Below are 57,671 nucleotides of genomic sequence, written 5' to 3' on the forward strand. Positions count from 1 at the left end.
TATCCTGTCCAATTAGCCCTGGCCCCCTTGATTGCTGCCATCGCGGCCGGCAATCGGGTGATGATCAAGCCTTCAGAACTGACCCCGAAAACCAGCGCCTTTTTAAAGCAGTTTTTAGGCGCGCTGTTTGATGAGGATCTTGTCAGTGTGATCGAAGGCGGGGCAGATATCGCCAGCGCGTTCAGCGCCCTGCCCTTTGACCATATCCTGTTTACCGGCTCCACCGCCGTCGGGCGCAAAGTCGCTGAAAGTGCTGCGAAAAACCTGACCCCTGTGACGTTAGAGCTGGGCGGAAAATCACCCGCCGTCATCGCCCCTGACTATGATGTCCGCGAGGCCGCGAAGACACTAAGCTGGGGCAAATTCTTCAACGCTGGACAGACCTGTATCGCGCCCGATTATGTGCTGGTTCCGCGCGAGAAACTGCACGTCTTCACCGAAGCCGCCTTGGCAGAGATTCGTGATATGTGGGTCAATTCTGCCAATCACGCCGATTACACCGCGATCATTTCTGAGCGTCATTTCGACCGGCTAAACGCTATGGTTGAGGCCGCGAGATCAGCCGGTGACAGCGTTCATCAGGTCGAGGAACTGGCGCAAAATACCAATACCCGTCATTTTGCGCCAACGCTGATCCTCAATCCCGCGCGTGATAGCGCGGTGATGCGTGAGGAGATTTTTGGCCCGATCTGGCCCATCATCGCCTATGACAGTTTGGATGACGCCATTGCGTATATCCGTCAAGGCGATCACCCACTGGCGCTGTATGCCTATGCCAAAAACACCGACACCGCGCGTCAAATCATCCGACGCACCCAATCAGGCGGGGCCAGCATCAATGTGCCTTTCCTGCATATGTCGGTGGCGGATCTGCCCTTCGGCGGGGTCGGAGCGTCCGGCTATGGGGCCTATCATGGCGAGCATGGCTTTTTGACCTTCACCCATCAGCGCGGCGTCTTCGAAGCGCCCAGCTGGCATCCGCTCAAATGGATCCGCCCGCCCTATGGCCGCCTGTTCAAAGCGCTCAACTGGCTGCAATCGCGTTAAATCTGCGCAACGTCTTCGGCGCTGCCCCCTTGCGCATTTCGTCCAGCGATGCACCATAGGGTTAATCGCAATTGGGAGAGCGGCCATGAAACATCTATTTTTAGGCTTGGGCGTGTGCGCCCTGGCCTTGTCAGCCTGCGCTGACCCGGTACCACAAGACTATGCCGATGATGTCCGCGAAGGCGGTCATCAAGAGGCCAATTCCAATTGGCCCCCGCATGAGGAAACCAGCGCCGACATCACCGAAGCTGATTTGCGCTATCGCATCAAAACCTTGGCCGATGACCGCTTTGAGGGCCGTGCCCCGGCATCGCTAGGCGGGGAAGCTGCGGCGCAATGGATTGCCGATGAAATGGCCCGCATGGGCGCTGAGCCTGCGGGCGTAGATGGCAGCTATTTCCAGCCGGTGCCTTTGATCGAGGCCACGCTGGATGTTGGTGCCTCCAGCTATGACATCAGCGTCAATGGCACACCCATGGGTCTGGCCCAGGGCCAGGATGTGGTCTATTGGACAAAAATTCCTGAAAACGAAGTCGCGATTGAAAACACCGATCTGGTTTTCGTCGGCTATGGCGTCGTCGCGCCAGAATATAACTGGAATGATTATGCAGGCCTTGATGTCACCGGTAAAACGGTGGTCATGCTGGTCAATGATCCAGGCTTCGCCCATCCAGAGCGCGATCTGTTTAACGGCAATGCCATGACCTATTATGGTCGTTGGACCTATAAATACGAAGAGGCCGCGCGTCAGGGTGCAGCCGGTGTGATCGTGATCCACCAGACCGAACCGGCCAGCTATCCTTGGGAAGTGGTGCATGGCTCTTGGTCTGGCGCGCAATTCACCCTGCAGCGTGAGGGCGAGCTGACCCTAGCCCCCGTAGAATCCTGGATCCATGTCGATGCCGCCCGCCGCCTGTTCGAAGCCACAGGTCTTGATTTCGAGGCTTTGACGACAGCGGCCTCAGAACCCGGCTTTCGCCCTGTTGAGATGACCGGCGCACAATTAAGCGCGTCCCTAAAAACTGATCTCAACCGCTTGAACTCTAACAATGTTGCCGGGATTATTCCTGGAAGCACTTACCCGGATGAATATGTGCTCTACATGGCGCACTGGGATCATTTGGGTCAGCGTTTGAACTTCGCCGCTGAAGATCAGACCTATAATGGGGCCGTGGATAATGCCACCGGGACCGCAGCCATCCTCGAAATTGGTGAAGCCTTTGCCCGCGGTGAAACCCGCCCAGAGCGCTCTATCATTCTGGTCGCAGTCACGGCTGAGGAATCAGGCCTTTTGGGCTCCGCCTGGTTTGCTGAGACCCCCTTGGTGCCCCCTGCCCAGATCGTGGGCGGCATCAATATTGATGCCATGCTGCCCGTAGGGCCAACAAAAGATGTCATCGTTATTGGCTATGGTGCCTCCGAGCTGGAAGACATTCTACGCGCCGAAGCCGAAGCACGCGGGCGTTATCTGACCCCAGATCCAAACCCGCAGGCGGGATCGTTCTACCGCTCTGACCATGCCAGCTTGGCGCGCATTGGTGTTCCCATGCTCTATGCCGATGGCGGCTTGGACCATGTCGAGCTGGGCCGTGAGCATGGCGAAGCCATCGCCAGTGCCTATCAGGCCGATGCCTATCACAAGCCCGCCGATGAATATCACGAGAACTGGGACGTCTCCGGCTTTGTCGAAGATGCCAGCCTCTTCTACACCGTCGGGGCCGATATGGCGAATTCGCAAGATTGGCCAAACTGGTATGCGGGCAATGAATTCCGCGCGCTGCGCGATGCCATGCGCGCCGATGCAGAATAAGCCTTCCCACACCGCGTAAAAAAAAGGCCTGCCTCTAGGATAGAGGCAGGCCTTTTTCTGGGTCGTCCCAGACCAATTAACTCGTCAAACGGAGGGCATTGATAGACGCGGCAATCGCGGAGAAGGCCGATTTAATATCCAAGTCTTTGACATCGAAATAATGCGCGGGATCCTGTGCACAATCGCGCATCAGATTACGCGCGGTATTGTTGGGCACTTGGAACGCAATGGTAAAGACCTGAATGTCTTCCTCTTTGGCTTGATCACATACATCCAGCATATTCGAACGCGCCGTCGCGGCATGATAGGGGTAATATTGCTGCCACCACCCCCATTGCCACCGGGTACGGGTTTGGTGTGTAGCCTCACCATCGGTCATCACCACCAGGATTTTCAAGGTATCAGGATCATCATAATCGGCGGGGCGTCCGCTAAAATTACCGCCCAACTTACCGCGCCAGCTAGGATCCAGCGCGCGCATGCCCCAGCCTGTGGCCACATCCAGGCCCGTATTTCCGCTCGCACCCAAGGCTGCAATCCGCGACTTCAACGCCGTGGCGTTATTGGTCAGGAACATGGATTCCGCGTTTTGATTGGGACAATAAGCATTGCTGCGCCAGCCAATGATGGGCGTACCTTGCCATTCCAGCATCTCCACCTGGCGCGAAGGCAGCGCAATTACGGTGGGATAGGCAACGCCCATATCGGGGCAGCCGCTATTATTGATCAGCGACAAAGCACCGCCCAAAAAGCCTTGATTGACATCAGCCGGTAAACGCACCCCGCCATTATAAGGGATGATCGAGACGCTAGTACGCTGCGTCGTTTCAGAATTGAGCACCACATCAATAAAGTCCTGGGCCGCTTCACGCAGCGCATTGATCCGCGATCCGCCCATGGAGCCGGAGACATCCAGCACCAAGGCAATTTCGATATTGCGCACCTCTTCTAAGGCCACGGCTTCACGATGCACACGCATGGTCTTCATGCCCATAATGCCCAGCATGATGGTGGGAAGATCAATGGAGGCACTGGCCGTGACACGCCGCGAGTTCACAGCCGTGTTCGAAACAATCGACACCTGCAGGCTGCTCGGGTCAATGTCGGGATATTCTTCCAGCGCGGCGAAGACATAGGCGCGCACGACCTCTTCCGGGTCACGGGTTTGGGTCAGGGATGACGCCGCCAACACACCCGAATCCAGCGCGTTTTGGATCTCCAGCCCGATCATGGTCGAGCGTGTGTAATCCACCGCCCCGCCAACCGCGATCGTTAAAGGCGCAAGGGCAACCGCAAACATCATCGCCACATTGGCGCGTGTGTTTTGGCAGAATTTTTTAAGCGCGGTGAGCATAGCCCCTCCAAAAGTCATACGCTCTGGATTAAGCCACACCTGCCCTTACTAAATCGCGAAAAGATACGGTCAATAAAGCCTTAACTGGCCTTGGCCTGGGCCAGAAACATGCCCTTTAAATTGCGCGCCGCCTGGCGAATACGCTGTTCATTCTCCACCATGGCCAGGCGCACAAAACCATCCCCGCGCTCGCCAAAGCCCAGGCCCGGGGCGACGGCAACGCCCGTGCGCTCCAACAACTGCTTGGAAAACTCAACCGAGCCCAGTTCGCGATAGGCCTCCGGTATGGGGGCCCAGGCGAACATGGTCGCAGGCGGGGTTGGAATATAAAAGCCTGCCCGGCCAAAGCTTTCTACCATCACATCCCGGCGGGCCTTATAAATGGCGCGCACCTCCGCCACATGATCTTGCGGGCCGTCCAAGGCTGCCACCGCCGCGATTTGAATGGGCGTGAAGGCCCCATAATCGAGATAAGACTTCACCCGCTTTAACGCATGGATCAAGCGCTTTGACCCGGCGGCAAAACCAATGCGCCAGCCCGGCATGGAATAGGTTTTCGACATGGAGGTAAACTCCACCGCCACATCGCGCGCGCCCTCCACTTGCAGAATGGACGGCGGCGGACTGTCTTCAAAATAAATCTCGGAATAAGCCAGATCTGAAATGAGGATCAGGTTCTCGCGTTTGGCCAGCGCCACCGCCTCGCGGTAGAAGTCCAAATCCACCACTTGCGCGGTCGGATTGGATGGGAAGTTCAAAATCAGCACCGACGGGGCCGGAATGGAGTGCCGACAGGCATGGGCGGCCTGGCGCAGGAAATCTTCCGGACTGTGAAAGGCCAAGGGACGCACGCTCGCCCCGGCAATGATGAAGCCAAACATATGAATGGGATAAGAGGGGTCAGGACATAAAATCACATCGCCCGGCGCGGTTACGGCCTGGGCCAAATTTGCCAGCCCTTCTTTGGACCCCAAGGTGACGCACACCTCTTGATCCGGGTCGAGATCGACATGAAAGCGACGCTGATAATAGCGCGCCAAGGCCTTGCGCAGCGAGGGGACGCCCTGACTGGCGGAATAGCGGTGGGCGCGCGGATCACCGGCCACCTCTTTCAATTTATCGACGATATGGGCGGCTGGGGGCAGGTCCGGATTGCCCATGCCCAAATCAATGATGTCGCGGCCCTGATGACGATATTCCAGCTTCAGCCGGTTGACCTCGGCAAAAACATAGGGCGGCAACCGTTTTTCGCGATAAAAACTCTGATCCACGCTCATTTTGCGCAATAATCTCTCTATTTAGGTTTGAGACAACACCATATTTGGAAGATTATTCGACTATATCGCGTTTAAAACAAGACAAAAGTGTGCAGTGCACAAAGCTGTGTGTTTTAAGAGGGGTGAAGTTGAGATGCCCCCCCTAATACACCACGCCCGGCGGGGTGAGGCGCATCAGCATGGCGCGCCGGTGGGCATGATCCGGCATCAGGCGTGCCAATAGCGCATAAAACCGGGGGCTATGGTTCATCTCTATCAGATGACAGGCTTCATGCGCGCACACATAGTCAATTAACTCAGCCGGATAGGCCATCAAGCGGGCATTCATTCGGATGGAGCCATCACTGGCGCACGAGCCCCAGCGCCGGTTCTGTTCACGGATATGAAGGGCTGAAACCTCCACGCCCAGACGCTGGGCATAGCTCTCCAGGCGCGGTGCCATATAAGCCAAAGCTTCGCCTTTGCGCCAGCGCATCAAGGCCCGGCGCAAAGTCGCCGCGCGCAAGGGCGTATCGTGTAAGCTCTCATCGTAATAAAGATGCAACTCGTCACCCTGGCGCTCAATCCGGGTGCGCGCCTTGCCATAGGGATGTAAGCGCAAGACCAGAGCCGAGCCTAGATAGCCGATACGCTCGCCATCACGGCCCTCAAACTCATCGGCGCGCGGCTTATCGCGCCATTTTTTTAAATGGCTCAGCACCCAGTCGGCTTTATCCCGCAAGACCCGCTCGCCCTCCCGCTCAGGCGTGCGGGGGGGCAGGATTACCACCAGCCCGTCGGCCCCGATTTTCAAGCCGATCGTGCGCCGCCGGTTGGAGCGTTGCAGCGTATAGCGAACCTGTGTCCCGTGTAGATCTATATCGCGTATCAAAGGCTTGGCCCCATCGCGCTTAATCCATCCCCCGATACCCATACCTTGACTTTACCTTTGGCCTGCACACTGCGGTTGACAAACATTCTCATTCTCAGGCTTAATCGGAATGCGAATGATTAGCGTTTACCGTATCTCTGGACCGAATACCCGATGTATCTGTGTATCTGCAATGCCCTGAAGGATCGAGAGTTCAAAGCCGCCGCGCAAACAGCCGGGGCGCGTGATGTGGTGGGCGCTTTCAAAGCTTGCAATGCCCGACCCAAATGCGGACGCTGTTTAGAAGACGCCGCCGCGATGATTTTAGGCTTGAAAGAGAGCCACCCGGCCATGGTCGAAGCGGCTGAATAAGCCTTTATTTTCTCTAAATCATTCTACTTGCGACAAATAATCAGACACACTCGCGAACATAATCCTTGGCGATTATGACAAGCCGCCTTAGCCTCCCTTTCCAGCCCTAAACCCTTCATCCTTGGGAGGCCCCTATGCAAGGCGACACAACGGTTATTGAGCATCTCAACAAAGCTCTGAAGCTGGAATTGACCACGATCAACCAGTATTTCCTCCATGCGCGCATGTTCAAAGACTGGGGCTTTGCGCGCATTGCCAAGATCGAATACGAAGAATCCATCGACGAGATGAAGCATGCTGATATGCTGATCGAGCGGATCCTCTTCCTGGAAGGCTTGCCCAATGTCCAAGATCTGGGACGGGTTTATATCGGCGAGACCTTGAAAGAATGCCTCGAAGGCGATTTGAAGGCCGAGCGTCACGCCCATCCGGTCTATAAAGAGGCCATCGCCTATTGTGAGAGCGTCGGCGATTATGTCAGCCGTGACCTCCTCACAGAAATCTTGAAATCCGAAGAAGAACATATCGACTTCCTGGAGACCCAGCTGGGCCTAATCGAGAAGATCGGCGAAGAGCGCTATATGCAATCGCAAATGGAAAAAGGCGCAAGCTAAGCCGCGCGTGTTTTTCAAGATCTATCAAGCCCCGGCCCTTTGGGTTCGGGGCTTTTTTATGCACACTTCGATGCCATCGCACTGCACAAAAACGGTGAAAAGCGCTAGGCGGCGGGAATGTTATCATATAACGTGATCGCGTGTTCCTTCAGCCCCAGCATAAGTATCCATGATTTCTCTTTCCGCTTTTGGTCTCGGCTTTGCCGCTGCACTGGTCAGCCTCTTAGGCCTCTTGGCGGTTGCCGTAAAAGCGGGCTGGACACGCGCCCATGCGCCTTTTTTCGCGGTCTTTTCGGGCAGTTTGATCCTGACCCTGGCGGCAACACGCCTGATCCCCGAAGCCCTGGAAGGCGATAATCACGCCCTTTGGTTCATTGTCATCGGCATCACCTTGGGCAGCGGTCTGCAATTCTTGATGCACCGCCAGTTCGGCCAAACGGCAGCGGCGCTGTCCTCGGTCTTGGTGATTGCGCTACACTCTTTCCTGGATGGTGGCATCTTCGTCCTGACCGTGGCCAATGACCCCCATTCGGGTCTGTCCATTGCCAGCGGCTTGATCCTTCACGAATTTCCTGAAGCCGTGATGTGTTTTGTCCTGCTACAGCGTGCAGGGCTTTCCAATCTCAAAGCTGGGGTTTTCGCCTTTATGGCGGCTGGCCTGACCACAACCCTGGGCACGATCATCGCCGATCCGATCGTGCGCGAATTTGACCCCAGCCGCTTCCATGATGCCCTGGCGTTGACCGCGGGCCTACTCATCTATGTCGGGCTCAACCAAATCTTCCACATGCCCAAAAGCGCCAAGGCCGCTCAAGCCCTAGGCCCCATCGCGGCCGGTGTTGCGGTCGCCCTTCTCATGGGATCTGTCCACCACCATGAACACCCGCCTGTCTTAGCGCTTGATTTTTCTCATGCGCCTTCGTGGTATGCCTATTCGGACTGCATACCGCGCTGATCACACGCGTGTGTGAAGCAGGCTAAAGACCATCTTGCCAAGCGCGCACGAAGACGGCAAAAGATAGGATATGAAACATTATATCCTATCTCTCTTCACGGCCTTTGCCCTTATCACCACCCCCAGCCTGGCGCACGAGGACTCCAGCGTCGCTGAGGAACGCTTGGATCTGACCTGGGCCGATTTGATGCCTGAAGGCGCGGCCGAGCGTCTGTCGCAATTGCAACGCATGCAAGCGCTCGCCAATGGGATGGACCATTTCGGCACCGAACGCATGCCTCAGGTGCGCATGTTCGACGTGGTAGAAGAACTCGACGGCAAGCATGTCCGTTTGGGCGGCTATGTTCTGCCGTTTGACTTTGCTCAGGATAATAAAGTTAGTCGCTTTTTGCTGGTACCTTATGTGGGGGCCTGTGTTCATGTACCCCCACCTCCGCCCAATCAGCTGGTTTATGTGCGCACCGAGGAACCTGTTCAGATCGATGGCCTATGGGATCCGGTCTATGTCGAGGGCATTTTACGCACTGAACAGCAAGATAATGATCTGGGCGACACCGCCTACACCCTCGATTTAGTGAGCGTGACCCCTTATCGCCCATAACGGGCGATAAGGCCGACCTTACGCAAAATTTATTTATTAAAATCAATTCATTATTATGAGAACGAATATTCAGGATTAGGGCGGAAAAGTCATAATCTGGTAGAAATCTCGCCCCATCTCATCGCCATAAACTCTAAGTGAGCGTCGTTCATGTCTCGCGCTCATCACCTGGCGATGCCCGATACCCCCGACGGCAGAACCACGTGTTTCTTGAAGGCCCCAGGTTCCCCCTCCCCACCTGGGGCCTTTCTTTATACGGATCACACCCTCAAAGATTAATTCGATTAGCACTAATCTTGCGGTTGTCATGATGGGGTCCGTTAGGATGTATCAGCGCGGCACATCGCTTTGAGGGGGGCGAGGTCCGGCGCGCCCTAACGGATCCCGCCATCCCTACGCAGGGCTTTGAGGGGGGCGAGGACACTCATTCTTAGGCAGGCCGCGCCCTAACGGGTCCCGCCTTCCCTACGCAGGGCTTTGAGGGGGGCGAGGACACTCCTAATATTCGGCGCGCCCTAACGGATCCCGCCGTCCCTACGCAGGGCTTTGAGGGGGGGGGGCGAGGACACTCTTAGGCAGGCCGCGCCCTAACGGATCCCGCCGTCCCTACGCAGGGCTTTAATAGCCTTAGTCTTCAGCAGAAAGACCGAATGCGTCATCGCTTTCACGGCGTTGCCGCACGCCAAACACCAGAAGAAGCGCCGGGATCCAGGGCAGGATCCGCTCAAACGGATCACCCGGTGTATGGGCCATGCGAATAAGCCCCGCCACAAGCCCATCTGCCGACTGCGGCGGCATTGGCATTTGCCCCACCGTGTAGAATAACACCGTCAAATTAAAGCCGAGCAGAATTGAAGCGATAATCGCCCAGCCCTTAGGCTCTACCCCGCACACGCGCGCAATGACCACCGGGCCAAAGGCTGCGCCCAACGCTGCCCAGGCAAATAAGACGCGGGTAAAAATGCTCGCTGGAACGATCAAGGCTAAGATCACGGCAAACACGCATAAAATGGTGATGATCAAGCGCGAGATCAGAACTTCACGGCCCTTAAACAACCTGGTTAAGCCCAGATCATGCGCCCCAGCGGCCCCGGCTGCAATCAAAAGCGAATCGACCGTCGACATCACGGCGGACAAGACGGCGGCAATCACCAAGCCGCTTAAGACCACCGGCAACAGCGCCCCGGCCATGACATAAAACAAGGTCTCCCCATCGCCCAGATTGGAAATCAGCGCCCGCCCGGCCAGGGCCAACGCGGCCATTCCGCTAAAGACCAAAACCGCCCACAGCATGGCAATGAAGAAGCCCTGCCAGCGCGCCTTCTCATCCTTGACGGCCATCAGGCGCGCAATCAGATGCGGCTGGCCCATAGGCCCCAGGCCGATCGCCATAATGCCCAAGGCAAAGCCTAAAAAGCCAAAGAAGGTCCGCTCGCCAAAGGGATGCAGGTAAGCGCTCGGTTCTTGCGCAGCCAAGGTCTGATAAATCTCAACCGGCCCACCCGCCGCAATCACGGCAATCACCGGCAAGATGATCGCGCTCAACGCCATCAAAGCCCCTTGCAAGGTATCGGTGACGGCCACGGCCCAAAACCCGCCGATAAAGCTATAGATCAAGACAACCACCGCCCCGATGATCAAGGCTTCGGTCTGGCCCAAGCCCAATTGGGTGCGAAACGCCAACCCGGCCGCGCCAAATTGCGCCGCAATATAAAAAACGAAGGTGAAAAGGATCAAAATTGCGCTGAGGATCGAAATCGCGCGTGCCCACTCTTTACTCACGCCTGCGCCCAGGAAATCCGACAGCGTGAGATGACCACAGCGCGCCGCCTCTTCACGCAGCCGCTCGCCCAGGCCCAGCCACACCGCGATATAGCCGCCCCAAATCCCCGGCACCATCCACAGGGCCGAAACCCCATAGCTATAGACAAAGCCGGTAAAGCCCAAAAGCACCCAGGCCGAAGAGGTTGAGGCTGCATAGGAGAGCCCGGACACCCATGCGCCCAGCCCACGCCCGCCCAGAAAATAATCACTTTCATTCTGGGTCCGGCGCGAAGCCCAAATCCCAATACCAATCAGCGCCAGCTTATAAATGACCAAGCTTAGAATGATCACAAAACTATGTGACATGCTGCCCCTTTCGCTGCGCGCCCGCCCTTTTGACAAGGATCAAGCGCGTGCGCCCCTTTATGGTTTGGACAAGTCTTAACCTGACTTGACCGCGATGGCGAGTGCCCGTCTAACTCATCGCTTAAGAAAAGAGGGATGTAGACCATGTCGATACTGCTCAGCGTTCTGGTGCTCGCGCTTTCAACCCCGCCCAACGATGCGGCCCAAGATGAGGCCAGCGAAACGCGCGCCATCGCCAGCGTGATCGAAGCCCAGCGTAGCGCCTGGAATGACGGCGATGTGGAGGGCTATATGCAAGGCTATTGGCAGGATGAAGCCTTGCGCTTTGCCTCTGGCGGTACAATCACTTATGGCTGGCAGCAAACTTTGGATCGGTATAAAGCCCGCTACAATACGCGCGAAGCCATGGGCCATCTCGACTTCACCGATGTCGAAATTACGCTGATGGATGACGATGATGGCCTGGTGTTTGGCCGCTGGGCGCTGACCCGTGAAGGCGATCATCCTTCTGGCCTTTTCACCTTACATGTCCATAAATTTGACGAAGGCTGGCGTGTGGTGGCCGATCACACCTCCAGCGCGGATTAAGATCGACTGCTTTATCTTGGCTCTGCCCCCTCGCCCTTCGGGACACGGGGCGCTAATTTGCCGACTAAAATATGACTAGCCCCCATGAGAGGGGCCACAGCCAGACCGATGGGGATAAACATGGCCGCGCACGACGCCTCACCAACGATGACGTTTAACTGGGAAGACCCCCTCCACCTCAATGGGCTTTTGAGCGAAGACGAGCGCATGGTCAGCGAGACCGCGCGCCAATATTGCCAAGATAAGCTGTTGCCGCGCGTGGTGGACGCCTATGCCCGCGAGCATTTTGATCGCGAGATCATGAATGAGATGGGCGAGCTGGGCCTTCTGGGCTCCACCCTACCGGGTGAATATGGCGGGGCAGAGCTTAATCATGTCGCCTATGGCCTGATCGCACGCGAAGTTGAAGCGGTAGACTCCGGCTATCGCTCCGCGATGAGCGTTCAATCCTCCCTCGTCATGTACCCCATCTATGCCTTTGGCAGCGAAGAGCAGCGTAAAAAATACCTCCCCAAGCTCGCCAGCGGTGAATGGGTCGGCTGCTTTGGCCTGACTGAGCCCGATGGCGGCTCAGATCCGGGCGCGATGCGGACCACGGCGAAAAAGGTCGATGGCGGCTATATCCTCAATGGCGCAAAAATGTGGATCACCAATTCACCGATCAGCGATCTGGCTGTTGTCTGGGCGAAGCTAGACGGCAAAATCCGCGGCTTCGTCGTTGAAAAGGGCGTCAAAGGCTTTGATTGCCCGAAAATCGAAGGCAAGCTGTCGCTACGCGCTTCGGTGACGGGCTCCATCTCTTTGAATGATGCGTTTGTGCCTGATGACGCGATCCTTCCCAATGTTGAAGGGCTTCGCGGACCCTTCTCATGCCTTAATAAGGCCCGCTATGGCATCGCCTGGGGTGCGATGGGCGCGGCTGAGGCCTGCTGGAAGGGCTCACGCACCTATGCGCTTGATCGTGTGGTCTTTGGCAAACCTATCGCAGGAACGCAACTGGTTCAGAAAAAGCTCGCCGACATGCAGACCGAGATTACCTTGGGTCTGCTGGGCGCGCTACAATTGGGCCGCCTGCTTGATCAAGGCGCTTGGGTGCCCGAAGCCATTTCCATGATGAAGCGCAATAATTGTGGCAAGGCGCTGGCCATTGCCCGTGAAGCGCGCGACATCCATGGCGGAAACGGGATTGCCGGAGAATATCATGTGATCCGTCATGCGATTAACCTGGAAACGGTCAACACATACGAAGGCACCCATGATGTGCATGCCCTGATCCTGGGCCGCGCGCAAACGGGCCTGCAAGCCTTCGCCTGACGACTTCGCGGACATAAGGACGGCCATCATGACGGATATCGAAGGTTTTGCCCTACGCCATGATGGCCCGATCACCTTTCTAAGCCTGGACCGCGCTGCGCATAAAAACGCCATTCCCGAAGCCATGTGGCTGGCGCTGCCAGGGCTTCTTACCGATCTGGCCGCACGCCCAGCCTGCCGGGTTCTGGTGCTGGAGGCCGAAGGCGATGTTTTTTGCGCCGGGGCCGATATCCGTGAATTTGCCAGCGTTTATGAAACGCCCCAGCGCGCCGCACGCTATTCGGCGGCCATTCGCGATGGCCTGAACGCGCTAGAAGCTTTCCCCCATCCCACCATCGCCGCCATTCAAGGGCCTTGCGTGGGCGGGGGGGTCGCGCTGGCTTTATCCTGTGACATTAAATTTGCCAGTGACACGGTCCATTTCGCAATCACACCGGCCAAGCTGGGTTTAACTTATCCCTTTTCGGATATTGCGCGATTAGCGCGCTGCGTCGGCCCCTCGCGGGCGAAAGATCTGCTTTTTTCCGCGCGTAAAGTGTCCGCCACTGAGGCTCTACACCTCAATCTTATTGACTATTGCGTCTTAAAGTCCGAATTAAAGAACCGGGTGGGTAGCTACGCTATAACATTGAGTCAAAATTCTGCTCAATCGCTCAGCGCCATGAAAACGCTGATCGCATGGGTGGGCCAAGGCCAATGTATAGAAAGCGATGAAACGCGTCAGATTTTTCAAGACGCGTTTTCGAGTGATGATTTCAAAGAGGGCTATCAGGCCTTCTTGGACAAGCGCCCCCCTAAGTTTTGAGTTTTCTCAAATTAGGGATCAGACCCGAGACCTAGGATAAAGCGCTGACAGAGCAGGGCTTTTATGCAAAGTCGCCATAAAAATATAAATGCGAGTAACCTCCCCATGTCTGAGACAAAAACCGCCACCGTTTTAACTCCTCGTTATCTGGCTCTGGCTGAAACCTTGCGCGCGAAAATCGCTGATGGCGATCCGCATGTGGGTGATCTGTTGCCGACTGAGCATATGCTGTGTGAAACCTATAGCGTGTCGCGCCATACGGTCCGCGAAGCCTTGCGCCTGCTGGCTGAAGCCGGTCTCATCGCACGTCGGCGCGGTGCAGGAACGGTTGTTTTGGCCCAAGAGGTCAAAACCACGTATGCTCATCGTTTAGGCGGTCTTGATGACCTGACCCAGTATAAGCGTGGCACCCAGCTGAAACAGGTGCGCGCAGAATTCGTGACCTTAAAGCCTGAAGACGCCAAGCGTTTAGGCCTGGAAGCGCGAGAATATCAACACATTACCGGTCTACGCATGATACCGGGTGAACTGCCCGTTGGTCATACCGACATTTATATGCGTGCGGATCTGGCCCCGCCTGCCGCGCAAATGGTGGAGCGTTTGGGCGCGATTGCCGATTGGATGGCGGAAGAGCGCGGCGTGCCGACCGCGCGTGTCGATCAAGCCATCATCGCCATGGCTCTGCCCGCCCATCTCGCCGAAATGCTGCAAGCTGAAGCGGGTATTCCCGCCCTACAGACCCAGCGCACCTATTTCGACCCAGACGGCAATCTGATGTCGAAATCCTTCAACACCCATCCGGCTGATCGCTTCACCTATGAAATGACGCTGAACCGCGAATGCGGCAATTGCTGATCAGTGGGTTGCGGCCCGCCGGGCGGGCCGCGCCAACAAATCATCCAAAACCTCACCTGCATCTCCATTCAGATCCGGCGCACGATGGGCCGGCATGACCTGGCCATTGACCGCAATCGGGTCTTGTACTAGGCGCAAACCATCCGGCATGGCGGGATGATCCAGGGTTTGGATATAATCCTGGACAAAATCGGTATGGCTAGCGCTTTCAAAGCTCTGTACCGGGGCGATAGGGATCTTACCCGCCAACACATCCAGCCATTGTGTATTAGTTCCGGTCAAAAACACCGCTTCCAATTCCTCTTGCAAGGCATGGGCATTCAAACGGCGCGACACCCGGTTTCTAAACCGCAGATCATGCAGCCAGCTTTCCTTTTCCAACGCCTGACACAGCGCCGCCCAGAATTTCGGGCGTTGGCACATGATCAAGATCCAGCCATCGCGGGTCTGGAACACTTGTGAGGGCGCAGAGGATGGGTGTTGGGCACGCTCACGCGGGGCTTCCAGCCCTTGCGCGCCATTCAGCTGCCAGCTCGCCTGATAGCCATGCTGGATCAGGCCCGCGCCAAACAAGGTGATGTCGACATCACAGCCCTTCCCCTGGCGATGCGCAGCTAATAATCCCGCCAACAAACCATTGGCCAGTAAAGACCCCGCCAGCATGTCGAGACTCGCTGCGCCATGGGGATAGAGGTCAAAATCGTCCTGGGACGGTTGATGATGGAAGAGGCCAAGCTCGGCTTGAATGATCGCGCTATAGGCGGGCCAATGGGCGCGCGGGCCTTCACGGCCATAGGCAGTCAAATGCGCACAGACCAGATCGGGGCGATAGGCTTTCAAGCGCGGATAATCCAGACCCAGCTTATCGACCACATCGCCGCGTAACGCCGTCACCAGACCATCTGCGCTTTCAATCAGCTTATGAAACAACTTACGATCACCGCGATCATGAAGATCCAACGTCATGGAGCGTTTAGAGCGATTATAGGTCTGAAAATAAAGGCAATCATCCACCCCCAAATCATAAGGGCCCATGCGGCGGGCATGATCGCCATGGCTGCGGTCATGTTCAATCTTGATGATATCCGCGCCCAATCCGGCGAGCAATTGCGTGGCAAAGGGACCGGCATCGGCTTGCTCTAAAGCTAAAAGCCGCAATCCATCTAAGGGTTTATACATGCGCCATCACCCCGCCGCGTCAGATTGTCCCAACCATAGGACAAAACGCCACACTTTCGCAACTGAATGCGTTCAGATTCTTCCTTAAAGCCTAATATCCCATCTCTCACCTGTGGAAAACTTATCCTGAGCGGAAGGCTCGAAGATCGCCTTTCCTCGTGATAGTGTAACATCAAAATGATCGGGGGGCCTTCATGCTGGTCACGCATACTCACACTCAAACGCCCAATTTGGACATCGCGCTCAAGGGCTTTCAGGGTCAGGATTTAAGCGCGAAAGATCGCGATTGGGTGTGTGAAGCGGTGGAGGCGATCAATGCCGACTTTCTGCGCTCTGCCGATACGCATTTACACCGGCTGGTTCTCCCCGGCCTTCCCGGCATCACCTTTTATCTTAAAGATGAATCGACCCACCCCACGGGCAGTTTAAAGCATCGCCTGGCGCGCTCGCTCTTCCTCTATGGGCTCTGCAATGGTCATATCCGGCGCGGCACGCCGGTGATCGAAGCCTCCTCTGGCTCCACCGCGATTTCAGAGGCCTATTTCGCCCAGCTCTTGGGCCTGCCCTTTATTTCGGTGATCCCTGAAGGCACCCAGCCTTGCAAGCTCGATCAAGTGCGCTTTTATGGTGGGGATTGTCACAGCGTGCCCTCTGGCGCGCTGTATGATGAGGCCCAGGCGCTCGCTGATAAGATGGGCGGGCATTATATGGACCAGTTTACCTATGCCGAGCGGGCCACCGATTGGCGCGGTAATAATAATATCGCCGAAAGCCTGTTCGCGCAGATGACCCATGAGCCCCACCCGGCCCCCAATTGGGTCGTGACCGGGGCGGGTACGGGCGGCACATCGGCGACTTTGGGGCGTTATATCCGCTATAATCCCCACCTCTATGGCCAGACCCGGCTGTGCGTGGCCGATCCGGATAATTCCGCCTTCTACCCCTTCTTCAAAACCGGCGATAGAGCCATCCGTATTGACAAAAAATCTCGTATTGAAGGCATTGGCCGCCCGCGCGTTGAGCCGAGCTTCATCCCCACTGTTGTCGATGCCATGATCCATGTGCCGGATGCGGCTTCTGTGGCCACGGTGCGCTGGCTGGAACGGATTCTGGGCCGCAAATGTGGCGGGTCCACGGGCACCAATGTCTATGCCGCCCTTCAATTGGCACTCGACATGAAAGCCAAAGGCCAGTCAGGCTCTATCGCCACCTTAATCTGTGATAGTGGGGAGCGCTATCGCACCACCTATTTCGATGACGGCTGGGCCAAGGATGAAGGCCTGGATCTGAGGCCTCACCTAGAAACGCTCTACACCCTGACCCCGCATCTCAGCGAAACTCCATAACAGGGTGTGACAGCACGCCGCTGGGCCAGCCTGTCGCATGGGCAAGATGAAGCAGAGGTCTAAGCTAGAGGGATAACTTTCCACGAGGGGATGTCATGAACCATAAACACCGTAAAACCCTGCACGCCCTATTTGCCCATCCAGAACCTGCTAACCTCGCGCCCCATGATGTGGACGCCGTTCTGGTTGAGCTGGGCGCGGACCTGGAAGAGCGTAAAGGCGCAAAATTCGCCGTCACCTTAAATGGCCATACCACCAACTTTCATCATGCCCAGCACGACCTGAACAAAGATGAAGTGCGCGCGATCCGTAAATTCCTAGAAGAGGTCGGTGTCGATCCGGCGCGCGATTATCCGCTTTAAACCTACATTGGCCGTGGCTGCGTCCTGACAATCCTGTTAAGACGCGGGCCATGGTGGATGTCTTCCTTTTAACCGCGACGCTTTTCATCCCTTTGACCGCGCTCGCCTATATTGATGCGCGCACGGGATATTTACCCAACACCCTCGTTCTGCCCCTCATCCCGGTGGGGATCAGTGCACAATTTCTCTTGGGTCAATCCCCGCTTTCCAGCCTGATCGGGGCGGGGTTGGGCTATGGCCTCTTTGTCGGCATTGAAAAGGGGTATAAAGCCCTGCGCGGGGTTGAGGGGCTGGGGCGCGGCGATGCCAAGTTGTTTGCCGTCGGCGGGGCCTGGTGCGGGGCGATGGCCCTTCCCATGATCGGAGTGTTAGCCGGTATCAGCGGGCTTGGCTATGCGCTGATCCTGCACCTTTTAGGCCGAGGCCTGACGCGCACATCCAGCCTCGTCCTAGGCCCGCATCTGGCGCTGGCGATCGGATGCACCTGGATTTTGAAGGCTTGGGCTGGACCGTATCTGGGCCTTAGCCTCACTTAATTGAGCGCGTCATCCACACCGGGGATATAGCCATCATTCTCGGTCCGGCAGGAAAACAGTCCGATCACCGGCATGACCACTTGGCGGCCATCATTATCACGCACCCGCATCACAGCCCGTTCGATACGCGGCCCCGCGCTCGTGCGCTCGCCAATTTGCCCGTCTAGTGTATAGACCCGACGGTTGTCTTGATCGAGATAGACCCGGCGAAAAGGCTCTCCCTCCAGATAATCACTCGATTGCGGGGTGACGCCCAATGTGTGGATCTCACCGTCATAAAGGATGGAGACGCTTTGATACCGCTCATGCTCGAACACGATAAAGCGATGGGGTAGGCTCTGGGTCCAGAAGAATAATCCACATTGCCCATCACGCAGGGTTTGCGGCGGCAGATCCAGGATCTCGCTCTCCTCCGACGCATTCGCCGAGCTCGACGCCATAGCCTGAGCACGCGGAGCCGAGGTGGTCGCCCCGCAGGCACTCAGCATCACAGCCGCCGTGAAAGCCGAACCTAATAAGGCCCATTTGCGTTCAATTGCCATTTTTCCCCTGCCTCACTAAAGCCCAAGCCTAATAATACCGGCACCACATCTTGATCATGGGCAGTGGCTTCAGCGTGAACGCGATAGCCCCCCGGCGCAAGCGTCAACTGAGCCTCCAGATCGAAAATCGCGCTTTGTGTCAGCGTATCGACCCCCAAATCCTGGCCATGACAGACCAGCTGGCCCTGCATCAGCGGTAAATCGACGTTAAAGCGATGGCCATAATAGCTTAGAAGCGAGGTCGATACGGTTCCGCGCGCGCTTTGACAGCCCGCACCGGTAAACACCACTTCATCCAAACTCAAGCGCAGGCTTTCCCCCGCCGGAACGCCCAATTGCGCAAGACCGGGCAGGCGATAGAGCTCACTCGCCCCGCGCCAGTTCAACACCGCCACATGTCCAAAGCCCAGCTCAATCTGGCCCTGGCCCAGGGTCGCGCTATCTTCGAGATTGACGTTGAAGCGTGCTTTCAAGCCCAAAAGGCTCATAGGCTCGACGCGGACCGTGGCTTTATCGACATAAAACTGGCCCATGCGAAAGCCGTAAATCTGACCGTTCCAGATACTGCCATGGACGGCTTCGGCCTGAATGCCTTGCGGGCGCAAACTCACCTCAAAGACCCAGCGTAAGGGCAGGGTCATGATCAAAGCCACCAGCGCAAGAATGAGGGCCAGCCCGGCTAATCCGATCCAACGCATCATGATCATGCCCCCGTACGCGCTAAGAGAATTTGCGCACTGACGAGGTTGGACCCTTCGCGGTCCATGATCACGTTTTGCGCCACGATGCCATCATTTTGCGCCATCTCAACCAGCCAGGCCATCAAAGACGCGCTGGAGACATTGGTGACCCAGACATTCAACCGTCCCTGATCATCGGGCAGAACCCGGCTGATCGCGAGATTATTGGCCGTGGCCCGTGTACCGACGACTGTGCGTAAGGGCTGTTGAGCCGAGGCATTGGCCGCCCCCTCGCTCTGGGTGCGGGCGGTATACGTATTGATGCTGGCAACCACCTCGCGGTGCAACTCAAACGCCGCGCGATAATTCTCGAACTCGCGCGCTTTGAAGGCGCTGACAGGGCGGAAAATCAAGAGCCAGATCAAGGCCAGAACGAGGATCAGCCCCATCGCGACCAGCAAGACCTGTTCACGCGCCGAGCGTTCTTCCCAAAGCCGGGTGAAGGTATCGAAGTTGAAAGTCATCTCTACCGCCGCCTCACCGTGAAATCACCACTAATCCCGGCTGAGCTTTGGCGTGCACCGCCATCCACCAGGACGAGGTCTTGACCCTCTGCCGCTGCGCGCAAACGCTCAAAATCCGAGAAATCTGAATAGAGCGCCGAGACCCGCAAATCCCCGCTTTGCCCATCAAAGCGCAGGCTTTGGATGGTAATGGTATCAATATCACTCAACAGGGTTTGCAAGCGCGCGGCGAGATCAAGAAATTGCGCCCCACTTTGGGCACTTCCCGTGCCGACACGCTGGCGCAATTGCGCACGTAAATTACGGATATTATTGACATCAGGAAAAGCCGTGCGGAAGGCTTGCTCGCTGGCTGTGCGATAGGCCTGCGTGCGCGATTGATAGTAAAAGCCCTCAAAGACGCTAAAGCCCAGATAGCTGATCCCCGCCAACACACTCAAGCTGGCGGCCAAGATCCAGGGCTTGGCAAGCCCTGCCCAGTCGATGCGCGCCGATAACGCCGCCCCAAACACTTTGGGCATCAAGCCCAAAACGCTGGAGGGAAGGCGCGCGGCAGAAGCCGCAAGGTCTGGATTAGCCATGCGTTTGAGCGCCACAGGCTCTGGCCCTGGCACGATCAAGGCCGGATTGATGTCGTGAGAGATCAAAAGCCGCTTAGGTGCCAGCGCAGCACCCAAGCTGGGTAATGCCATATCGCCGAGGCTCAGTTCAAATCCCCCACAAAGCGGCGCATTGAGAGCGGGCGCTTCACCCGCAGTCTCATCCGCATCTGACGCCCCTTCACCGGCCTTGGCTGCAGCGATCCGCGCCACATAGGCAAACAGATCAGCCGCCGGGGCCTGATAGAGCGCAAAGTTTTCATGCGCCACCACGGTCAGATCCCCGCCATGACCCTCTAAGGCCATGGCATCAGGCAGCACATAAACCGGCTTGATATTCAGGCTTTGAATGAAATCCTGCCAGCGCGCCACTAAAGCCTGCGCCGCGGCGAAGACCCAGCGCGTGCCCTGGGCATCTATCTTATCACCGACGCTGATATGGGTCTCTTCCAAGGGTGTGGCGAGATAATCCTCGATCACAAAGGGGATGGCCATGCGCGCTTCACGATCAGATTTCGCAGGCACACGCACCTGGCGCACAAACACATCACTGCTTGGCAAGAGAATAATGGCCCGTTCGATGCCAGCGCCTACAGGCAAGCTCAAGTCTTGCCCCTCAGCCCAAATGCCTTGATGGCGCACCTGCCCCATAGCATCACCCAGACACCAGCGCGCATGCAGCGCGCCGTCTTGGCCCAGCGAGGCAATATGTATGACCAGACTTGTCTTCATTCCATCGCCCCAAATCGTTGACGCACCCGGTGCACCTGGTCACGGCCTGTGACCTCAACCGCTTCGCGCAAGCGAAACTGCATACCATGCAGCTCCACCGCGATATCCAGCTCAAACAGACGCGAATGAAGCGTGACGCCGCTGCGTGCGGCGTCCGCAATATTCAAGGCCGTTATCGCCGGGTCCGTCCAAAAGTCTTCCACGTTCTCATAGCCTGAAGAGGGCCGTCGGAAAAGCACCGCTTCGGCATCTGAATAGGATAAATCACCCGCAAACCAAGCATATAGCAGTGCGGCTTGATCCAGGCGCAGCGTATTGACATTAAGGCTATGGCCCAGACGCTCATCGCGCACGCACAACCAGGGGGCCAGCACCTGATAGGCCTGGGCGTTCATGGCCGGTAAAGCCAGCACTTCATCGGTGACGACCATGGCCTGATTGGCCGCGCGATAGGGCGGCGTTAACACGCTATAGGTCTCATCTTCCGCGCCATTGAAACGCGGATAGCCATCGCTATCGACCCAATCGGCCATCTGATTGACCAGGCTTTCGCTCATCACCGGGTCCATATTCAGCCCAAGAAGCAAAGTGCGTGCACGCACCACATCCTTTTGATCATTGGCGCTTTGAGCTTCCTCTTGCGGCCCGATCAAGCTATTGGGATTAAAACAATTATTGAGATCACGCACCGAGATGACGATCTGCCCGCCCTCAATGGGGAAGACCCGGCCTGACAGCCAGGGCGCGTTACTGGCGATCGGATCTTCGTCATTCCCGACAAACTCCGCCAGCAACTCCTCCGCATAATCGCGCGCGCCCATGGCATACCAATAGGCTTGGTCGCGCGCCTGGGAATTGGCGGTGCGAAACAGGGCAAAGCTGGAAATGTCAATCAAGCTCAAGGCAATCGTCGCCATCAGGGCGACCAGCAATATCGCGGTGATCAGCGCTGTGCCGCGTTCTTTATCCGATGCGAAGGGTTTCATGCGCGTGCTGCAACCCCCAACCTGACAATATGCTCCATCGCACCCAAGCCGGGTAAGGTGTAACGCAAGCGCACCGCAAGCGGCGGGCTTGAGCTCACCTGCCCTGTCCCGCCGAGCGCCAATATCTCAGCCTGATCCTGCCAGCGATTGGCATAAAGAAACTCCAGCTCTAAATCCTCAAGTCCCTCCAGCACGACCATGCGCACCGGCTCCGCCTCTGGCGTCACATCAGGATAGAGCCAAGCTTGGCGATAAAGCGTGTCACCGTCCAAGAGATAGCTGACGCGTTGCAGGGAGGAGCGCGGTTGGATTGCACCGGGATTGGACCACCCCCCGCGGGTAAAGGTCAAAATCTCAACCGCTTCATTGACGCGCGCGCGCCGGGCGGGGTCCACGCCGCGAATATCGCCGACAAAAACCGCGCTGGCAAAGCGGCCATCGCTGGCCCGATAGGGACGAAGAACCACTTGGCCCATATCCTCACGCAATAAAAGGCGCAAGGCCTGCACCTGAGCCATCTCACCTTGAACGCCTTCTTGAACCTCTTTTGCCCGCAGGGCCTGGGTCAAGAGGGCGACGCTCATCGCACTCACAAGGCCGAAGACGAAGACCGCGGCCAGAACCTCAATCAGGGAAAACCCGGCCTCGCGAGGGTTCGAAGGCATGCGCATAATCAGCTCCCCACATCAAAGGTGCGAAGGGTGTAGATCGGCGCATCATCATTGCGCCCGCGCACGCTCAAGACCACCAGGCGCATGCCATCCTGGCCCGTGGGTAACAGATCCAAGCTCCAGCTATAGGTCTCGCCGCCCAGATCATAAGTCCCACCATCGGCCACCAAAGCGCCCCGTCCTGGATGATCAAGATAGGCTTGGTTAAGCAGGTTTTCCGCCGCCAGTGCCGCCAAGGCCTGGCGTTGCACCATGCCGGTGGCGCGGCTCGATTGCGTCACAGCGTTCAGCAAAGCCACGCCCGCGAGCGACAAAATGGCGAGCGCGACCATCACCTCGATCAGCGAGAACCCGGCTTCATGAGGGGTGCGGCGTGCGGTCATCGACGACGCTCCTGCACGCTCGCGGGGGTCATAGCCACCTGTAACCGTCCCTCTTCATTGCGGATCACCCAGACCGGATCGCCCTCACCTTCCAGACGATAGGCGAAGGGCATATTGACGCCGGTGGGATCGAAGAACACTTCGGGCTGAGCCTCGGGTGCCCTGCGCCCTGCGCCCAGGCGGGGACGCGCCAAATGCTCATTATAAAGCGTGACGCCGGGTGTTAAGCGATGACGCTCCAATGCGGGCCGGGTTGTGGCGACCTGCCATTCACCGACCCCATAGGTAAAAAACTGATAGCCCGCGCTATCAAATTCTGGCGCGAAGCCCACCAGCTGCCCCTCGATCAGGCTATCTTGGGTGGCCGCAGTCATGCGCAGCACCAAGCGGTCGGCTTCTTTTTTCTGGGCGCTGGGCTGATTACCCAAAGACAGGGCCACAGCCCCCGCCAATAAAGACACAATCGTCAAGGCCACCAGCACTTCCAACAGGGAAAACCCCGCTTCATCGGATGAAGCGGGGGCGGCTGAACCATGGCCGTGTGCCTGAAGCATTAGTCTTCGTTCCAATTGCCGATATCGGCATTACGCCCATCCCCGCCTGCACGCCCATCCGCGCCCAGCGAATAGATGTCAAAGCGCGGATTATGCTCACCGGGGCTGAGATATTGATAAGGATTGCCCCATGGATCTTCGGGAAGGCGATTGATGAACCCACCCTCCGGATAGCGCCCCTCCAGATTACGATCGGCGGGGGCGCTGACCAAAGCCTCAAGCCCTTCATCGGTCGTGGGATAGCGAAGGGTCGACAGGCGGAACATCTCCAGCGCGCTTTCCAGTTGAGCGATATCGGCGCGCGCCTTCTCGCTCATCGCGCGCTCCTGATTGGGCAGCACATTGATCATCACGATGGTCGCCAACAAGCCGATGATTACGATCACAACCATCATTTCAATGAGGGAGAAGCCGCGCTCATCCTCGCGCCCCTCTTCCACGATCACCGCGTTCACACCCTCGTCTTGGGCCTGTGTGTCGTCTTTGTGAATCTCACTCATCACTTTACTCCTCACACCCCGCTTGGGGCCTAGCCCAAAACCAAAGAATTGAGCTTCAAAATCGGCAAGAGAATAGACAGAACGATCATGGCGACAACCCCGCCCATAATCACAATAATCCCAGGTTCCAACAGGCTGAGACCGACGCTGACCGCGCTATCGACCTCATTGTCGATATGATCGGCGGACTTCTCGAACATCTCATCCAAACGTCCTGAGCGTTCACCCGCTGCAATCATATAGAGCATCAAGGGCGGAAACCATTTCGCGCCTTTCAAGGCATCGCTGAGCGCACGCCCGGTTTCAACCTCGTTGATGATTTTCGCGATCCGGTCTTGAAAAACACCATTGGCACTGGCCCGGCGCGCGGCGCGTAAAGCATCGGGCAAAACCGCGCCCGCATTGATCAAAATCGCCATCGTACGGGCAAAGCGCGCGGATTCAATCTTGCGGCTAAACCCGCCAAACCCAGGAATATGTTGGACAAAACCATCCATACGCTTCTTGATCGCAGGCCGGCGCAAGGCCAATATAAAGATCAAGATGAGGACCAAAAGCCCTCCACCCACTAGGCTCCAATGGGCCTGCATGAAGCCCGATAGCGCAATCATAAACTGGGTAATGCCCGGTAAATCCACGCCCAAGGTCGTAAATTGCTCGGCAATGCGCGGCACCACAAAGACCAACAGGGCCGACACCACTAATAGCGCCACCACGCCCAGCACACAGGGATAGATCAGGGCCACCTGGATACGTTGACGCAGGGCCGCAGCCTTCTCCAGATAATCTGATAACCGATCAAGCACCGCGCCCAAGCCGCCCGTGCCCTCACCGGCGGAAATCATAGCGCGATAGACGCCGGGAAAACTGGCCTCATACCCCCCCATCGCTTCGGACAGGCGTTCACCCTCACTGACCCGGCCACGCACATTCATCAGGACTTTGCGCGCATTGGGCCGATCCATCTGGCCCGATACCATGCCCAAGGCTTCCTCAACCGGCATCCCGGCATTGATGAGGGTGGAAAGCTGGCGCGTCACGCCCATCAGCTCTTTTTCGCTCAGCTTGGCTTGAGACAGCAGGCCCGCCAGGTTGACACTCTTTGCGCCCTCGCCCGAACGGCGCTCATCCACCCGGTTGAGCTTTAAGGGCGTCAGCTTGCGCCGGCGCAATTCGCGGCGCGCGCCAACATCGGAATCGGCCGACAAGAGCCCCTTGGTCTTCGCCCCGGCCGCATCTAAGGCTTCATACTCAAAGGCTGGCATTAGCGCTCGCTATCCTCTCGGCAGACGCGAAGAACTTCGGCAAGGCTGGTGACCCCCTCTTGAGCCAATGCGATGCCGGCCTGATAGAGCGTGGGGCGCTGGGCAAAAGCATGGGCCGCCATATCGCCTTCACGGGCCTGGTCATGGATCAGCCCGCGCAGCTTATCGTCCACAATCACCAGCTCATAAACGCCGCGTCGCCCGCTATAGCCCGTCCCCTTACAGCTGGGGCAGCCCATCGGACGATAGAGCGTTACCGCCTCATCCGCGCTGAGCCCCAAGATCTGGCGCTCCGCCTCATCCGGAGTATAGGCGTCTTTACAGTGATGACAGAGCTTGCGCACCAGGCGCTGGGCGACAATCGCCGACACGGTGGAGGCCAAAAGATAAGCCTCTACCCCCATATCACGCAGACGCGCAATGGCAGCAATCGCGGAGTTGGTGTGCACGGTGGACAGCACAAGGTGGCCGGTCAAGCTGGCCTGAACGGCAATCTCCGCCGTTTCCACATCGCGGATCTCACCGACCATCACCACATCGGGGTCTTGGCGCAAGATCGCGCGCAGCCCGGCCGCAAACGTCATCCCGACCTTGGTATTGACCTGGGTCTGACCAATGCCCGGCACCGCATATTCCACCGGATCTTCGACGGTCAGGATATTGCGGCTCTTATCATTCAACAGATTGAGACCGGCATAGAGCGTCGTGGTCTTACCCGCACCGGTGGGCCCCGTAACCAGGACAATGCCATTGGGCTGGGACAAGGCTTTTTGCAGATCCACCAAAGTGGTCTGCGCCATACCCAACTCCTGCAAAGTGAAGCGCGCACTGTCCTTATCGAGCAGGCGCAGCACCACACGCTCCCCATAGCGCGAAGGCAAGGTCGAGACACGCACATCAATGCCTTTACCGCCCAGGGTCAAGGTGATGCGGCCATCCTGGGGCACGCGTTTTTCCGCAATATCCAAACGCGCCATGACTTTGATGCGCGAAACCAGGGGCGAGGCCACCTTCGCCGACAGGCTTAAAGTCTCACGCAAGACCCCATCCACGCGCAGGCGTACCGACACACGGTCTTCATAGGGCTCAACGTGAATGTCTGAGGCCCCGGTACGCACCGCCTCTGCAATCAAGCCATTGATCAAGCGAATGATCGGCGCATCCGAAGAACTATCAAGCAGGTCTTCGGTTTTTGGGATCTCATCAATCAAGCGCGAGAGATCATCATCCTGAGCCGCACCGGCATCCTCAGCGTCTTCATTTAAACCATCAAAGGCATAAATCTCGGACAACGCACGATCAAAGCGCGCGCCATCATAAACGGTCACCGGATAGGCCTGGCCGACGGCACGGCGCGCCTCGACCAGAGCCATGGGATTGGCCCCATCGCGCAACACAAAGACCGGTTCATCCCCCGTGATCAGGGCCACGCCTTGCTCGCGCGCGAAGGCATAGGTGATGGCAGGCAGATCTTTAGGCGACTTGGTGCGCGATGCGCTGGCAGATTGGGCCATTCAATTCTCGACAGACTTAAGGTTGGCGCTCTTCGGCGCGCGGCTCGATGGGGGCGGTGGAATTGAGCATCATATTGACAACCGATTCCAAGCTAGAGCTTTCACCCGCCGTCGCATTCCGCTGCTCGCCGACCATATAATCATAATGACGCCGGGTCAGATTGCGCACATCTTCTTCACTGCGCACAATCGTTGGACGCAGGAAGACCATCAGATTTTTGCGTGTGGTCGAGCGGCTTTCATTGCGGAACAAACGCCCCACCGCAGGAATATCGCCCAATACCGGCACTTTACTATCCGCCAACTGGTCATTTTGTTCCATCAGACCACCCAGCACAATAATCTCGCCATTTTCCGCCAATGCGGTGGTTTCAATCTCACGCTTAGACGTGATCAGATCGGTTGAGGTTGAACTCACCGGGCCAACCAAGGCCGACACTTCCTGACGGATATGCAGACGGATCGTGTCACCATCATTGATTTGCGGCTTGACATAGAGCTGAACACCCACGTCTTGGCGCTCAACCGTACGGAAGGGGTTATTATTGTTTGAGCTTAACGTCTCACCGGTCGTGATGGGGATCTCCTGACCCACAATCAGATTGGCTTCTTCATTATCCAGGGTCATCAGATGAGGCTTAGAGAGCACGTTGGAATCGGTATCTTGCTCCAGCGCATTGACCAAAACGCCCCACACCGTGCCGTTGGATTCCCCGCCCACACCGAACAAGCCGCCGCGCGAGCCCAATAGGGACGCGATCGCAGATGCGCTCAAATCTTTAGAAGCGGCTTTGTCGTCTTCATCCTTGGAATTACGTAAAGCTATAGCGCCGGTCAGCGCCAGCAGATCCGGGCGCACACTGCCCGTGGACGGCCCAAAACGCGTTGAGGCAAAAGGAACAGTGCCGCCACTGCCCGCAACTGCAAACTGAACCCCCAGATCACGCGCAGTGGTATCTGACACCTCAACAATGATGGCTTCGACCAAAACTTGAGGACGACGAATATCCAGCTGACGGATCACCAATTCCAATTCACGAAGAATATCCGCAGGCGCATTGATGATGATGGAGTTCGTGGCTTCGTGATAGCCGATACTGGTCTGGCGACCACCGCCTACGGCACCGCCTTCGCCGCCGTCCTGGGTCACAGCGCGCGAAACTTGCTCCAAGATCGGAACAAGGCTTTCACCTTGGGTATGCTCCAAGCGCACAACGCGGAAGGTTTGATTGCTCTCACTGACCGCATCGACGCGGCGCACCAAAGAGACCATCTCCGCCACAGCTTCACGCGAGCCGCGCAAAAGAATCGAGTTCGAAGACGCCACCGGCACAACGCTCAAATTCTCAGAACGCTGCTCGCTATTGCGGTTATTGACCAAGCTACGCTCAACGATACGGGTCATTTCAGCGGCAGACACATTATCAAGCGCGACCATCTCCATGACGGAATCATCACGGTCCAGATCACCGAGCAGGGTCTCAATCGCCGTTACGTTCGAGCCATAATCGACCACGATCAACGCATTTGAGCCCCGGATCGCGTTCACAGATCCGGTTTGGCTCACCATGGGCTGTACACTGCGAAGGGCATCTTGAGCATCAGCATTCGACAAGCGGATGACGCTCGTCACAAATTGCTCCCCCAGATCAGCATTATTCGGTCGCGCGCCAGAACGGGCACCATCTGCTTCGGGCACAATCTGATAGGCCCCGGAGCGCGTCCTCACAGCGGTATAACCATGCACCCGCAAGGTCGAGAGGAAGACCTGAAACACTTCCGCCTCAGTCAAAGGGGTTTGCGAAGTGATCGTAATGCGTCCGCGCACTTCAGGATCAACGATAAAGGTATACCCCGTCACGATCGACACATCATCGATAAAGGCCTGAATTTCCGCATCACGGAAATTCAAAGTGTGCTCTTGCGCAAACGCGGGAGCCGCCGCAGGGCCCATCACACTCGACCACACTAAAGCCGAACCGGCCAGCGCCACCAGCGCAGGGCGAAGAACTGATTTCATATTCATTGCAATCGCGCCTCAATTGTGCGTGCCTCGCCCCCGCGGAGCACATTTAACCTGACCGAAGAAGAACCCGCGAATGCATCCATCGCGGCTATTAAATCTGCGGGCGTGGTAAGTACCCGCCCATTCACGGCAGTCACAACATCCCCCACTTGAAGCTGGGCCGCGCTCAACAAATCTTGGCGACTTGAGGCTTGCACACGAAACCCCTGCATCGCGCCATTCTCGCGCACCGGCTCTAAGCGTAAGCCGTTGATCCAGGCTTCCCGGCCCATCGCACCTTGCGCCGAGGGCGCACGGGCTTCAACAGGACGCAACAAGGTCGTTGCGGCAGAGCGCCCGCGCTCTTCCTCACGGAGATAGAGCGACTCGCGGGCTCCGCGCCGGTTAATAATCACGCGGTCGGGATAGACAGCTTCCAAGCGGACCCCATCCAAGATATCACTGCCCACCGCAAAGGCGCGCTGGTTAGCTTCAGCCCCACCGATCACCGCCGTACCCGATTGCGGATCATCCCCGCGACGTACGCCATATAAGACCAAATTAAGCTGAGTTTCAGGCGCGTCCATGTCCAAATTGACGGGCGTACTAACGGCCTCCCCGCCGAACAGCGCACCATCACGCAGAACCCCGATCTCACCATGCACACCTGCCTGGCTCTGACTAGCAGAGGATTGGCGGATAGGCGCTAGATCTAAAGGCTTGGCACTGGATCCGTAAAAGAAAAACCAGCCCATTTGGACAAGGATGAAGACCAGAACACCTAACGCGACAACTTCAACCCCCGGCCTGATCACCGACAGAATAATTTCTGATTGAAAGCGCGAATAAGTACTCATGCATCTAAAGATCTGACCCTAGCCAGATCTAACCCCCATTACGACTTCTCCCTTGGACCACAGTCTGCCCCCAAAGAAAAGAGCCAAGCTTCTATAAAAAGGAGCCTGCCGTGAAATTTCACGGCAGGCTCCAATTTCATTCGTCTTATCAGATGCCTAAGAGTTAGAAAGTCCGAGACAGGCTGATAGAGAAGGTCGTACCGATGTCATAGCTGTCGACGACGATGGTGTCACCACCGCTTGATTGGGTTGCCTCGTAATTCTCACCCAACAGGTTACGAACGGCGAAGCGAACACCGTACTCAGCACCGTCGAATTGCAATTGACGGCTGTGAACCAAATCCAATTGCACAGGTGGAGTTTCAACAACTTCAGGCAGACCAGAACCAACACTCAAGTTCTGCAACGCCCGTGTACGCTCGCTGTTGTAGGTCCACAACAGAGCCGTACGCGTACCGGTTTGAGTATCTTCCCAACCGACTTGAATGTTCGCGATATGCTCAGACTGGCCTTGCAAACGTTGACCGTCTTCGATGAAACCTTTCGCATCGAAAACGCGACGTTGTGCCGTAGACCCAGCACCCAGAGCCAAAGTCACCTGATCGCCATCAGACACTTTCATGTCAGATTTGGTGTAGGTGTAGTTGGTTTTCAGGAACAATTCTGCATTCTGCCAGAAATCGCCAGAGAAACGGTTCGAAAGATCGAATGTCTTCTCATATTCAAGCTCAAGACCCAGCAAAGTTGCTTCTGGAGCATTGATGAATGAGGTTGACAAGCTTTCACCTGAAGGCAGCAAGAATTCTACGATTGGGTTGTCCAATTGCTTGTAGAAAACACCACCGGTCAGGAATTGATCGCGGCCAAAATACCACTCAACGCGAGCGTCGAAGTTTTTGATCTTGGTGTTGATCAGGAATGGGTTACCGATAAAGCTTTCGTCCGTATCCGTATTGACGAATTCGGTGAAACCGATCTCGCGGAATTGCGGACGCGTGATGCTTTGAGAGTAACCAAAGCGCGCTTGCAGGTTGTCGGCAAATGTCCAAGTCAAAGTCACCGCTGGAAGGATATAATCCTTGTCAATGGTGGTTTCGATGATACCTGGATCAGTCGCTTCACGAGGGAAACCAAACGTGTCGAGTGTTTGCTCGCCATCTTCATGACGGAAACCAACAGCAGCACGCAGGAACGGAGTAACCTCAAAATCAGACCCTAAATAGACTGACTTGACGTCCATTGTCCCTTTATAGGCTTCTGGGCTCAAAACCCCACCGACTTCAGTCAAACGGAAACGTGTATCCAGAATGTTCTGATCGGCATAGATGTAGTCAATACGGCTGCTACGCAGGTCAGCTGGGATAGAGCCATCAAAGAAGAAAGTACGGCTATAAGCGGTACGTTCACGGCTGATGTCTTGATAACCGGCTTTAAACTCTACACTGCGATCAAACAAAGTTGTTGGCAAAGTAAAGTCCACACCCCACTCATTGGTAGTTTCATCTACACGAGAGAAATTGATATCGTTACCAGAACGCTGTCCAGCCAATTGATAATCAATAACATTTGGGTTGCTGCTCTCATCGATATAGGTCGCACTACGCACGTTTGGCGCATTACGCGATGCATCGGAGAAAGACACACGCCAATCAACTTCAAGACCAGCTAAGGCGTCAAATTCATGATCACCTGTCAACTGATAGGTATAAACTTGGCGCTCATACCAGCTTGTTGAATCGTTACGTGATTGGTTGCCACCCTCGTTGATACCTTCAACGATTTGAGCCCCTTTATCCGTAGAACGAAGCACCAGAGCCAAAGCTTTGATCTCATGATCACCAAACTCAACACCGACATTCAACATGCCATTGGTTTCGATGTTGTTTTCAGTGCTGTAGCGATCATATTTAGTGATGTAATCAAGACCACTATTGTTGATCGAAACAGTCGCGCGTTGACCTTTACGCGTATCCCAGTTGTTGTCATAGCCAATGGAAGCCAAAACACCGATTGAGAAACCGTCAAAGTCAAAACGATCACCAGCCGTGAAGTTGAAACCCGTGTTAGGCTGGACTTCACCTTCTTGAACGATCCAAAGCTTGGAATTCTCTAAACCGCGGCCGATCGCGGCCAAAGTCGTTGGGTCCTGATAGTTAGGACCAATGTTTTGGCTGTCAAAGATATTTTGGTACTGAGACGGCCAATCACGCGTATCATCCGAGAAACCGGTCCAGTCATAATCGCCGCCAGCATATTTCAGACCATCATCAAATGAGGTTGCTGTATTAGCAGACGCGCTGACGCTCACTTCAAAGAAGCGCTCAGCCGGCAAAGCCGAAGTTTCGATCTGAACCAGACCACCACCGAACTCACCCGGGTATTGTGGCGAGAAGGTTTTCTGAACCAGAATATTGCTGATCAGGTTCGTTGGGAACAAATCCAAAGGAACCGCACGGCGGAAAGGCTCTGGGCTGGCCAGAGGAGAACCGTTGATCAGGGTGTTTGAGTAACGCTCGTCAAGACCACGTACGATCACAAAGCGACCATCGGAAATTGACAGGCCCGTTACACGGCCCAAGGCAGAGGCGATATCAGAATCACCTGTTAAAGCGATATCATCCGCATTGATGAAGCTGGACACTTCAGAAGTGACCCGCTTGTCATCAGGGACGTATTGGTAGCGAACGACGATCACGTCATCCACTTGATCTTGTTCTTGCGCGAATGCGGCGCTGTAAGAGACCAAAGAGGTCGAAGCCAGCAAGGCCGCCGAAAGCGCAATGCGATGAGTTTTCATACTGATCCCCATAAGGTGTGCATTGCAAAAGGCAGAAGAAGCGCCCTAGCCAGACCTCTGGCTAGGGCAAAGCGTCTTACTGCTGGCTCAGGGTCCAACCCTTGTACCAAGTGTCGTTAGCGTCACGTACTGCACCCACATAGGTGGCCGCATCAAAGAAGCTGTCCATGGTAGATGGGTCGTATGCGGTCGCGTTCAAAGCTGCCTCATTCGCACCAGGAACAACACCTTTTGCAACGTTTCCAGCGATGTTGGCTTGGAGGATGAAGCTGTCGCCCGTCAATGTCGTGGTGTATTGGGTGTTGTTGTTACCCGCCTCATTGAAGACGTCTGCAGCATAGGTGTCATCAGTTTCGAAAGGCTTGGCGCAATCGATGTGTACTGAGTTCAAGTTCAGGACATCAGCATCGAACTGAGCTTTAGTCGCATCGCTGTCAACGTCAAAGCAAGACTTGTTGAAGTCAACAACCAGACCGTTCACGAAACGACCCGCAGTACCACGACGCAGCATGATGCCTTCGTCAGAGTCTGCGCTGTCACGCACACCGATAACGGTGAAGTTTGCAACGCGAGCGTTTGAACGCGGCAGAGAGTCGTTACCACCGTCCAGGTTATCCATCTCAAAACCGCGCGGGTCTTTAGAACCCGCATCGCCAGCCTGCTGAACGATAACATACTGGATCATACCGGTATAACCATCGGTGTAATCGACGTTATCGTCACGGTTGCCGGTCAGAACCAGGTGCTTGGCGTTTACGGTACCGCCGAAGAATTCAACACCATCGTCGAAGTTGTTGTGAACTTGCAGGTAATCGACCAAAGTCGCGTTACCGACGCCTTGGAACGCAACACCGTTAAGTTCGTCTTCGTTGTTCACTTCGAAGCCAGCGAACTGAACGCGGGTGTAACGAATTTTACCGCTATCATCATTCGTGGTTGCGCCACCAAACAAGCCTGAAGAACCTTCACCAGATTTTTCACAAGCCGTTGTGCCGCCAGTTGCAGAACCATCGATACATGCATTGATCGGAGCACGACCATTGATGACAATACCGCCCCACTGACCGCGAGAAGTATTGTTGGTTTTGCCTTCGATGTCCGCTTGAGACGTCCAAATAACAGGAGCCGTCGCAGAACCGTTGGAGTTCAATTTAGAACCGCGAGAAATAACGATATAATCATTGCCGGTTGCACCGAAGACGGTCACACCTGAGTCAACGGTCAAAGTGGCAGCAACACCGCCAGCAACTGGGTTGGCTGGATCTGCACCCATGTCTTTACCGACGAACACTGGGCCGAACAACTCATAGATGTTACCGCGAGCCAGACGGACATTCGTCGTCACTTCACCACGCAGCTGACACACGCGCTGACCGTTCAAGGTCTCATTCACGTCGATCGTGCCAGATGGACAACCTGGATCTGGCAACAGACCAAAGGTCCAACCAGACGCCCAGCTACCTGCAGGACCTTCGGTTGGCGCGAAAGCACCAATGTAATCCGTCGCCGTAAAGAAAGCGCCCATGGTGGTTGGGTTGGTGGCGGCTACAGCCTGCTCAACGGAACCAGAGAAGATGCCTTCCATGGTGTTGGTGCCGGCACCATCAACGTTATGTGCGCCACCTGCAAATACAGCTTCGCCGAAGCCATCAGTGTCGGTGAAAGACTTGCCAGCACCGCAATCGATGAAGACAGAGTCAACGATCAAATTACCGCCGTCGAATTGCGCTTTGGTCGCGTCGCTGTCAACATCGAAACAGCCTTTGTTGAAGTCAACAACGATACCGTTCAGGAAGTGACCGGCGGTACCACGACGCAGCAAGATGCCTTCGTCGGAGTCAACACTGTCAGCAACACCAATTAGAGTGAAGTTTGCAATGCGAGCATTTGAACGTGGCAGAGAATCGTTACCACCGTCCAAGTTGTCCATTTCAAAACCACGTGGGTCTTTAGAACCAGCATCGCCGCGTTGCGTTACAACGATGAACTGCAAGCTACCGGTGTAACCATCGGTGTAATCGATATTGTCATCGCGGTTACCGGTCATGACCAGATATTTCGCGTTTACAGTACCACCGAAGAACTCAACACCATCATCAAAGTTGTTGTGAACTTGGATGTGATCGACAGTCGTACCGTTACCAACACCTTGGAAGGCAATACCGTTCAACTCGTCTTCGTTGTTAACTTCGAAACCAGCATAGCGAACTTGGACATACTGAAGCGTACCAGAATTATCCGCTACATTGTCGCCGCCGAACAGGCCAGATGAACCCTCACCAGATTTTTCACAATCTTGAGAACCACCAACGGCGCTACCGTCGATACACGCATTGATAGGAGCACGACCATTGATGACCAAACCGCCCCACTCACCACGCGCGGTGTTGTCACCATCACGAGGAGTGTTGGTCTTAGTTGCGATAATATCAGCCGCAGACGTGAACACGATTGGGTCGTTCTGTGTACCCAATGCGTTGATTTTAGAGCCACGTGCAACAACGATGTAGTCGTTACCCGAAGCACCAGCAATCGTTGCGCCAGCAGGGATGTTCAATGAACCCGCGCTGCCGCTTGAAAGTGGGTTGGCAACGTCTGGGCCCAGATCTTCACCGATGAAGACAGGACCATCAATGAAGTACACGCCATCAGCGGTCAAAGTCAGGTCAGACAGGATATCACCTGTGATGCGGCAACCCGTAACTTGGCGCGCAGCAATCGTAAAGGTGCGAGACTGAGTACCTGTTGCACAACCACCGGCTGGCAGCAGGTTAATGGCAGCGGTGCCACCATTGTCACCATTGCTTGGAGGTGGGACTTGGTTTTGCTCACCAGGAGAGCTGATAGAAGAATCTGAACACGCTGCGATGACTGCGCAAGATGCGCCAACGAGCAGCAGTTTCAAAAGAGACGTTTTAGACGGCATGTGGGACCCCCCAACAGGAACGGTGTCAACAAACGAAAGACAACACGCCCCCTCGCAGGACGTGCCATTACGAAGGCCGAAACAACAGGTTTTTTGTAACGGGAGGATCGCAGTTTAGTGACGGTATTGTGACAGTCGTCATTGCGCGCATTTTGCCTGACGAAAGCCCAGGATCTTACTGGGTAGTCACCCCAACAAACACGGATCAAAGCTATGATATATTTAACAAATTATTCTATGTTGCCTGAAAGCCTCGCCGAGACGCTGACGAGTGTGAATTTTCCATGACATTGTTAATACGGTGCGCAAAACCACAGAAATCAAAGCAGTTTTTTCACAAAACCACGCCATTCCCACACTTTAAAAGGAAATTAAACCGGATCCAGATTTTAGGGAATCAAAGCCTCAACTTTACGGCTACCCATAAGGACCCGAAATCTCACTTTAAGGCCCTAAAAGCCCACATCAATCACACCATTTACTGGATGTGAACCAATCTTCACTCGCGTTTAAAGGGGGTAAAGCTGACCTCGCGAGCCCTTACAACGCCCCTAATCGTGTGCGCCATTGCCCTGTACCGTTGGCCCAAAAATGTCGCACAGTGCCGCGATGAAGTCGCATAATCGCGGATCTTGAATGGAATAAAAAACCTGCTTGGATTGTCGACGCGCCTTCAACAATCCCGCCTTACGCATGCGCACCAAATCGCGCGACAAGTTCGGTTGCATCATTGCGATTGCAGTTTCCAGCTGCGATACGCTTCGCTCCCCATCCAGCAGCTCGCACGCAATCATCAAGCGATTGGGATTAGATAACTCTTTCAAAAAATGAGCCGTTTTTACAGCCTGAACGCTTAAAAGGTCTTTAGAAGAGGCGGCGTAGGTCATGGCGCATCCAGCAAGTTGAGGGTTAAGCAGCATCAATCATATATCAATATTGACATTTATGGCAATACATGCCAAGTTTGATATATGACAGCCCCATCTGAGGATCAAGGATATAGACGCAATGACACCGTTTACACCGCTCTCGTCCCTCTTTGGGGGAGCTTTAATAGGCATTTCCGCACTTACCTTGATGGCCTTTAATGGACAAATCGCTGGGATCTCTGGCATCTTAGGAAGCGCCATTGATCAGCACAAAGATCGGGCCTGGCGTTGGGCTTTCTTGGCCGGGATTATTGTTTCGCCTGCGCTGGTGGTGACTTTTGCCCCAGACTTACGCCCCGCCTGGCCAGATGTGAGCTTTCTTTTGATGGCCATAAGTGCGCTGCTCATTGGGGCGGGTACAGCGCTCGGCTTGGGCTGTACGTCGGGTCATGGCGTGTGTGGGTTATCACGCCTCTCACTTCGCTCTCTCGTTGCGACTTTGGTCTTCATGATGAGCGCCGGACTGACCGTCTTTATCACTCGCCACATCCTTTAGGAGAGATCATGCGCGCTATTCTATCCGCTGGGCTAGCAGGTTTAATCTTCGGGGCCGGCCTTACCCTTTCTCAAATGGTGAACCCGCAAAAAGTGATCAATTTTTTGGACATTACAGGCCATTGGGATCCAAGTTTAGCTTTCGTCATGGCCGGTGCGATCGCTATCACCTTGCCGGGTTTTTGGTTGATCCGAAAACGTCAAAACCGCCCCCTATGCGCGCCCAACCATGCCTGGCCCACCAAGACGACTTTGGACAAACGCCTGATTGGTGGTGCCGTTTTGTTCGGTATCGGATGGGGGTTGATGGGATTATGCCCTGGACCCGCACTGGCCCAACTCAGCCTTAATCCCCTACCCGGGTTATACTTTGTTTTGATTATGATCGCCGGACTTGTTGCGACCCGGTTTATCTTACGCCGCATCGGCTAATCCCTATCGACTGTCGCCAGGGATGACCAAGCGACAGTCGAGGGCCGACGGTAGACGGACCGCCACGGGATGTGAGGGTGTTCCCGCGAAAAACAGTATACACTCACACACTTGTTATTCTAGGTTGTAAATTACATAGAGTCGCGCAAAAGGGGAAATTCTTAAACCTGTGATATCAAAACAGCACCTAAGGCGCTGTTGCGGCGGGCAAGGCGCTGATCCCACGTTCTAACACCATTTGAATGGCATGATCCAAGCGATCCTCATCCGCCTCAGAAATCCCGCGTGACGTACGCGGACGATGGATAAGCTGGGATAAAAGCTCACTTTGACGACGCTGCTCGCTTATAATCGCGTCCAAGGTCTGGCGCACATTATTTTGAGCCCCGACATCCTCGATCTTGGCGAGAACCGCTTCATGCCAGATGGCATGCTCCTCGCGTTGCGCGACGCCATCAAGTTGACGTTTCAGGCTGCCCAACACGGCATCCATATTGGCCTGAAACACTTGCAGCCCCTCTAAGGCCACGGGTTGGCGCAAGTCCTCGGCAATGGCGCGCATGTCTTGGCGAAAGGCATCAAGATCCTGAGCAAGGGTTAGATTGGGCTCTGAGGCAGGCTCTTGAACGGATTGCGACATCTCGCCATGCGCCGCGTCAATGCTCTTATCAACGCCCTCATCCGCGAGGGAATAATCCTCTTCAGTGTCCGAAGCGGTTTCATGAGCCGCAATGCCCGCTAAGGGCTCGTGCGAAACGATCGTTGGAACGATCGCCTCACCCGGCAGGGCTTCTTCCCATTCGTTATCATCAACAATGGCGATGTCATAGAGCTCACAATCGAGCTTCAGACCCTCATCAGGATCGCTCGCGCTTTCGGGCGCATCATGGGGTAAGGCTGAAAAGAAATCGGCATCTTGAGCGTGCACCTCGTCATCATCATCATGATGAGAAAAAGCATCAATATTGATTTCGTGATCATCCCCGATCAGTTCGGCACACAAGGACGTTACGTTGGGCTGCCAGCTTTCATCGCCGGGTTCACCCGCCTCAACATAGCTGGTCACAATATCCAATCGGTCGGTGGGAAGCGCAATCAGACCGCGTTCAATATCATATTGCTCGCTGTCGAAATCCGGCACTGAGAAGCCCTGAAGCGTTTCAACATCCAACTCCCAGGCTTCACGAAAATCACACAGCGCAGCATCAATGCGCGTGCGTAGATCCCCCACGCACCCGCCCTCACCCAGCTCAATAAGATAGCAAAGCTCGCTCTGAACTTGATAGCGTGTGATCAAATCAGGACTGCGCTGCAGGAAAACTTTAAGGAAGAGCGCGATATGAGCTTCCAGAGGGCCTTTCGCAAACCGCTCAGCGACCAGAATGCGCATGCGATGACTAAACTGCGCAGGCACTACAGTGGCTTGGCTCATCTGATCGGGCATGGTCACTTGCACCAGGGTCACAGCCCTCTCACTCCTCACAGCGGCAAGATTAAATCTTGCCAGTCGATCCCCATTCCTGAGGTGAAACGGTTACGCAGCTGTTAATCAGTGACGAAAAAGATGAAAGTTGAGCCTTTTAGGCGTATTTGATCGGACCTTTGCCTTAATATCCTTGCGGGATCACCATCTCACCCGGGCTTGGAATGATCACCACACGCTCTTGACCCAAAGGCGCATTGCCCAGCACTGGCGCATCATCAATCGCGTGCACGATCAAGCCGGCTGTCGGGGCCGGTAAATTCGCATCGGCCGCGACATCACTCTGCGGCGTGCGGGTTTTAACCGCTTGAAACACCGAAAGATCCGACAGCGCACGCACATCGGTCACCCCGCCCTGGCCATCGCTTTCAATCACCACACGGTCTGCATAAATCCGTAAGGGCGCACTGACATTAGACGGCGTGGTATCAATGCTGATGAAGGGACGATCGGCGGGACCGGCAATCCCGTTTTCACTCTCTTCAAAGATAAAGTTGATCTGACTGGTCGCGGGAACGAAGGCGGCGATGGCATTGGCCGCCAGACGCGCTGCGGGCAGGTCTTCACCGGGCTCCATATAGGCGGGCATGCGAACATCTACCAAGTTGGCAAAGGCGCGCGGCAAGGATGTAAAGCCCGCCCCGAATTGATCATTGTCCCAGAACAGGCTGGAGCTTTCTAACAATTGCACCGGATAGCGCTGGCGATTGATCTCACACCCGCCGCGCTCATGATCGCGCTGCAGGGAGATGCTAACCGTATTGTGCAGTTTTTGCAGAGTACTGGGCAATTCCAAGCGTAGCGTATTGACCCGCCCGCTTTCCAAGCGCTGACTATCAATCAGTGCACCATTCAGCGCCACATGGGCCACATTAGTCACATCATCGGCATCGGCGGGCAGGCGCAAATCCAGTTGCAAATGCGTCGGCAAACGCCCGCCCGGCAACTGCGCCAAGTCATAATCAAAACGCCACTCGCGCCCATCACTGACCCGCTGCACATCGGTATCGACATTCAACGCGGTCAGGCTCAACCGATCCCCGATCTGCCCCACACCCGTATACAGCACCGGATCGACACTGTCCGCGCGCGCAATCGGCAATAATTCACTGGTCAAAAAGCGGACGGTCTCAATGCGCTCCGGATCACTCAGGGCCACCACAACCTTACCCTTGCGCTGCCACAAGGTCGTACCGGCCTGCGCGCCCGATTGTAGGCGCTCAAAGCCGTATTGGCGCAAACGCTCCGGCGAGGCGATCAAGAACAAACCATCGCGGTTTGGGCTTTCGACCGCCTGATCAAGGTCAATCATATCCACCTGATAGCCCGCGCGGGTCAATCGCGCGCCCAAACGGATCGCCAGCCCCAGATAGCCCTCAGAGGGTTCACGTGACGCGGTGGCGATTTTCACCCGGTGCGGGGTCAAAGCCATGACATCGCGCAAGGAGTCAATCGGGCCATCCAACTCCAACTCGACCCCGCTTTGGCCATCAAAGGCAATCAATGCGCCAACCGAGCGTTGATCATGGCAAAGCCCCTCTGGCAAATCGCCCATCAATTGGAAAGCGACTTGAGCCTCGGATGCGCCAGCAAATTCTTCGGTGAGATCAAAGACCCAACGAAATTCACGCCGGCCCGGCGCCAAAACCCGCTCAATGACCCGGCGCCCATTAACCGTCACGCGCAGCGCCGTCACGGCCTGGGCGCTGACATCCTGCTCCCCGCTCAAGATCAAACGCAAAGCCTTGGTTTCGCGGTCGCGCACTAAGGGTAAGCGCGCAGAGGCATAGGCCGGAAAGCCCGAAATCACCACACCATCTTCATGGCCCATATCGGCCAGATTGACATGGTAGACGGGCGATTGCGCCAAAGGCGATTGCCCTTGGATGACATTATTGAACATGCGGGTCATGAAGACGCCGAAATCACCCCGTCCGGCATTGAGCTGGCCCGAGACGAACAGCGTAATGACACACGCGAGCGCAATCACGCCTAATGACGCAGAAAACCAGGGAAATTTACGTTTGTATTCACGATTGGTCTTCATGATTGGCCCCCGCCTCACATCGCATAACTTCGTCGAAAAGTGTATTACAGCGCGACTTTGAATCCAAAGCGCACGACCGCGCCGTCATAATCACGCACTGGTATATTTGAGGCGTTCTGAACATAGCCCGCCCGACCATAAAGGCTGAGCCGTTCACTCAGCTTATGATCAATTTCAACATCGCCCTGCCAGCGCTGATCGGCGCGTTTGACCGCCAACGCATTAGAATAGACGTCATCATAATCGCGATCGCGATAGTCTAAACGCGCGATCAACTGCGTCTTCTCACCCAGGGCGCGCTGATATTCCGCCGCCATGCGCCATTCGGTGAAGCTGTGGCGATTGTCGTCGGCATCACCGACCTCATAGAAGGCTGACAAGCGCAGCTGGTCTTGTGACAACCCCTCAAAGCGCCAAATCTGCTCAGCGCCCAAACGCCAGCGCGTTTGATCCAGGCCCACTAAGCGTCCCTCATTAAAATTATACTGGTTCACACGCGCGCGCAAAATCGTCTCGCGGTTTTCAACCCCACGATAGCGCAGCTGCAGCTCCGCTTCCGGACGCGCCCAATGCATGGCCCCATCGCGCATCATATAGCCATAGCTGGCCAGAGCACGAACCTGCCAGTCACGATCCTGGCTGGTATGCCAATACTGAACCCGCGGGGTCAGCAGAACTGAGTTCAAATCATCGCGGTCTTCAAACACCCGCACCCGGCCCTGAGTTTCAAAGCGCCAGACTTTACCCTCGCCCGTCGGCTGGACCCAACGCAACCAGGTGTTGCTGTCCAGTCCGGTTTCCAGATCAAAGGCGCGCGCGCCGCCCTCTTCCAGCTCATCGCCCAAAAAGGGATCCATGCGCGCAATGGCATTATCTGAACGCAGCTCGAAACGTGCGTCCTGGGCCTCAGCCCCCGACAGGACAAGACCACCGGCCAGCGCGGTCATCAGGCATAATGCGGGTGTTAATGTGGATTGGCTCATACCATCCCCCCTAGTCTAGTAACCGGAAGCCCCCGACCGGTCTTACGAGTGTCATACTTTGACCATTGCCTTCGTAACATGAACGGGCCATGATCGCGCTGGTAAGATTTAGTTAACCCTATACCGTGTTCAACGGGCTTCGTCGCGGGAAAATTTAAGTCCGGACTAGTTTTGTAAGGGCGGGGACATGCTGGATAAGGTGATTGATCGCCCACATCCTAAGGATGCAGGGGCAAAGCCCGCTGAAAAAACGCGAGGCATCCCTCGCCCGAAATTTCGCCAAACCCATGAACGCGCTCAGGATTTTTTCCGTTCGGTGGATTCTGCGCCCCAGGCGGTCGCCGTTAAACGTGCCCGGATTATTTCTGATGGCTTTTTGGTGAGTTTTGCCGCCCTTAGCGTTCTGGCCCTTACGGCGCTGGTCTTGCTTGCGCCGCATCACCCGTTTGGAGCCAGCGGCGATGTGGTGATTTTCACCGCCGATCGCACAGCCACGGCCCTGCCGGTGAGAATTTTCTTTGGCGTCTTCTTTTTGAACTACGCACTTTACGCCTTTGGTTCGCTATGGAGTAAATTAAAGCTCCTCACCGTCTTTATGGTAAAGCTGGGCGCGGTTTGCCTCATCATTGATGGCTGCGCCTATGGGGCCTGGACCCTAGCCAATGTGGTCTGGCCGTTGGAACTTCAACAACTCCTCATCGGCTTGGCCGGAATTGCGATCTTCCCCCATACGCTCCTATCTAATGCGCGCCTTCCCGCCGATAGTGGCACGCCCATTACGCGCCGGGCCAAGCTTTATGAATATGCACTTGTGGGCATCGCCGCGAGCCTCGCCGGGCTGTGTGCGGTGATCATGGCGACGACATTTGCGGGCGAAAGCGCCTATCTGCGCTCCATCGCGCTTCTGGGCGGAATGGGGCCTGGGGTGTTTTTGGCTCAGCAAGTCTTCATCATGCAGCTGGGCATTTGGGGCTGGGGGCGTAATCAACTCTCGCGCCGCAAGGCCTTCGCACCCCCCGTGAGCGTATTGATCCCGGCCCATAATGAAGCTCATCAGATCCGTGAAACCTTAAAAGCCATTGATAGGGCTGCCGCCCACTATGAGGGTTCGGTCCATGTCGTGGTGGCGGAAAATTGCTCCAGTGATGACACCGCCGCCCTGGCCGAGCGGGTGTTGAGCCAGTGCACGAATATCGCAGGCTATTCCATCGAAGCCAGTGACATCCCCGGCAAGGCCAAGGCGCTTAATCGCGGAATTGCCCGCATTACGGATGATTTTGTGGTGCGCATTGATGCCGATACCATGATCGCGCCCGATGCGCTGCGCATCGCGATGCGCCATTTCGCCCATGACAATGTCGGCGCGGTCGGGGGCCTGCCTCTGCCGCAAGAAGGTCACGGCCTAATGAGTAAGGTGCGCGCCATCGAAGTGCTACTGCGCCATGGCTTCGTTCAGGTGGCCTTCGGGGCCTTTGGCGGAATTTTTGGCCTGCCGGGTATGTTCGTGATTTATCGCAAATCCGCCCTCATCGAAGCGGGCGGCATTGTTGAAGGCATGAATGGGGAAGACACCGATATTACCCTGCGCATCAGCAATATCGGCTATCGCCTGGTGTCTGATCCCAAGGCGAAATTCTATACCGAAACGCCTGACACCCTGGCCTTTTTACGCGAACAGCGCACGCGCTGGTTCCGCTCGCTCTATCATGTGACCGCCCATAATCGCCATACGCTGTTTGCCCATGGCTCGATCGTGGGATGTTTGGTTCTGCCGTTCACGCTGCTTAATGGTGCGCGCCGGGCCATGATGGCCCCCCTCTTGATCTTTGGCGCGCTGGTCTATCTCGCCTTTGGCAGTGTTTATGATCACCCCAGCTTTGCCACCGTCGTGGCGATCATTTTGGGCATGCCTTTTGTTATGGCCGTCTTTGTCATTGCCCTGTGGCGACGTTTTGATCTGATGATCTATATCCCGCTCTATATGGGCTTTCGGTTTTTACGCTCATATTACACGCTCGGCTCGGTGCTGAGCCTGATTTATCCCCAAGCGCATGAGCGGCTGTTCTACGCCCCCACCCCCATGCGCGAGCAGACCAGCCGTGAAAACGCAAGCTTAGATTCCCATTCATAAAATTTGCTGTATAGATAGCAACACGCCCAGGTGTGGGGCACCTGGGCGTGTCTGTTCGCTCACCTGTCAAAGAGGCCAGAGTGGGTGGGGGTCACCCCCTTGCGGGTGGGCGAATCTTGAAGAACAAGGCATAGAGTACCGGTGCGGCGATCATGGTGAGGATACTGGCGAAGGTCAGGCCCCCAATGATCGTCACCGCCATACCGGCGAAGAAGGCATCAAACAATAAGGGCGTCATGCCCAAAATCGTCGTCCCGGCCGCCAGCAAGACGGGGCGTAGGCGGCTGACCGCGCCATCGCGGATCGCCTCATACCCATCATCGCCGCGCGCAATACGCTGATCGACTTCATCAACCAAAACGATCGCGTTCTTGATCAACATCCCCGACAGGGACAAGAAGCCCAACAGCGCGGTGAAGGAGAAAGGCACATTGGTCACCAAGAGCCCAATCGTCACCCCACAGATCGACATCGGCACAATCGCCCAGATGATCAAAGGCTGACGGACCTTCAAGAACAGAAGGAAGCTGACCGCCAGCATCACCAGGAAGCTCAAGGGCAATTGTGAGCCCAGTGAAGCCTGAGCTTCGCTTGAAGCCTCATACTCGCCGCCCCATTCAAGATGATAGCCATGGGGCAATTCCATCTGGGTAATGACGCCGGAGAAGCGGGCAAAACCCTCCATCGCGGTTTCATTTTCCTGCGGATTGGCCTGCACGGTCAGGGTCCGCACCCGGTCGCGGCGCTGGATCAGCACTTCTTCAGGGACCAATTTGAAACCACCCACCACTTGATTGATCGGGACATAGGCGTTTTGCGCCGGGCTCCAGATCAAGCGATCGTCCAGGGTCTCGGGTTGATTGCGCTCTTGATCGGGGGCACGGGCAATGATGGGGATCTGCACCTCATCCTCGCGGTAGGACCCAACCTGAACCCCCTCGGTGGCAAAGCGCAAAGCCTCAGCAATATCTTCACGGGTCACACCGGCGGTGCGTGCGCGCTCAATATTGATCTCAGGGCGCAGGGACAGCGCGCGATTGCGCCAATCCATACGAATATCACGCACATTGGCTTCGTTATTCAGGCGGGCCATCGCCTCCTCGCCCAATTCCCGCAAGACGCGCGGATCGGGGCCGGAGAAACGTGCTTCGAGCTGTGCCCCAGAGGGCGGACCAAAGACCAAACGCTCTGTGCGGATTTCCAGATTGGGATAATTGGCCCGCACATGATCCAGGATCCGATGTTCAAGAGCCGGAATAGTGTCCAGATCGGCCGTGCGCACAATGAACTGACCATAGGCCGGGTTAGGCTGTTCGGTTGCATAGGTCAGCATGAAGCGGGTAGCCCCGCGCCCAGTGAAAGCATCCAAAGTCACGGTTTCGGGCTGCTGGGCGATATAATCGCCAATCTCTTCCATCACCGCATCGGTATCAAGAATATCGCTGCCCTGGGGCAATTGCAGGTTCACATAGAAAAGCGGCGTATTTGAGTTTGGAAAGAAGCTGTTGCGCACAAAGCCAAAGCCCCAGAAACACGCCACAGTAATGACCAACAGCGCGCCCATGGTCAGCCAGCGTGCACGAAGGCCTGCCACTAACAAATCGCGGTAACGCGTATACATCCAGCCCTTATAGGGGTCATCATTACTGCCCTTCTCAGACTTGAAAAGGTAATGGGCAATCATCGGCGTCACCGTGATGGCCAAAACCCAGCTGAGCATCAAGGAAATACCGATCACCGCAAAAAGCGAGAAGAGAAACTCCCCCGTCGCATCCGGCGATAGACCAATCCCGGAAAACGCCATAATCCCGATAATCGTCGCACCCAGCAGCGGCCATTTGGTGGAGCCCACGGCATCCACAGCCGCCTTCAGACGACGCTCCCCGCGCTGAACTGAGATCTGGATGCCTTCGGTCACCACGATGGCGTTATCGACCAGCATCCCCATGGCGATGATCAACGCGCCCAGCGAAATCCGCTGCATGGTGATGTCAAAGACATACATGAAGAAAATCGTGCCACACACGGTCAGGAACAAGACCGCACCCACGGTCATCCCCGCGCGCCAGCCCATGGTCAGACACAGGACCCCGATCACAATCGCAACCGACATCAACAAATTGATCAGAAAGCCATTGATGGCTTCATCGACCACGCGGTGCTGCTCATAAATCGGATGGATCTCCACCCCGACCGGCAGATCAGCCTCTAAGTCTTTCAAGCGCGCTTCAACGCCATTGCCGACATCAACGATGTTGGCATCGGAAAGCCCTGAAATGCCCAAGGTAAAGGCCCGCTCACCATTGTGACGCACATAAATCCCAGCGCGTTCTTCAGGTGTACGCACCACGCGCGCAATGTCCGACAGGCGCAAGGTTTGGCCTGAATCCTGGGGCGAGATAAGCAGCGATTCAATCGCTTCTGTACCCTCAACCCCTTGAGGCACGCTTAAACGGATCAGCTTGTCGCCGGATGGGATCTCACCGGCGGTGACCACGGCATTTTCATTGGCCAGCGTAGAGAGTACAGCCTGAAACGGCAGCCCCAAGCGCGATAAATTCTGCTGAGAAATCTCGATATAGATCCGCTCTTCAGGCACAGCCGTTGTATCGACCTTGGCCACACCATCGACAACCAAAAGCTCGCGGCGCAGCATTTTGGCCATGTCGCGGATTTCGCGATCGCTATAACCGGGTGCCGTGACGGCATAGAAAATCCCGTACACATCGCCGAAATCATCAAAAACACGCGACGGCTGAACCCCGGGCGGCAATTGGCCCGAAGCATCGCGCAAGCGCTTGCGCAATTCATCCCAGATCTGCGGCAGTTCAGTGCCGTCGAAACGCTCCTGCATCTCGACATGAATCTCAGACATCCCCGGTGAGCTTTCAGAGCGCACCTCTTTGAGTTGCGGCATCTGTTGCAACTGCGTTTCGAGATATTCAGTAACCTCGGCCTCTACCTCCAGCGCGCTCGCCCCAGGATAGGCGGTAAAAATCACAGCTTCTTTGATGGTAAAAGCCGGGTCTTCCAGACGCCCCACCTTACTAAAGCCGACCAAACCGCCTAACAGACAGCCCAGAATGATCAGCCAGGTCAGAACGGGCTTTTCAATGGACAGCTTTGCAATGGAAAATCCGGTGGAGTCTTGTTGTTCAGCCATTTTCGCCCCCGCCTAGTGTTGTGCGTCAGACGTGTGCGTCGCGCGCGCCATGGGACGAACTTTCATCCCCTCGCTCAACGCGGTTACACCAGCGGTGACGACTTGCTCACCCGGCTCCAAGCCTTGGGTGATCAAGATCTGGTCTTGGGCAAGATCACGCGTTTCAACCCGGCGCGCATGAACCTCGCCATTATCCTCATCATAGACCCACACCCGGAAGCTACCGTCTGGGGCACTATCAAGCGCCGATAACGGCACTTCTATCCCGGCCCCGGCCCGGCTTTGGTCATACGTGACAAGCACACTCGCCGTCATACCGGGCAGGATATTGGCCGGAATATGATCAGGCAGAGCCAGGATCACGCTATAGGTTTGAGAGGTAGCTTGAGGCTCGGCCACCAGCTCGCGATATTCCAAATCAAAGCTTTGGTCCGGCAAGAAAGGAAAGCTCGCGCGTAAAGTAACGACATCGTCCTTATCAAATTGCGCCACCAAAGCCTCAGGCACCGAAATCGCGACCCGCAATTCACTGATGTCCTGCAGACGCATCACCGGCTGCCCCCCGGCCACGGTGGTGAAATTATCGACCAAGCGACGGCTGACCAAGGCATCAAAGGGCGCGCGAATGGTCGTGTAGGTCAAATTCTGACGCGCATTTTGCACGGCGACTTCAGCCAGATCGAAATCCGTCTGAGCATCTTCCAAGGCCGCATCGGCCGAGATGCCGCGATCATGCAGCGTTTGTTGGCGTTCCAGCGCGGTGCGGGCCTGTTGCAATTCAACCTGTGCCGTACGCAAAGCGCGCTCATAATCTTGCTGTTCAAGACGGGCCAGCAAATCGCCCTGGGTGATTACCGCGCCTTCTGCCACGGGAAGCTCGGTCAAACGCCCACCGACCTGGAAGGCCATGTCCACGGTCAAACGGGCCTCAACCCGGCCAACAAATTCACGTTGCGCTGGGCCAGAGCGCGCCGCCACGGTTAACAATTTCGCGCCCCGGATCGGGTCAGCAGGCGGTGCGGGCGGTTCACCACAGGCGCTTAGAAGCAAGCCTAAAGCGGTAACAGAAAATAGTGCGAACCGGGTCATCAACAGGCCTCCGAAACCATGGTCATAATGCGCGCTGTAACAGCCGCGCGTTCTTCCGGGGTGAGAAAATCCAGCCCCAAAATATCTGAAAAGTGCAAGCCATCCCCAACTAGTAATGTGATGAGGACTAAAGTTGGGTCTTTCGTTTCCTCAAGCACGCGCGCACGCACGGCGTGCACGGCGTCTCGAACCGGGTTGATCAACTCAGGATGCTCGGCCACAGCGGCCAAAATCGCCATCGAAACGCGCGGCGATTTGCGTGAATGCTCCATCCCGACGCGCACGATCGCGGGCAAGACCGGCTCACCCTTGGCTTCAGCGTCTTGGGTCGCCTGATCAAACTCACCATTGATCATATCAATCATGCGCGTGATCATCCCCTCCACCAAGGCCTGCTTGGAAGAGAAATAATAAAGCACGCCGCCTTTGGAAAAGCCGCTTTCCTTGACCACCGCATCAATGGTCAAACGCCGCGCACCACCCGCCTCCACCACGCGCTCAGCCGCATCTAAGATCGCGTCGCGGGTCGAAGGCTTAGTCGCACCTTGAGGGGAGTTTTTGTTCGACATATCAACCTATTTATTGTGTACCGTCTGGACGGTTGAGGCGCTCTATAAACCGTCCAGACGGTACAGACAAGATGGAAGTGCAGTTGCAGCATCTCAGCGCCTCAAAAGCAACCCTTAATTTTCAATAACTTATAAAATTGCCCCATAAATATCGTAAGAATTTCGTTTTAGTCAGCTTTGTGAAACTTCTGTGAAAGCAGTCCTTAACAGTTGGTTTATCAGGCTAAGAGCGCTATCGCCTCAAAGGATTTGGCGCATGGAGGGGACCCGCGACCATGGAAGCGATCAGTCAATTTCAGATCTTTTCGGTACCGGTGATAGCGTTAGTCGGCTTCTGTTTGGCGTCCTACGCCATCGTTGCCAATGACGTTATTCAAACACTCGGCACCTTCTTATCATCCAATGCCAAGCGCCCTTGGGTTATCCTCTGGGTCTATGCCGCGACGATCATCGTTGCCGTCATGGCCTATGGCTGGTTTACCCACAGCGGCGATATTGCCTTTGGTCGCTTGAATAAAATCCCTTTCCCTGAAGGCGGCATTCAGTGGTGGCATGCCATTCCACCGCTCTTCCTTCTTGTGATGACGCGCTTTGGCATCCCGGTTTCAACAACCTTCCTGGTGTTGACAATCTTCACCTTTACTGGCGGGACGGCCACCGAAGGTGTGCTGGGCAAAATGTTGTTCAAAAGCCTGATGGGCTATGTCGTGGCCTTCGTCGCCGCTGGCGTGCTCTATGCGCTCATCTCGCGCATGTTTGAAAAATGGGTTCACAAAACCCAAAGCGACAACCACCACATCATCTGGTATGTGCTTCAGTGGCTTTCGACCGCTTTCTTGTGGTCACAATGGTTGATGCAGGATTTAGCGAACATCTTCGTCTTCTTGCCGCGCGAAACCGTTGTGGATGCCAATGGCGATGTCACTGTTGCCTTTAGTGCGGGCCTGATTATCTTCGCTACGCTATTGATGGTCGCGCTCCACGCGATTATCTTCGCGACCCGGGGCGGTGAGATCCAGAAAATCGTTCTAACCAAAACCAACACGGTTGACCCGCGCGCTGCGACCCTGATCGACCTCAGCTATGGTTTGATCCTATGGTATTTCAAAGAGCTCAATGACGTGCCGATGAGCACCACCTGGGTCTTCCTGGGTCTGCTCGCTGGCCGCGAGCTGGCCATCTCTCTGGTCGCACAATTGCGCAGCGTTGGCGAAGCTGTCTTTGACGTTATCACCGATGTCATCCGCGGATCGATTGGTCTGATCGTTTCTGTCGTGCTGGCTATCGGCCTTCCTGCGATTGCAACCGGTGAAGTCCCTAACATCATGGAACAAGTCTTCGGCGTTAAAGCCAGTGAAGACTTAGAAGATGCCGGCCAATCCCTCAGTGATGTTGTGGAAGAGCTGAGCGATAATACACCAGCAGAAGCGCAAGGGGGCGATGTCGACGAGACAGCCCCTGAGGATATGCCCGCGGCAACCGAGGGCGAAACCGAGGGCGAGGGTGAAAGCCAACCTCAATAAGTTCGAACATTTATCTCATTTACAAGTCTTTTCGACTACAAAGCGCGCCCCACAAGGCGCGCTTTTTCATGTACTTTTCCCAATTTCAATGATTTGGCGGCACACCTCGTGATCACCATCACGCATAGACAAGGGCGTCATTAGCCCTAACGTCTTCATAGCGCATGTCATTTGCATCTTTTTAAGAGGAATTCCTCATAACTTGAATGCATTCAATATTTGCGTTCGGAAACCATTATGCCGGATAGTGACAAGCCAGAGGTTAAGGCACCGCCCAGCTATCGCGGTCTGGGTCACGATCCCGTTTTGACCACTTTGGTCGAAACCCTGGGCAGTGAGTTTCGCACCCCCGTCGTGATGATCGTTCTTTTAGAACAAGGTGAGCCTTATATTGCCGGTAAAACCGGTATTGTCGGATTTGATGCTGAACGCGCTGCCTACCTCATCCTACCCGTCATTGAAGCGTCCAGCGCCAGCAGTGTGCGCGATATTCGCGGTCAGCGTCCGCCTCCCCCTCATGGGGTGCCGCGCGGGGTTCGCTTTCATGCCAGCGCGCCTTTAATCAATGAAGACGGCCAAGCCATTGGGGCTTTATTGATCGCGGATAGTAAGCCCCGCCGGATCGGACAAAGCGCTCTGGCCCAGCTTGACCGGTTTGCGACCCTCGCCTATGCGGCCCTGACGCGCAGCTATTATGCCGCCAAGCTGGAAACGCGGGTCCACGAAATTGAAAAGCTGAAACAACGCAATGAATCCATTCTGACCGCCTCGGTCGATGCCATTGCCAGCTTTGAGCCTATTCGCAATTTTCGCGGCGACATCGAAGATTATAAACTGGTTCAATACAACCCCGCCTTTGAGCGGATCTTAGATCGCCCCAAAGAAGATCTTCACGATGCGCGCCTGTTAGAGGCCTTCCCCCAGGCTGAAGACTTGGGCGTGTTTGAGCGCTTCCGCCAAGTCGCAGAAACGGGAAAACCCACCGATTTTGAAGAAGCTTTTACGCAAAACGGGCTTGATACCTGGTATCGCATTACCGCTGTGGCGACCGGGCAGAAAGGCTTCACCCTGACATTAAGCTCGATCCAAGAGCGTAAAATGCACCAGCAATCGCTAGAGCGCGCCAATGCCAAGCTGCGTCAATTCTCGGTGGCGGTGGCCCATGACCTCAAAGCGCCTTTACGCCATTTGCAGGGCTTTGGCCGCATCGTCAAATCGCGCATGCAAGTGACAGCCCTGCACGAAGATCTCGTCTATCTCGATGAATTAGACCGCGCCGCAGATCGGCTTAAAGCCATGCTGGATGGTCTTCTCGATTACACCATGCTGGGCAATCAAGAGCACACCCACGCCCATTGCAGTCTTCAAGATTGCGCAGAACTGGCCGCAGAGCCCCTCGGCTATGACAGCGTCGGGGCCACGCTAAACATTGATCTGGATCACCTACCCGATGTGGTCGGTGATAAGGTCCAGATCCAACGGGTCTTCCACAACCTCTTCGACAATGCCCTGAAATATCATAGCGCAGAGCCGCTGGAGGTTTCGGTCACAGGCGAGGTCGTCAAAGGCTTAGCCATTGTAACCGTGCGCGATAATGGCATCGGGATTGCGCCTGAATATCATGAAAAAGTCTTTGACCTTTTCACCCGCTTGCCCGAAGCCCAAGATCAGGCCCATGGTAGCGGAATTGGCCTGCCGATTTGTCGCCAAATCGCTGAATCCTTTGGCGGCAGCCTGGAGCTGCGCAAACCCAAAGGCCAAGAGGCCCAGGGTGAACAGGGCAGCACCTTTCAGCTCACCCTGCCCATCGCTGAGCCCCATTCCTTACGCAAGTCCAATCACGCCGCCGCTTAAGCCTCAGCTTTAGGCGCGGCGATAGGTGTATCCACCCGCTCCGCGATTTCACGGCTGATATGGGCAATCAGATCATCCACACTCACAGCGCCCAAATCACCCAAATCACGATGACGAACGGCGACTTGACCGGCCTCGGCCTCCGCATCGCCGACCACCAGGATATAAGGGATCTGACGGGTTTGCGCGTTGCGGATTTTCTTCTGCATGCGGTCGCCCGCGAAATCGGTCTCAACCCGGATACCGCCATTAGCTGATTTGGTATCGGCCGCGAACAAGCGCTTACGCACCTCATCGGCATAGTCTTGGTGACGGTCCGCAATCGGGATCACAATGACCTGGGTGGGGGCCAGCCAGGTCGGGAATTTACCGGCATAATGCTCAATCAAGAAGCCAACAAAGCGCTCATGCGAGCCCAAGGGCGCACGGTGCACGACATAGACCGGGTGACGCTCGCCATCTTCACCAATATAAGTCAGATCAAAGCGCTTGGTCGCCATAAAGTCGAGCTGATTGGTGGAGATGGTATATTCCGTACCCACCACAGACTTGATCATGAAGTCAACTTTTGGACCATAGAAGGCCGCCTCGCCCTCCACTTCCTCATAAGGATAGCCCGACTCGTCCATCGCCTCTTTCAAGATGGCCATGGCCTTTTTCCAGCCCTCGACATCATCGACATATTTTTCAAGATTATCGAAATCAGGCAGCGATACCCGCATCCAGAAATCTTGAATATCGAACATGCGATAATAATAGGCGTGCATGTGCATCACAGCCAGGAATTCATCCTTGGCCTGATCTTCACGGCAATAGATATGCGCATCGTTTTGACAGAAACCGCGCACCCGCATCAGACCTGACAACCCGCCTGAAGCCTCATAGCGATACACCTGACCATATTCTGACAGGCGGATCGGCAGATCGCGGTAAGACCATTGATCATGGGCATAGATCATATGGTGGTGTGGGCAATTCATCGGCTTGAGATAATATTCCTGCCCGTCGACATCGATCGGGGCATACATATCCTCAGCATAGTAAGGCAAGTGGCCCGACTTGTGATAAAGATCGCCCTTGGTGATATGCGGGGTGGAGACGCGTTGGAAGCCGGCCTTGCGCTCTTCCTGACGAGCAAAGTTTTCCAGCTCATCGCGCAAGACATTGCCCGCGGGCAACCATAAGGGAAGCCCCGCGCCAACTTCATCCACAATGGTGAAAAGGCCCAGCTCACGGCCCAGCTTGCGGTGATCGCGCTTGGCCTGTTCTTCCAGGCGCAAAAGCTCCGCCTCCAAGTCTTCCTTGGTCTCAAAGCACAGGGCATGAATACGCTGCAGCTGTGCGTTTTTGGCATCGCCGCGCCAATAGGCCCCCGCGATAGAGCGCAGCTTGAACTGACCCACTTGCGCGGTGGTATCCACGTGCGGACCGCGGCACAGATCGGTAAAATCGCCCAGCTTATAGAAGCTGACGATGTCGACCCCATCGGCCACAACCGAATCATCGCCCGTTTCCTTGGCGATCGCGGTGGAGCCCTTTTCCTTCAACAAGGTCAACAGCTCAACTTTGAAATCCTGGCCTTCCTTGGCCATGAAGGCGATGGCCTCATCAATGTCCAGCTCGCTCCGCTCAATACGGACTTTTTTCTTACGCAGCTCTTTCATACGCTTTTCAATCGCGTCCAAATCCTCAGTCGTTAGAGGCTGATCGAGCGCAATATCATAGTAGAACCCGGTCGCGGTCGCCGGTCCCACACCGAATTTGGCGGTGGGCCAAAGATCTTTGATGGCAGCGGCCATTAGGTGGGCGCAGGAATGCCGGCGGGTATCAAGCGGGAAGGTCTCTTGTTGCGACATGGGTCCAATAATGAGTTAAGGGTGATTACGATCTATCGGACATACGATCTTAACCCGCGCAAGTCCATGCATCGCACGCCCCAAAACTGCATTGCGCTGAACTTTTAGACCGAAACTGAGTGCTTGGCGCGCCCTTCGCCCAAATAGGCATCAAAGGCCGCCGCCAACAAGCGCGCCAAAGGCCGGTAATCAGGGTCCAGCACCAAAGCCCCGCTGTCACGCTTGACGATCCCCGCCGTGATCAAATCTTCAATCTCAATATCCGGGCAGTCCGCACTATGGGCTTCGGCAATTCGGTCCGGCACCACCCGCAGGTCACACATAATGCGCTCAATCATATCCGCGCGCATTAAATCCTCGGGCGTGAATTCAACCCCTTTGGCAATGGGGAGCTTACCCGAAGAGACACTCAACGCCCAATCACGCACATGGGTGTGGTTCTGCACATAACCTTCAGGCGTGCGCCCAATGGACGACGCACCCAGCGCGATGATCGTCTTGGCATCATCGGTGGTATAGCCTTGGAAATTGCGATTAAGCTGGCCTTCACGAGCCAGAACCGCTAAACGGTCATAGGGCTTAGCATAGTGATCAATGCCAATGCGTTGATAGCCCGCATTGATCAGCACATCCCCGATCGCATCCTCCTGACGCAGACGCGCTTCGGCATCAGGAAGGCTTTCTTGCGGGATCAAATTCTGATGGCTTTTCATATGAGGCACATGAGCATAACCAAAAACGGCCAAGCGATCAGGATCCAGGCTCACCACCGCTTCTGCCGTCGACCAGGCACTGCCGCGGGTTTGATACGGTAAGCCATACAAGAGATCACCATTGATCTTGGTGATCCCAACCTCTCGCAAATGATCAAAGCATCGCTTGGTCATGTCATAGGACTGGATGCGATTGATCGCCTTTTGCACCTCGGGATCAAAGGATTGGATACCTACGCTGGCGCGGTTGAAGCCGTGCTTGGCTAGGGTCTTGGCCTTTTCAGCATCAAAGGTGCGCGGATCAATCTCAATCGCGAGTTCAGCCGTGTCTTCAAACGTGAATACAGACCTTAACGCCCCCATCACCTGATCAAATTGCCCATCACTTAAAATGGTTGGCGTGCCGCCCCCAAAGGCCAGATGAGACACATGCAGATCCGGGGTAACTCGAGCGCTGAGCAAGGCAATTTCTTGCAACAAGCCCTCAACATATTTTGCAATCGGATCATCCGAGCGCGTTGCGCGCATATTACACCCGCAATACCAGCACAATTCCCGGCAATAAGGAATGTGGACATAAAGAGAGATAGACTTTTGCGAATTCAACCGTTTGAGCCATTGCGTATAGAGCTGTTCGCCAACCCCTGCATGAAAATGCGGCGCGGTTGGATAGCTAGTATAGCGCGGCGTACGCCGTTCAGCAAATTGGAGCAATGTTTCAATACGATCGGTCATCGCGTGTCTCTAAAAGGGGAAATCTCACGTATAAAATACCCATACATTGAATAAGGGCTAGTGCGACACATTAGACAAATCCAACTTATCCACATTTGAACGCAATCATCGAACGCGATAGAGCGAACCCCCTCCAAACTTACATTAAAGAAATAACAATCTACCTTTACCCATACACTGCCAAAACGTAAAATACAAAAATATATACTTATATTAATACCCTATTACTTTACTAACTCTTAGAAAACTCAGCTTTACTCCACTCTCAACTCTAGTGACCATGCACTTAGGCTTTCCCGAACAGGCCGCCGCCATTTCAAAGCTCCCTTAAGAAGGGAAATACCTGAGTCTAAAAATAGAATTTATTGTCACGAAATTTACCCTAAAAAGATTTTACACCTTTTATTCAAAGGCATTTCGCGAAGTGCTGAAGCTTTAGTTTACACACGTAGGAATTGATGCATGATTGCCAGCATAAAAGACTTAGCTCTGCATAACGCTCAACAATAAGACGTAATTAGGTGCCGGAATGGTCAGAATGGGTTTGTCGAGCATCGGGTCTAAAGCCCGCCGCCCCCAATCGCCCGTCGAACGCGTACGCGAAGACATCGAAAGTTTCATCAAACGCCGCGAGCTTGGTCCCAATGACCGCTTACCCTCAGAACGTGATTATCAAGATCGCATGGGTGTTGCACGCGGCACCGTACGCGAAGCTATGCTTCAGCTGGAAGCCTTAGGTGTCATTTTCCGCCAAGAGCGGCGGGGCTGGTTTGTCTCCCCTGAACGGTTGGATTTTGACATCACCCAACCCGAAAGCTTCATGGATACGGTGCGCAAGCAAAATCACATTCCCCGCACCGAAACCCTGGACAAACAACTCATCAAGGCCGATTTTGAAACCGCGCCGATCTTTGGCGTTGCGGTCGGGGCACCGCTTTATAGTATTTTACGGCGGCGCTATATCGATTCCATGCCGATGCTATTAGAGCGCATTCATGTCAGCCCAGAGACTTTCCCAGACATTATCGACCGCAATCTAGATGGCTCGATCCGCAAGATCATGCGTGAGGATTATGCCCAGATTGCTGAAGATAGCGCCGTGGAAATGTTCCCCACGGCGCTGTTATCTTATGATGCAGATTGGCTGAATGTCTCACGCGGGACACCTTGCCTTTATGTACGCCGCGTGGCCCGCAATAAAGACGGCCAAGTCATTGAGTTCGACAAAGAGCTGTGGCGCAACAATGCCTTCCGTTTGACCCTGGCGCGTCCCGGTGAGCCCAAAATCTCAGCCCTCAGCCCCACTTAGCCGAGCTTCAAACCTTTAAATAACAACCCCGGCACCGGGCACCGGGGTTGAGTTTCGCTAAAATTATAATCAACTTAAGCGCTTCGCACTTCACGCAAGAAGTCTTGCACGCGCTGACCAAAGTTTTGGGCTTCGTGCATCACCTGGCCCGAGGCATCGAGCACATCGCGCGCACAGCCCCCGGTTTCACTAGCCGCTGCGCTGACCGATTGAATGGAAGACGACACCTGCTTGGTATCATTGGCGGCGGCTTGGGCTGAGTTTGAAATTTCATCAGCCGCAGAGCGCTGTTCAGCCACCGCGCCTGAAATCGCGCTTGAGATATTGGCCATTTCCTCAATCACACCATGTACATTCTTAATGGCATCACTGGCTTGCTTGGTGGCTTCCTGGATCCCATAAACCTGTTGCGAGATGCGCTCTGTGGCTTGCCCGGTCTGACTGGCCAGGGCTTTAACTTCACTAGCCACCACAGCAAAGCCCTTACCCGCTTCACCCGCACGCGCGGCCTCAATCGTGGCGTTCAGCGCCAAAAGATTGGTTTGTTCTGCGATGTCATTGATGATCTTGACCACTTCATCAATCTGGGTCGCAGCCGTTGTTAAGCGCCCCATATCTTCACCCGTTTTCTGCACCTCGGCGACAGCGCGCTTAGCAATTTCAGAAGATCGGCTGACCTGAGAATTGATCTCGCTGACAGACGCGGTTAGCTCCTCTGCCGCAGCCGCCACAGTACCCACATTGCCCGATGCGGCTTCACTGGAATGGGCCACTTCGCCTGCGCGTTCCGTGGTACCGACCGAAGCATCCACCATGGTTTTCGCGGCCAG

General features: G+C 55.5%; 49 protein-coding genes (2 of these 49 running past the window's edge). 19 read left to right on the forward strand and 30 right to left on the reverse strand.

Going from position 1 to position 57,671, the window contains the following annotated elements:
* Together H151_RS0102435 and H151_RS0102440 are read left to right on the forward strand one after the other, a co-directional pair.
* Positions 1-1,047, forward strand: partial view of an aldehyde dehydrogenase family protein gene (locus tag H151_RS0102435; RefSeq protein ID WP_019960037.1) — the 3' portion only. The gene continues 363 nt to the left of window position 1, outside the view; only the last 1,047 of its 1,410 coding nucleotides appear in the window; the start codon falls outside the window, past its left edge; the stop codon is at positions 1,045-1,047.
* Positions 1,048-1,132: 85 nt separating this feature from the next.
* Entirely contained in the window at positions 1,133-2,857 is a 1,725-nt protein-coding gene (locus H151_RS0102440; protein ID WP_019960038.1) for a M28 family metallopeptidase, read from the forward strand.
* Positions 2,858-2,933: 76 nt separating this feature from the next.
* Here H151_RS0102440 and H151_RS0102445 read toward each other — a convergent pair whose 3' ends face one another.
* The 3 genes from H151_RS0102445 to H151_RS15240 form a co-directional block, all read right to left on the reverse strand.
* Positions 2,934-4,211, reverse strand: a complete 1,278-nt coding sequence (locus tag H151_RS0102445) for a vWA domain-containing protein (protein ID WP_019960039.1) — start codon at positions 4,209-4,211, stop codon at positions 2,934-2,936.
* Between the two features lie 80 nt (positions 4,212-4,291).
* A complete protein-coding gene (locus H151_RS0102450) occupies positions 4,292-5,488 on the reverse strand; it encodes an LL-diaminopimelate aminotransferase (protein ID WP_019960040.1) in 1,197 nt (398 codons plus the stop codon).
* A 142-nt stretch (positions 5,489-5,630) separates the two neighbouring features.
* Positions 5,631-6,401, reverse strand: coding sequence for a M48 family metallopeptidase (locus H151_RS15240; RefSeq protein WP_019960041.1), 771 nt, complete (start codon positions 6,399-6,401; stop codon positions 5,631-5,633).
* Positions 6,402-6,512: 111 nt separating this feature from the next.
* Here H151_RS15240 and H151_RS0102460 point away from each other — a divergent pair, with 111 nt between their 5' ends.
* The 4 genes from H151_RS0102460 (at position 6,513) to H151_RS0102475 (ending at position 8,880) form a co-directional block, all read left to right on the forward strand.
* Complete coding sequence (locus tag H151_RS0102460; RefSeq protein WP_019960042.1) at positions 6,513-6,710, forward strand: (2Fe-2S)-binding protein; 198 nt, start codon at positions 6,513-6,515, stop codon at positions 6,708-6,710.
* A gap of 134 nt (positions 6,711-6,844) precedes the next feature.
* Positions 6,845-7,324, forward strand: coding sequence for a bacterioferritin (bfr, locus tag H151_RS0102465; RefSeq protein WP_019960043.1), 480 nt, complete (start codon positions 6,845-6,847; stop codon positions 7,322-7,324).
* A 169-nt stretch (positions 7,325-7,493) separates the two neighbouring features.
* Positions 7,494-8,279, forward strand: a complete 786-nt coding sequence (locus H151_RS0102470; RefSeq protein ID WP_019960044.1) for a ZIP family metal transporter — start codon at positions 7,494-7,496, stop codon at positions 8,277-8,279.
* Positions 8,280-8,349: 70 nt separating this feature from the next.
* Positions 8,350-8,880, forward strand: a complete 531-nt coding sequence (locus H151_RS0102475) for a DUF3299 domain-containing protein (protein ID WP_019960045.1) — start codon at positions 8,350-8,352, stop codon at positions 8,878-8,880.
* Between the two features lie 627 nt (positions 8,881-9,507).
* Here H151_RS0102475 and H151_RS0102485 read toward each other — a convergent pair.
* Positions 9,508-11,010: a sodium/proline symporter gene (locus H151_RS0102485; protein WP_019960046.1), complete on the reverse strand. Its 1,503-nt coding sequence runs from the start codon at positions 11,008-11,010 to the stop codon at positions 9,508-9,510.
* 144 nt (positions 11,011-11,154) lie between these two features.
* Here H151_RS0102485 and H151_RS0102495 point away from each other — a divergent pair, with 144 nt between their 5' ends.
* The 4 genes from H151_RS0102495 to H151_RS0102510 all read left to right on the forward strand — a co-directional run bounded on the left by H151_RS0102495 (position 11,155) and on the right by H151_RS0102510 (position 14,572).
* Positions 11,155-11,598 (forward strand): YybH family protein, encoded by a 444-nt coding sequence (locus H151_RS0102495; protein ID WP_019960047.1) that lies wholly within the window; start codon positions 11,155-11,157, stop codon positions 11,596-11,598.
* 120 nt (positions 11,599-11,718) lie between these two features.
* Entirely contained in the window at positions 11,719-12,912 is a 1,194-nt protein-coding gene (locus tag H151_RS0102500) for an acyl-CoA dehydrogenase (protein ID WP_019960048.1), read from the forward strand.
* A gap of 28 nt (positions 12,913-12,940) precedes the next feature.
* On the forward strand, positions 12,941-13,717 hold the full coding sequence (locus tag H151_RS0102505; RefSeq protein ID WP_019960049.1) for an enoyl-CoA hydratase/isomerase family protein: 777 nt from the start codon (positions 12,941-12,943) through the stop codon (positions 13,715-13,717).
* Between the two features lie 105 nt (positions 13,718-13,822).
* A complete protein-coding gene (locus H151_RS0102510) occupies positions 13,823-14,572 on the forward strand; it encodes a GntR family transcriptional regulator (protein WP_156823344.1) in 750 nt (249 codons plus the stop codon).
* Here H151_RS0102510 and H151_RS0102515 read toward each other — a convergent pair whose 3' ends face one another.
* The gene (locus H151_RS0102515) at positions 14,573-15,751 is read right to left on the reverse strand and encodes a CaiB/BaiF CoA transferase family protein (protein WP_019960051.1); all 1,179 of its coding nucleotides are present in this window, start codon (positions 15,749-15,751) and stop codon (positions 14,573-14,575) included.
* A gap of 194 nt (positions 15,752-15,945) precedes the next feature.
* On the opposite strand from H151_RS0102515, the gene H151_RS0102520 reads away from it, so the two are divergent.
* The 3 genes from H151_RS0102520 to H151_RS15245 all read left to right on the forward strand — a co-directional run bounded on the left by H151_RS0102520 (position 15,946) and on the right by H151_RS15245 (position 17,995).
* Positions 15,946-17,097 carry a PLP-dependent cysteine synthase family protein gene (locus H151_RS0102520; protein WP_019960052.1) on the forward strand — a complete coding sequence of 384 codons (1,152 nt, stop codon included), beginning with the start codon at positions 15,946-15,948 and terminating at the stop codon, positions 17,095-17,097.
* 95 nt (positions 17,098-17,192) lie between these two features.
* Positions 17,193-17,459 carry a hypothetical protein gene (locus H151_RS0102525; RefSeq protein ID WP_019960053.1) on the forward strand — a complete coding sequence of 89 codons (267 nt, stop codon included), beginning with the start codon at positions 17,193-17,195 and terminating at the stop codon, positions 17,457-17,459.
* A 50-nt stretch (positions 17,460-17,509) separates the two neighbouring features.
* Positions 17,510-17,995, forward strand: a complete 486-nt coding sequence (locus tag H151_RS15245; protein ID WP_019960054.1) for a prepilin peptidase — start codon at positions 17,510-17,512, stop codon at positions 17,993-17,995.
* Here the strand turns inward: H151_RS15245 and H151_RS0102535 are convergent.
* The 16 genes from H151_RS0102535 to H151_RS15260 form a co-directional block, all read right to left on the reverse strand.
* A complete protein-coding gene (locus H151_RS0102535; RefSeq protein WP_019960055.1) occupies positions 17,992-18,537 on the reverse strand; it encodes a hypothetical protein in 546 nt (181 codons plus the stop codon). The genes H151_RS15245 and H151_RS0102535 overlap by 4 nt on opposite strands.
* On the reverse strand, positions 18,507-19,238 hold the full coding sequence (gene gspN, locus H151_RS0102540; RefSeq protein WP_169336696.1) for a type II secretion system protein N: 732 nt from the start codon (positions 19,236-19,238) through the stop codon (positions 18,507-18,509). Before gspN ends, H151_RS0102535 begins: the two co-directional genes overlap by 31 nt.
* Before the next feature lie 2 nt (positions 19,239-19,240).
* Complete coding sequence (locus H151_RS0102545; RefSeq protein ID WP_019960057.1) at positions 19,241-19,741, reverse strand: type II secretion system protein M; 501 nt, start codon at positions 19,739-19,741, stop codon at positions 19,241-19,243.
* 2 nt (positions 19,742-19,743) lie between these two features.
* Positions 19,744-21,072 carry a type II secretion system protein GspL gene (gene gspL, locus H151_RS0102550; RefSeq protein WP_019960058.1) on the reverse strand — a complete coding sequence of 443 codons (1,329 nt, stop codon included), beginning with the start codon at positions 21,070-21,072 and terminating at the stop codon, positions 19,744-19,746.
* Positions 21,069-22,058, reverse strand: coding sequence for a type II secretion system minor pseudopilin GspK (gspK, locus tag H151_RS0102555; protein ID WP_019960059.1), 990 nt, complete (start codon positions 22,056-22,058; stop codon positions 21,069-21,071). Before gspK ends, gspL begins: the two co-directional genes overlap by 4 nt.
* Positions 22,055-22,729 (reverse strand): type II secretion system minor pseudopilin GspJ, encoded by a 675-nt coding sequence (gene gspJ / locus H151_RS0102560; protein WP_019960060.1) that lies wholly within the window; start codon positions 22,727-22,729, stop codon positions 22,055-22,057. Before gspJ ends, gspK begins: the two co-directional genes overlap by 4 nt.
* Before the next feature lie 2 nt (positions 22,730-22,731).
* On the reverse strand, positions 22,732-23,112 hold the full coding sequence (gene gspI / locus H151_RS16785; protein ID WP_019960061.1) for a type II secretion system minor pseudopilin GspI: 381 nt from the start codon (positions 23,110-23,112) through the stop codon (positions 22,732-22,734).
* Positions 23,109-23,666 carry a prepilin-type N-terminal cleavage/methylation domain-containing protein gene (locus H151_RS16790; protein ID WP_019960062.1) on the reverse strand — a complete coding sequence of 186 codons (558 nt, stop codon included), beginning with the start codon at positions 23,664-23,666 and terminating at the stop codon, positions 23,109-23,111. The genes gspI and H151_RS16790 overlap by 4 nt, the downstream gene beginning before the upstream one ends.
* A complete protein-coding gene (gene gspG, locus H151_RS0102575; RefSeq protein WP_019960063.1) occupies positions 23,666-24,166 on the reverse strand; it encodes a type II secretion system major pseudopilin GspG in 501 nt (166 codons plus the stop codon). Before gspG ends, H151_RS16790 begins: the two co-directional genes overlap by 1 nt.
* 29 nt (positions 24,167-24,195) lie before the next feature.
* Complete coding sequence (gspF, locus tag H151_RS0102580; RefSeq protein WP_019960064.1) at positions 24,196-25,431, reverse strand: type II secretion system inner membrane protein GspF; 1,236 nt, start codon at positions 25,429-25,431, stop codon at positions 24,196-24,198.
* Positions 25,431-26,945 carry a type II secretion system ATPase GspE gene (gspE, locus tag H151_RS0102585; RefSeq protein ID WP_019960065.1) on the reverse strand — a complete coding sequence of 505 codons (1,515 nt, stop codon included), beginning with the start codon at positions 26,943-26,945 and terminating at the stop codon, positions 25,431-25,433. The genes gspF and gspE overlap by 1 nt, the downstream gene beginning before the upstream one ends.
* A 16-nt stretch (positions 26,946-26,961) precedes the next feature.
* Positions 26,962-28,971, reverse strand: coding sequence for a type II secretion system secretin GspD (gene gspD, locus H151_RS0102590; RefSeq protein WP_019960066.1), 2,010 nt, complete (start codon positions 28,969-28,971; stop codon positions 26,962-26,964).
* Positions 28,968-29,807: a type II secretion system protein N gene (locus H151_RS0102595; protein WP_019960067.1), complete on the reverse strand. Its 840-nt coding sequence runs from the start codon at positions 29,805-29,807 to the stop codon at positions 28,968-28,970. Before H151_RS0102595 ends, gspD begins: the two co-directional genes overlap by 4 nt.
* A gap of 163 nt (positions 29,808-29,970) precedes the next feature.
* Positions 29,971-32,604 carry a TonB-dependent receptor domain-containing protein gene (locus tag H151_RS0102600; protein WP_019960068.1) on the reverse strand — a complete coding sequence of 878 codons (2,634 nt, stop codon included), beginning with the start codon at positions 32,602-32,604 and terminating at the stop codon, positions 29,971-29,973.
* Between the two features lie 76 nt (positions 32,605-32,680).
* Positions 32,681-35,530: a hypothetical protein gene (locus tag H151_RS0102605; RefSeq protein WP_019960069.1), complete on the reverse strand. Its 2,850-nt coding sequence runs from the start codon at positions 35,528-35,530 to the stop codon at positions 32,681-32,683.
* Positions 35,531-36,081: 551 nt separating this feature from the next.
* On the reverse strand, positions 36,082-36,417 hold the full coding sequence (locus H151_RS15260) for an ArsR/SmtB family transcription factor (protein WP_019960070.1): 336 nt from the start codon (positions 36,415-36,417) through the stop codon (positions 36,082-36,084).
* Positions 36,418-36,538: 121 nt separating this feature from the next.
* Between H151_RS15260 and H151_RS0102615 the strand changes: the two genes are divergently transcribed.
* Together H151_RS0102615 and H151_RS0102620 are read left to right on the forward strand one after the other, a co-directional pair.
* Positions 36,539-36,955 carry a YeeE/YedE family protein gene (locus H151_RS0102615; RefSeq protein ID WP_026353778.1) on the forward strand — a complete coding sequence of 139 codons (417 nt, stop codon included), beginning with the start codon at positions 36,539-36,541 and terminating at the stop codon, positions 36,953-36,955.
* Between the two features lie 8 nt (positions 36,956-36,963).
* Entirely contained in the window at positions 36,964-37,386 is a 423-nt protein-coding gene (locus tag H151_RS0102620; RefSeq protein ID WP_019960072.1) for a DUF6691 family protein, read from the forward strand.
* 187 nt (positions 37,387-37,573) lie between these two features.
* Here H151_RS0102620 and H151_RS0102625 read toward each other — a convergent pair whose 3' ends face one another.
* From H151_RS0102625 to H151_RS0102635, 3 genes are all read right to left on the reverse strand, one after another.
* Positions 37,574-38,851, reverse strand: coding sequence for a hypothetical protein (locus tag H151_RS0102625; RefSeq protein ID WP_019960073.1), 1,278 nt, complete (start codon positions 38,849-38,851; stop codon positions 37,574-37,576).
* 142 nt (positions 38,852-38,993) lie between these two features.
* The gene (locus tag H151_RS0102630) at positions 38,994-40,916 is read right to left on the reverse strand and encodes a hypothetical protein (RefSeq protein WP_019960074.1); all 1,923 of its coding nucleotides are present in this window, start codon (positions 40,914-40,916) and stop codon (positions 38,994-38,996) included.
* 44 nt (positions 40,917-40,960) lie between these two features.
* Positions 40,961-41,899, reverse strand: a complete 939-nt coding sequence (locus tag H151_RS0102635) for an outer membrane beta-barrel protein (protein WP_019960075.1) — start codon at positions 41,897-41,899, stop codon at positions 40,961-40,963.
* Positions 41,900-42,086: 187 nt separating this feature from the next.
* Between H151_RS0102635 and H151_RS0102640 the strand changes: the two genes are divergently transcribed.
* The gene (locus H151_RS0102640; RefSeq protein ID WP_019960076.1) at positions 42,087-44,030 is read left to right on the forward strand and encodes a glycosyltransferase; all 1,944 of its coding nucleotides are present in this window, start codon (positions 42,087-42,089) and stop codon (positions 44,028-44,030) included.
* Between the two features lie 91 nt (positions 44,031-44,121).
* On the opposite strand, the gene H151_RS0102645 is transcribed toward H151_RS0102640, so the two are convergent.
* Genes H151_RS0102645 through H151_RS0102655 form a run of 3 tightly spaced genes read right to left on the reverse strand, consistent with a single transcriptional unit; the run spans position 44,122 to position 48,851 of the window.
* Positions 44,122-47,193, reverse strand: a complete 3,072-nt coding sequence (locus H151_RS0102645; protein ID WP_019960077.1) for an efflux RND transporter permease subunit — start codon at positions 47,191-47,193, stop codon at positions 44,122-44,124.
* A 12-nt stretch (positions 47,194-47,205) separates the two neighbouring features.
* Positions 47,206-48,282, reverse strand: coding sequence for an efflux RND transporter periplasmic adaptor subunit (locus H151_RS0102650; protein WP_019960078.1), 1,077 nt, complete (start codon positions 48,280-48,282; stop codon positions 47,206-47,208).
* The gene (locus tag H151_RS0102655) at positions 48,282-48,851 is read right to left on the reverse strand and encodes a TetR/AcrR family transcriptional regulator (RefSeq protein ID WP_019960079.1); all 570 of its coding nucleotides are present in this window, start codon (positions 48,849-48,851) and stop codon (positions 48,282-48,284) included. Before H151_RS0102655 ends, H151_RS0102650 begins: the two co-directional genes overlap by 1 nt.
* Before the next feature lie 275 nt (positions 48,852-49,126).
* On the opposite strand from H151_RS0102655, the gene H151_RS0102660 reads away from it, so the two are divergent.
* Positions 49,127-50,374, forward strand: coding sequence for a hypothetical protein (locus tag H151_RS0102660; RefSeq protein WP_019960080.1), 1,248 nt, complete (start codon positions 49,127-49,129; stop codon positions 50,372-50,374).
* A gap of 237 nt (positions 50,375-50,611) precedes the next feature.
* Entirely contained in the window at positions 50,612-52,228 is a 1,617-nt protein-coding gene (locus tag H151_RS0102665; protein ID WP_019960081.1) for a sensor histidine kinase, read from the forward strand.
* Here H151_RS0102665 and thrS read toward each other — a convergent pair.
* Together thrS and hemN are read right to left on the reverse strand one after the other, a co-directional pair.
* Positions 52,225-54,084 (reverse strand): threonine--tRNA ligase, encoded by a 1,860-nt coding sequence (gene thrS, locus H151_RS0102670; protein WP_019960082.1) that lies wholly within the window; start codon positions 54,082-54,084, stop codon positions 52,225-52,227. The genes H151_RS0102665 and thrS overlap by 4 nt on opposite strands.
* 104 nt (positions 54,085-54,188) lie before the next feature.
* A complete protein-coding gene (gene hemN, locus H151_RS0102675) occupies positions 54,189-55,532 on the reverse strand; it encodes an oxygen-independent coproporphyrinogen III oxidase (protein ID WP_019960083.1) in 1,344 nt (447 codons plus the stop codon).
* 529 nt (positions 55,533-56,061) lie between these two features.
* Between hemN and H151_RS15265 the strand changes: the two genes are divergently transcribed.
* Positions 56,062-56,841, forward strand: a complete 780-nt coding sequence (locus H151_RS15265; protein ID WP_083918378.1) for a GntR family transcriptional regulator — start codon at positions 56,062-56,064, stop codon at positions 56,839-56,841.
* 74 nt (positions 56,842-56,915) lie between these two features.
* On the opposite strand, the gene H151_RS16795 is transcribed toward H151_RS15265, so the two are convergent.
* A protein-coding gene (locus H151_RS16795) for a methyl-accepting chemotaxis protein (RefSeq protein WP_169336697.1) crosses the window boundary here: on the reverse strand, positions 56,916-57,671 show its end. It continues 939 nt past the right edge of the window; the window shows 756 of its 1,695 coding nt (coding positions 940-1,695); its start codon lies off the right edge, out of view — the gene reads right to left on this strand; its stop codon occupies positions 56,916-56,918.

The organism is Woodsholea maritima DSM 17123 (assembly GCF_000382325.1).
In the GTDB taxonomy this organism is placed as follows: domain Bacteria; phylum Pseudomonadota; class Alphaproteobacteria; order Caulobacterales; family Maricaulaceae; genus Woodsholea; species Woodsholea maritima.

What these genes read in the sequence shown, in the direction of transcription:
- H151_RS0102440 (WP_019960038.1), top strand. Translation starts at nt 1,133, where the DNA reads ATGAAACATCTATTTTTAGGCTTGGGCGTGTGCGCCCTGGCCTTGTCA.
- H151_RS0102445 (WP_019960039.1), bottom strand. Translation starts at nt 4,211, where the DNA reads ATGCTCACCGCGCTTAAAAAATTCTGCCAAAACACACGCGCCAATGTG.
- H151_RS0102450 (WP_019960040.1), bottom strand. Translation starts at nt 5,488, where the DNA reads ATGAGCGTGGATCAGAGTTTTTATCGCGAAAAACGGTTGCCGCCCTAT.
- H151_RS15240 (WP_019960041.1), bottom strand. Translation starts at nt 6,401, where the DNA reads ATGGGTATCGGGGGATGGATTAAGCGCGATGGGGCCAAGCCTTTGATA.
- H151_RS0102460 (WP_019960042.1), top strand. Translation starts at nt 6,513, where the DNA reads ATGTATCTGTGTATCTGCAATGCCCTGAAGGATCGAGAGTTCAAAGCC.
- bfr (WP_019960043.1), top strand. Translation starts at nt 6,845, where the DNA reads ATGCAAGGCGACACAACGGTTATTGAGCATCTCAACAAAGCTCTGAAG.
- H151_RS0102470 (WP_019960044.1), top strand. Translation starts at nt 7,494, where the DNA reads ATGATTTCTCTTTCCGCTTTTGGTCTCGGCTTTGCCGCTGCACTGGTC.
- H151_RS0102475 (WP_019960045.1), top strand. Translation starts at nt 8,350, where the DNA reads ATGAAACATTATATCCTATCTCTCTTCACGGCCTTTGCCCTTATCACC.
- H151_RS0102485 (WP_019960046.1), bottom strand. Translation starts at nt 11,010, where the DNA reads ATGTCACATAGTTTTGTGATCATTCTAAGCTTGGTCATTTATAAGCTG.
- H151_RS0102495 (WP_019960047.1), top strand. Translation starts at nt 11,155, where the DNA reads ATGTCGATACTGCTCAGCGTTCTGGTGCTCGCGCTTTCAACCCCGCCC.
- H151_RS0102500 (WP_019960048.1), top strand. Translation starts at nt 11,719, where the DNA reads ATGGCCGCGCACGACGCCTCACCAACGATGACGTTTAACTGGGAAGAC.
- H151_RS0102505 (WP_019960049.1), top strand. Translation starts at nt 12,941, where the DNA reads ATGACGGATATCGAAGGTTTTGCCCTACGCCATGATGGCCCGATCACC.
- H151_RS0102510 (WP_156823344.1), top strand. Translation starts at nt 13,823, where the DNA reads ATGTCTGAGACAAAAACCGCCACCGTTTTAACTCCTCGTTATCTGGCT.
- H151_RS0102515 (WP_019960051.1), bottom strand. Translation starts at nt 15,751, where the DNA reads ATGTATAAACCCTTAGATGGATTGCGGCTTTTAGCTTTAGAGCAAGCC.
- H151_RS0102520 (WP_019960052.1), top strand. Translation starts at nt 15,946, where the DNA reads ATGCTGGTCACGCATACTCACACTCAAACGCCCAATTTGGACATCGCG.
- H151_RS0102525 (WP_019960053.1), top strand. Translation starts at nt 17,193, where the DNA reads ATGAACCATAAACACCGTAAAACCCTGCACGCCCTATTTGCCCATCCA.
- H151_RS15245 (WP_019960054.1), top strand. Translation starts at nt 17,510, where the DNA reads ATGGTGGATGTCTTCCTTTTAACCGCGACGCTTTTCATCCCTTTGACC.
- H151_RS0102535 (WP_019960055.1), bottom strand. Translation starts at nt 18,537, where the DNA reads ATGGCAATTGAACGCAAATGGGCCTTATTAGGTTCGGCTTTCACGGCG.
- gspN (WP_169336696.1), bottom strand. Translation starts at nt 19,238, where the DNA reads ATGATGCGTTGGATCGGATTAGCCGGGCTGGCCCTCATTCTTGCGCTG.
- H151_RS0102545 (WP_019960057.1), bottom strand. Translation starts at nt 19,741, where the DNA reads ATGACTTTCAACTTCGATACCTTCACCCGGCTTTGGGAAGAACGCTCG.
- gspL (WP_019960058.1), bottom strand. Translation starts at nt 21,072, where the DNA reads ATGAAGACAAGTCTGGTCATACATATTGCCTCGCTGGGCCAAGACGGC.
- gspK (WP_019960059.1), bottom strand. Translation starts at nt 22,058, where the DNA reads ATGAAACCCTTCGCATCGGATAAAGAACGCGGCACAGCGCTGATCACC.
- gspJ (WP_019960060.1), bottom strand. Translation starts at nt 22,729, where the DNA reads ATGCGCATGCCTTCGAACCCTCGCGAGGCCGGGTTTTCCCTGATTGAG.
- gspI (WP_019960061.1), bottom strand. Translation starts at nt 23,112, where the DNA reads ATGACCGCACGCCGCACCCCTCATGAAGCCGGGTTCTCGCTGATCGAG.
- H151_RS16790 (WP_019960062.1), bottom strand. Translation starts at nt 23,666, where the DNA reads ATGCTTCAGGCACACGGCCATGGTTCAGCCGCCCCCGCTTCATCCGAT.
- gspG (WP_019960063.1), bottom strand. Translation starts at nt 24,166, where the DNA reads ATGAGTGAGATTCACAAAGACGACACACAGGCCCAAGACGAGGGTGTG.
- gspF (WP_019960064.1), bottom strand. Translation starts at nt 25,431, where the DNA reads ATGCCAGCCTTTGAGTATGAAGCCTTAGATGCGGCCGGGGCGAAGACC.
- gspE (WP_019960065.1), bottom strand. Translation starts at nt 26,945, where the DNA reads ATGGCCCAATCTGCCAGCGCATCGCGCACCAAGTCGCCTAAAGATCTG.
- gspD (WP_019960066.1), bottom strand. Translation starts at nt 28,971, where the DNA reads ATGAATATGAAATCAGTTCTTCGCCCTGCGCTGGTGGCGCTGGCCGGT.
- H151_RS0102595 (WP_019960067.1), bottom strand. Translation starts at nt 29,807, where the DNA reads ATGAGTACTTATTCGCGCTTTCAATCAGAAATTATTCTGTCGGTGATC.
- H151_RS0102600 (WP_019960068.1), bottom strand. Translation starts at nt 32,604, where the DNA reads ATGAAAACTCATCGCATTGCGCTTTCGGCGGCCTTGCTGGCTTCGACC.
- H151_RS0102605 (WP_019960069.1), bottom strand. Translation starts at nt 35,530, where the DNA reads ATGCCGTCTAAAACGTCTCTTTTGAAACTGCTGCTCGTTGGCGCATCT.
- H151_RS15260 (WP_019960070.1), bottom strand. Translation starts at nt 36,417, where the DNA reads ATGACCTACGCCGCCTCTTCTAAAGACCTTTTAAGCGTTCAGGCTGTA.
- H151_RS0102615 (WP_026353778.1), top strand. Translation starts at nt 36,539, where the DNA reads ATGACACCGTTTACACCGCTCTCGTCCCTCTTTGGGGGAGCTTTAATA.
- H151_RS0102620 (WP_019960072.1), top strand. Translation starts at nt 36,964, where the DNA reads ATGCGCGCTATTCTATCCGCTGGGCTAGCAGGTTTAATCTTCGGGGCC.
- H151_RS0102630 (WP_019960074.1), bottom strand. Translation starts at nt 40,916, where the DNA reads ATGAAGACCAATCGTGAATACAAACGTAAATTTCCCTGGTTTTCTGCG.
- H151_RS0102635 (WP_019960075.1), bottom strand. Translation starts at nt 41,899, where the DNA reads ATGAGCCAATCCACATTAACACCCGCATTATGCCTGATGACCGCGCTG.
- H151_RS0102640 (WP_019960076.1), top strand. Translation starts at nt 42,087, where the DNA reads ATGCTGGATAAGGTGATTGATCGCCCACATCCTAAGGATGCAGGGGCA.
- H151_RS0102645 (WP_019960077.1), bottom strand. Translation starts at nt 47,193, where the DNA reads ATGGCTGAACAACAAGACTCCACCGGATTTTCCATTGCAAAGCTGTCC.
- H151_RS0102650 (WP_019960078.1), bottom strand. Translation starts at nt 48,282, where the DNA reads ATGACCCGGTTCGCACTATTTTCTGTTACCGCTTTAGGCTTGCTTCTA.
- H151_RS0102655 (WP_019960079.1), bottom strand. Translation starts at nt 48,851, where the DNA reads ATGTCGAACAAAAACTCCCCTCAAGGTGCGACTAAGCCTTCGACCCGC.
- H151_RS0102660 (WP_019960080.1), top strand. Translation starts at nt 49,127, where the DNA reads ATGGAAGCGATCAGTCAATTTCAGATCTTTTCGGTACCGGTGATAGCG.
- H151_RS0102665 (WP_019960081.1), top strand. Translation starts at nt 50,612, where the DNA reads ATGCCGGATAGTGACAAGCCAGAGGTTAAGGCACCGCCCAGCTATCGC.
- thrS (WP_019960082.1), bottom strand. Translation starts at nt 54,084, where the DNA reads ATGTCGCAACAAGAGACCTTCCCGCTTGATACCCGCCGGCATTCCTGC.
- hemN (WP_019960083.1), bottom strand. Translation starts at nt 55,532, where the DNA reads ATGACCGATCGTATTGAAACATTGCTCCAATTTGCTGAACGGCGTACG.
- H151_RS15265 (WP_083918378.1), top strand. Translation starts at nt 56,062, where the DNA reads ATGGTCAGAATGGGTTTGTCGAGCATCGGGTCTAAAGCCCGCCGCCCC.